The sequence below is a fragment of the Paractinoplanes globisporus DSM 43857 genome, assembly GCF_000379645.1.
Lineage (GTDB): Bacteria > Actinomycetota > Actinomycetes > Mycobacteriales > Micromonosporaceae > Actinoplanes > Actinoplanes globisporus.
In genome coordinates this window covers 284,812-342,482 of sequence record NZ_KB903357.1, presented here as the reverse complement: position 1 = coordinate 342,482, position 57,671 = coordinate 284,812, and the positions used below count along the sequence as shown (strand labels likewise).

49 protein-coding genes (2 of these 49 only partly in view) are annotated in these 57,671 nt (G+C 70.5%); 26 read left to right on the top strand and 23 right to left on the bottom strand.

Going from position 1 to position 57,671, the window contains the following annotated elements:
- The 10 genes from A3CQ_RS0149335 to A3CQ_RS0149290 form a co-directional block, all read right to left on the bottom strand.
- A protein-coding gene (locus A3CQ_RS0149335; RefSeq protein WP_040434329.1) for an ATP-binding cassette domain-containing protein crosses the window boundary here: on the bottom strand, positions 1-275 show its 5' end (the start). 496 nt of this gene lie to the left of the window's left edge; only the first 275 of its 771 coding nucleotides appear in the window; the start codon lies at positions 273-275; its stop codon lies beyond the left edge, outside the window.
- 22 nt (positions 276-297) lie between these two features.
- The gene (locus A3CQ_RS0149330; RefSeq protein WP_020518394.1) at positions 298-1,425 is read right to left on the bottom strand and encodes a sugar ABC transporter substrate-binding protein; all 1,128 of its coding nucleotides are present in this window, start codon (positions 1,423-1,425) and stop codon (positions 298-300) included.
- A gap of 228 nt (positions 1,426-1,653) precedes the next feature.
- Positions 1,654-1,839 carry a hypothetical protein gene (locus A3CQ_RS0149325; RefSeq protein WP_020518393.1) on the bottom strand — a complete coding sequence of 62 codons (186 nt, stop codon included), beginning with the start codon at positions 1,837-1,839 and terminating at the stop codon, positions 1,654-1,656.
- A gap of 40 nt (positions 1,840-1,879) precedes the next feature.
- The gene (locus tag A3CQ_RS0149320) at positions 1,880-2,380 is read right to left on the bottom strand and encodes a hemerythrin domain-containing protein (RefSeq protein ID WP_026207075.1); all 501 of its coding nucleotides are present in this window, start codon (positions 2,378-2,380) and stop codon (positions 1,880-1,882) included.
- Positions 2,381-2,441: 61 nt separating this feature from the next.
- Positions 2,442-3,355, bottom strand: a protein-coding gene (locus tag A3CQ_RS56730; protein WP_370657647.1) for an IS5 family transposase whose coding sequence is annotated in 2 segments (ribosomal slippage) — positions 2,442-3,088 and positions 3,088-3,355 — 915 coding nt in all. Because the reading frame shifts where the segments join, the coding sequence is not laid out codon by codon here.
- A 109-nt stretch (positions 3,356-3,464) separates the two neighbouring features.
- Complete coding sequence (locus A3CQ_RS56725; protein ID WP_245577691.1) at positions 3,465-4,289, bottom strand: alpha/beta fold hydrolase; 825 nt, start codon at positions 4,287-4,289, stop codon at positions 3,465-3,467.
- 217 nt (positions 4,290-4,506) lie between these two features.
- The gene (locus A3CQ_RS0149305; protein WP_020518390.1) at positions 4,507-5,538 is read right to left on the bottom strand and encodes a diacylglycerol/lipid kinase family protein; all 1,032 of its coding nucleotides are present in this window, start codon (positions 5,536-5,538) and stop codon (positions 4,507-4,509) included.
- Positions 5,535-6,212 (bottom strand): hypothetical protein, encoded by a 678-nt coding sequence (locus A3CQ_RS56720; RefSeq protein ID WP_157297230.1) that lies wholly within the window; start codon positions 6,210-6,212, stop codon positions 5,535-5,537. The genes A3CQ_RS0149305 and A3CQ_RS56720 overlap by 4 nt, the downstream gene beginning before the upstream one ends.
- Before the next feature lie 166 nt (positions 6,213-6,378).
- Positions 6,379-6,813 carry a PRC-barrel domain-containing protein gene (locus A3CQ_RS56715; RefSeq protein WP_020518387.1) on the bottom strand — a complete coding sequence of 145 codons (435 nt, stop codon included), beginning with the start codon at positions 6,811-6,813 and terminating at the stop codon, positions 6,379-6,381.
- A gap of 169 nt (positions 6,814-6,982) precedes the next feature.
- The gene (locus A3CQ_RS0149290; RefSeq protein WP_020518386.1) at positions 6,983-9,094 is read right to left on the bottom strand and encodes a (Fe-S)-binding protein; all 2,112 of its coding nucleotides are present in this window, start codon (positions 9,092-9,094) and stop codon (positions 6,983-6,985) included.
- Between the two features lie 324 nt (positions 9,095-9,418).
- Between A3CQ_RS0149290 and A3CQ_RS0149285 the strand changes: the two genes are divergently transcribed.
- The 5 genes from A3CQ_RS0149285 (at position 9,419) to A3CQ_RS56710 (ending at position 15,679) form a co-directional block, all read left to right on the top strand.
- On the top strand, positions 9,419-10,588 hold the full coding sequence (locus A3CQ_RS0149285) for an ABC transporter substrate-binding protein (RefSeq protein WP_020518385.1): 1,170 nt from the start codon (positions 9,419-9,421) through the stop codon (positions 10,586-10,588).
- Positions 10,589-10,663: 75 nt separating this feature from the next.
- Positions 10,664-11,530, top strand: coding sequence for a branched-chain amino acid ABC transporter permease (locus A3CQ_RS0149280; protein WP_020518384.1), 867 nt, complete (start codon positions 10,664-10,666; stop codon positions 11,528-11,530).
- Complete coding sequence (locus A3CQ_RS0149275) at positions 11,530-13,401, top strand: branched-chain amino acid ABC transporter ATP-binding protein/permease (RefSeq protein ID WP_020518383.1); 1,872 nt, start codon at positions 11,530-11,532, stop codon at positions 13,399-13,401. Before A3CQ_RS0149280 ends, A3CQ_RS0149275 begins: the two co-directional genes overlap by 1 nt.
- A 2-nt stretch (positions 13,402-13,403) precedes the next feature.
- A complete protein-coding gene (locus tag A3CQ_RS0149270; RefSeq protein WP_020518382.1) occupies positions 13,404-14,147 on the top strand; it encodes an ABC transporter ATP-binding protein in 744 nt (247 codons plus the stop codon).
- A complete protein-coding gene (locus tag A3CQ_RS56710) occupies positions 14,144-15,679 on the top strand; it encodes an MFS transporter (protein ID WP_020518381.1) in 1,536 nt (511 codons plus the stop codon). The genes A3CQ_RS0149270 and A3CQ_RS56710 overlap by 4 nt, the downstream gene beginning before the upstream one ends.
- A gap of 53 nt (positions 15,680-15,732) precedes the next feature.
- Here A3CQ_RS56710 and A3CQ_RS0149260 read toward each other — a convergent pair whose 3' ends face one another.
- The 6 genes from A3CQ_RS0149260 to A3CQ_RS58375 form a co-directional block, all read right to left on the bottom strand.
- Positions 15,733-16,680 carry an electron transfer flavoprotein subunit alpha/FixB family protein gene (locus A3CQ_RS0149260; RefSeq protein WP_020518380.1) on the bottom strand — a complete coding sequence of 316 codons (948 nt, stop codon included), beginning with the start codon at positions 16,678-16,680 and terminating at the stop codon, positions 15,733-15,735.
- 15 nt (positions 16,681-16,695) lie between these two features.
- A complete protein-coding gene (locus tag A3CQ_RS0149255; protein WP_020518379.1) occupies positions 16,696-17,469 on the bottom strand; it encodes an electron transfer flavoprotein subunit beta/FixA family protein in 774 nt (257 codons plus the stop codon).
- Positions 17,466-18,584, bottom strand: coding sequence for an acyl-CoA dehydrogenase family protein (locus tag A3CQ_RS0149250; RefSeq protein WP_020518378.1), 1,119 nt, complete (start codon positions 18,582-18,584; stop codon positions 17,466-17,468). The genes A3CQ_RS0149255 and A3CQ_RS0149250 overlap by 4 nt, the downstream gene beginning before the upstream one ends.
- Position 18,585: 1 nt before the next feature.
- Positions 18,586-19,614: an acyl-CoA dehydrogenase family protein gene (locus A3CQ_RS56705; protein ID WP_084699554.1), complete on the bottom strand. Its 1,029-nt coding sequence runs from the start codon at positions 19,612-19,614 to the stop codon at positions 18,586-18,588.
- A 95-nt stretch (positions 19,615-19,709) separates the two neighbouring features.
- Entirely contained in the window at positions 19,710-20,432 is a 723-nt protein-coding gene (locus A3CQ_RS0149240) for a metallophosphoesterase family protein (protein WP_084699553.1), read from the bottom strand.
- Positions 20,399-21,292 (bottom strand): alpha/beta fold hydrolase, encoded by an 894-nt coding sequence (locus A3CQ_RS58375; RefSeq protein ID WP_020518375.1) that lies wholly within the window; start codon positions 21,290-21,292, stop codon positions 20,399-20,401. Before A3CQ_RS58375 ends, A3CQ_RS0149240 begins: the two co-directional genes overlap by 34 nt.
- Positions 21,293-21,421: 129 nt before the next feature.
- Between A3CQ_RS58375 and A3CQ_RS0149230 the strand changes: the two genes are divergently transcribed.
- Positions 21,422-22,240: an enoyl-CoA hydratase/isomerase family protein gene (locus tag A3CQ_RS0149230; RefSeq protein WP_020518374.1), complete on the top strand. Its 819-nt coding sequence runs from the start codon at positions 21,422-21,424 to the stop codon at positions 22,238-22,240.
- Positions 22,241-22,243: 3 nt separating this feature from the next.
- Here the strand turns inward: A3CQ_RS0149230 and A3CQ_RS0149225 are convergent, their stop codons facing one another.
- Entirely contained in the window at positions 22,244-22,909 is a 666-nt protein-coding gene (locus A3CQ_RS0149225) for a TetR/AcrR family transcriptional regulator (protein WP_020518373.1), read from the bottom strand.
- A 137-nt stretch (positions 22,910-23,046) separates the two neighbouring features.
- On the opposite strand from A3CQ_RS0149225, the gene A3CQ_RS0149220 reads away from it, so the two are divergent.
- The 11 genes from A3CQ_RS0149220 (at position 23,047) to A3CQ_RS56690 (ending at position 40,027) form a co-directional block, all read left to right on the top strand.
- Positions 23,047-23,448 carry a Zn-ribbon domain-containing OB-fold protein gene (locus tag A3CQ_RS0149220; RefSeq protein WP_020518372.1) on the top strand — a complete coding sequence of 134 codons (402 nt, stop codon included), beginning with the start codon at positions 23,047-23,049 and terminating at the stop codon, positions 23,446-23,448.
- A complete protein-coding gene (locus A3CQ_RS0149215) occupies positions 23,445-24,614 on the top strand; it encodes an acetyl-CoA acetyltransferase (RefSeq protein WP_020518371.1) in 1,170 nt (389 codons plus the stop codon). The genes A3CQ_RS0149220 and A3CQ_RS0149215 overlap by 4 nt, the downstream gene beginning before the upstream one ends.
- Position 24,615: 1 nt before the next feature.
- Complete coding sequence (locus tag A3CQ_RS0149210; RefSeq protein ID WP_020518370.1) at positions 24,616-25,620, top strand: MBL fold metallo-hydrolase; 1,005 nt, start codon at positions 24,616-24,618, stop codon at positions 25,618-25,620.
- A 102-nt stretch (positions 25,621-25,722) separates the two neighbouring features.
- Positions 25,723-26,655 (top strand): SDR family oxidoreductase, encoded by a 933-nt coding sequence (locus tag A3CQ_RS0149205; RefSeq protein WP_020518369.1) that lies wholly within the window; start codon positions 25,723-25,725, stop codon positions 26,653-26,655.
- Between the two features lie 16 nt (positions 26,656-26,671).
- Positions 26,672-28,762 (top strand): acetate--CoA ligase family protein, encoded by a 2,091-nt coding sequence (locus A3CQ_RS0149200; RefSeq protein WP_020518368.1) that lies wholly within the window; start codon positions 26,672-26,674, stop codon positions 28,760-28,762.
- Between the two features lie 9 nt (positions 28,763-28,771).
- Positions 28,772-29,545: an enoyl-CoA hydratase/isomerase family protein gene (locus A3CQ_RS0149195; RefSeq protein ID WP_020518367.1), complete on the top strand. Its 774-nt coding sequence runs from the start codon at positions 28,772-28,774 to the stop codon at positions 29,543-29,545.
- Entirely contained in the window at positions 29,535-30,029 is a 495-nt protein-coding gene (locus tag A3CQ_RS0149190; RefSeq protein WP_020518366.1) for an FAS1-like dehydratase domain-containing protein, read from the top strand. The genes A3CQ_RS0149195 and A3CQ_RS0149190 overlap by 11 nt, the downstream gene beginning before the upstream one ends.
- 1 nt (position 30,030) lies before the next feature.
- Positions 30,031-30,447 carry a MaoC family dehydratase gene (locus tag A3CQ_RS0149185; RefSeq protein ID WP_020518365.1) on the top strand — a complete coding sequence of 139 codons (417 nt, stop codon included), beginning with the start codon at positions 30,031-30,033 and terminating at the stop codon, positions 30,445-30,447.
- Positions 30,448-30,577: 130 nt separating this feature from the next.
- Positions 30,578-33,073 (top strand): M4 family metallopeptidase, encoded by a 2,496-nt coding sequence (locus tag A3CQ_RS0149180; protein ID WP_157297227.1) that lies wholly within the window; start codon positions 30,578-30,580, stop codon positions 33,071-33,073.
- Entirely contained in the window at positions 33,070-36,873 is a 3,804-nt protein-coding gene (locus A3CQ_RS58370; protein ID WP_020518363.1) for an NIDO-like domain-containing protein, read from the top strand. The genes A3CQ_RS0149180 and A3CQ_RS58370 overlap by 4 nt, the downstream gene beginning before the upstream one ends.
- Before the next feature lie 25 nt (positions 36,874-36,898).
- A complete protein-coding gene (locus A3CQ_RS56690) occupies positions 36,899-40,027 on the top strand; it encodes an AfsR/SARP family transcriptional regulator (protein ID WP_157297225.1) in 3,129 nt (1,042 codons plus the stop codon).
- Here A3CQ_RS56690 and A3CQ_RS0149165 read toward each other — a convergent pair.
- Positions 40,008-40,664, bottom strand: a complete 657-nt coding sequence (locus A3CQ_RS0149165) for a response regulator (protein ID WP_020518361.1) — start codon at positions 40,662-40,664, stop codon at positions 40,008-40,010. The two genes, A3CQ_RS56690 and A3CQ_RS0149165, sit on opposite strands and share 20 nt — an antisense overlap.
- 141 nt (positions 40,665-40,805) lie before the next feature.
- On the opposite strand from A3CQ_RS0149165, the gene A3CQ_RS0149160 reads away from it, so the two are divergent.
- The 5 genes from A3CQ_RS0149160 to A3CQ_RS0149140 all read left to right on the top strand — a co-directional run bounded on the left by A3CQ_RS0149160 (position 40,806) and on the right by A3CQ_RS0149140 (position 45,954).
- Positions 40,806-41,336: a hypothetical protein gene (locus A3CQ_RS0149160; RefSeq protein ID WP_020518360.1), complete on the top strand. Its 531-nt coding sequence runs from the start codon at positions 40,806-40,808 to the stop codon at positions 41,334-41,336.
- 28 nt (positions 41,337-41,364) lie between these two features.
- Complete coding sequence (locus A3CQ_RS0149155) at positions 41,365-42,513, top strand: sensor histidine kinase (RefSeq protein WP_020518359.1); 1,149 nt, start codon at positions 41,365-41,367, stop codon at positions 42,511-42,513.
- Positions 42,514-42,516: 3 nt separating this feature from the next.
- Positions 42,517-43,596, top strand: a complete 1,080-nt coding sequence (locus A3CQ_RS0149150) for a sensor histidine kinase (RefSeq protein WP_020518358.1) — start codon at positions 42,517-42,519, stop codon at positions 43,594-43,596.
- A gap of 108 nt (positions 43,597-43,704) precedes the next feature.
- On the top strand, positions 43,705-44,271 hold the full coding sequence (locus tag A3CQ_RS0149145; protein ID WP_020518357.1) for a Uma2 family endonuclease: 567 nt from the start codon (positions 43,705-43,707) through the stop codon (positions 44,269-44,271).
- 261 nt (positions 44,272-44,532) lie between these two features.
- Positions 44,533-45,954 (top strand): non-reducing end alpha-L-arabinofuranosidase family hydrolase, encoded by a 1,422-nt coding sequence (locus A3CQ_RS0149140; protein WP_026207073.1) that lies wholly within the window; start codon positions 44,533-44,535, stop codon positions 45,952-45,954.
- Between the two features lie 146 nt (positions 45,955-46,100).
- On the opposite strand, the gene A3CQ_RS0149135 is transcribed toward A3CQ_RS0149140, so the two are convergent.
- The 3 genes from A3CQ_RS0149135 to A3CQ_RS0149125 form a co-directional block, all read right to left on the bottom strand.
- Positions 46,101-47,291, bottom strand: coding sequence for a mandelate racemase/muconate lactonizing enzyme family protein (locus tag A3CQ_RS0149135; RefSeq protein WP_020518355.1), 1,191 nt, complete (start codon positions 47,289-47,291; stop codon positions 46,101-46,103).
- A gap of 85 nt (positions 47,292-47,376) precedes the next feature.
- Positions 47,377-49,830 (bottom strand): X2-like carbohydrate binding domain-containing protein, encoded by a 2,454-nt coding sequence (locus A3CQ_RS0149130; protein WP_245577688.1) that lies wholly within the window; start codon positions 49,828-49,830, stop codon positions 47,377-47,379.
- An 80-nt stretch (positions 49,831-49,910) separates the two neighbouring features.
- On the bottom strand, positions 49,911-51,065 hold the full coding sequence (locus tag A3CQ_RS0149125) for an ROK family transcriptional regulator (RefSeq protein WP_020518353.1): 1,155 nt from the start codon (positions 51,063-51,065) through the stop codon (positions 49,911-49,913).
- Between the two features lie 96 nt (positions 51,066-51,161).
- On the opposite strand from A3CQ_RS0149125, the gene A3CQ_RS0149120 reads away from it, so the two are divergent.
- The 4 genes from A3CQ_RS0149120 (at position 51,162) to A3CQ_RS0149105 (ending at position 55,319) form a co-directional block, all read left to right on the top strand.
- The gene (locus tag A3CQ_RS0149120) at positions 51,162-52,172 is read left to right on the top strand and encodes an ABC transporter permease (protein ID WP_084699551.1); all 1,011 of its coding nucleotides are present in this window, start codon (positions 51,162-51,164) and stop codon (positions 52,170-52,172) included.
- Positions 52,169-53,104 carry a carbohydrate ABC transporter permease gene (locus A3CQ_RS0149115; protein WP_026207070.1) on the top strand — a complete coding sequence of 312 codons (936 nt, stop codon included), beginning with the start codon at positions 52,169-52,171 and terminating at the stop codon, positions 53,102-53,104. Before A3CQ_RS0149120 ends, A3CQ_RS0149115 begins: the two co-directional genes overlap by 4 nt.
- A 26-nt stretch (positions 53,105-53,130) precedes the next feature.
- Positions 53,131-54,801: a type 2 periplasmic-binding domain-containing protein gene (locus tag A3CQ_RS0149110; RefSeq protein WP_040434263.1), complete on the top strand. Its 1,671-nt coding sequence runs from the start codon at positions 53,131-53,133 to the stop codon at positions 54,799-54,801.
- A 95-nt stretch (positions 54,802-54,896) separates the two neighbouring features.
- Entirely contained in the window at positions 54,897-55,319 is a 423-nt protein-coding gene (locus tag A3CQ_RS0149105) for an NUDIX hydrolase (protein ID WP_040434262.1), read from the top strand.
- Here the strand turns inward: A3CQ_RS0149105 and A3CQ_RS0149100 are convergent.
- Both A3CQ_RS0149100 and A3CQ_RS56685 read right to left on the bottom strand, forming a co-directional pair.
- A complete protein-coding gene (locus A3CQ_RS0149100; RefSeq protein ID WP_157297223.1) occupies positions 55,313-56,302 on the bottom strand; it encodes a hypothetical protein in 990 nt (329 codons plus the stop codon). The two genes, A3CQ_RS0149105 and A3CQ_RS0149100, sit on opposite strands and share 7 nt — an antisense overlap.
- Positions 56,303-56,553: 251 nt before the next feature.
- A protein-coding gene (locus tag A3CQ_RS56685; RefSeq protein ID WP_020518347.1) for a right-handed parallel beta-helix repeat-containing protein crosses the window boundary here: on the bottom strand, positions 56,554-57,671 show its 3' portion. The gene runs 442 nt beyond the window's last position; only the last 1,118 of its 1,560 coding nucleotides appear in the window; its start codon lies off the right edge, out of view; it ends in the stop codon at positions 56,554-56,556.

Genomic DNA, 57,671 nt, shown 5'->3' with positions numbered 1-57,671 from the left:
TCGAGGTTCTCGCAGAGCGCGAGATCCTGGTAGACGATCTCGATGCCGAGAGCGGCCGCATCCCGCGGATCCCGTACGACGACCGGCTCGCCGTCGATCAGGATGTCGCCGGCGTCGACGGTGTAGGTGCCGCCGATGCATTTGATCAGGGTTGACTTGCCCGCGCCGTTGTCGCCGACCAGCGCGGTCACCTCACCCGCCTCGGCCGTGAGGTCGACGGCGGTGAGCGCCTGGACCGGCCCGAATGCCTTGTACACGCCGCGCAGCTGCAGCATCGTGGTCACCTGTTCCCGCGAATCAGCCGGCGACGTTGATGCCGTTGGCGGTGCACAGCTTCTGCAGCGCCGGAGTCGGGCAGACCGCGGCGGCGGTGACGTAGCCGTCGGTCACCGGCAGGGCGACGTTGGCCTTGGTGATGACCGTGGGCGTGGCCAGGAACGAGGGGACCTCGCGGCCGCTGGTCGGGTCCTTGGTCATGGCCGGCGCGGCCGGCTTCTGTCCGTCGAGGATCTGCGAGGCGAGTTTGATGGCGACGTCGGCCTCTCCGGCGACCGGCTTGTAGATGGTGAAGGCCTGCGTGCCAGACATTATGTTGTCCAGACCACCGGCGGTGGCGTCCTGCCCGGAGACGGCGACCTTGCCCGCGAGGCCCTGAGCCTTGAGCACGTTGATCACGGCCTGGGCCATGGTGTCGTTGGCGACCATGACCGCGTTGATGTCATGGTGCTGACCGAGCATGGTCGTGAAGACGGTCTGCGCGGTGGCCGGATCCCAGTTGCCGGTCTGCTCGGCGAGCTTGTGCCAGCCGGGCTGCTTCGACAGCACCGAGTTGTAGCCCTGCGCGAACTGGGTCGCGTTGTTGTCGGTCGGCGCGCCGTCGATCTCGACGTAGTTGACGTCGGTCTTGCCCTTGACCTGCGGCGCCTGGGTCAGAGCGGTGCCCTGGTCCTCGCCGACCTTCACGTTGTTGTACGAGACGTAGTACGAGGCGGATCCGCCGGCGGTGAGCCGGTCGTAGTCGATGGTGACCACGTTGTGCTGCTGGGCGAGGGTTTCGATCGCCTTGCCGGAGCCCGGGTCGAGGTTGGTGACCAGCAGCACCCCGACGCCCGCGTTGATCAGGGCCTGGGCCTGGGACTGCTGGGTGGTGGCGGTGCCGTTCGCGTTGTCGACGTAACAGGTCAGCCCGTACGCCTTGCACTGCTTGTTGATCTCGTTGGGGTCGGCCGAGACCCACCGGGGGGAGGACGCCGTGTCCGGCAGCAGGACGCCGACCTTGGTGTTCTTCGCCGCGGTCGAGCCGCTGCCGGAGCCGCCGCCGGAGCCGCTGCCGGAGTTGCTGCTGCCGCAGGCGGCCAGCCCGCCGAGCAGCATCAGCCCGACTCCGGAGGTCGCAAGGAATTTGCGGGGCAGAGTGCGCATCATCGCGCTTCCTTTCATCATGTCTTTTCGGAGGGCGGCCTTTTCCTCGGACCGGCATGCCTTTATGCCTCATCGCCAATACGACGAGGCGCAGGTCCGGAATGGTGAGGAGGACGCCGTTCTCCGCTCGTGGACCACTGTTGCGCGGTCACGATGAGAAGGACATGAGAAAGAAACCGCCGACGGCACGGTGTGCGGAGCGTGCGGCTCGGCCCGGCCGGAGCTCGCCGCCTACTCGGCCGTCCGCTCGCCGGCTCGGCGAGGATTGATCAATGACCGGACCGCGAACGGGTCACGGAGCCGGCGCATCGCCTCGGCCCCGTCGTCGACGGTCGATCGGGGCCGTCCGGCGGCCTCGGTGCCGCGCGTTGCCGGAGGTGCCACGAACAGGGTGGCATGGTTGTGATTCGGTGTCATTCACGGTCCTTTGTGTACGTTCGGTGAGTGGGGCGGGTCGTCAGGCGGTGATCGCGTCGACCGCCTTCTTCAGCGCCGAGGGCTGCGCCGGGTTGCGCGGCGCCTTCTCGCGCATGTCGTTCATGCGGACGCCCAGCTCCCGCAACTGGTTGCGTCCGAGGGCCTCGCGAACCTTCGGGAACCAGTCCTGCTCTTCCTCGTCGATGTGATGCGTGACGTTCTCGATCAGGACGGTCGTCTTCGCGTCGAAACGCTCGTCGCTCGGCTCCATGGCGAACAACTCGGCGCACAGCACGTCGGCGACGTGGTGCTCCTCGTACGACTCCAGGATGTCGTCCTCGAGGGCGGGCAGGAGCTTGCGGACCTCAGGATACATGCACTCGTTCTCGAGGTACGTATGGACCGTGAGCTCCTCGATGATGCGGCCGACGATCCGGCCCTTCGTTTTGGCGGCGCCGTCGCCGGCGTCCTGGAACTCCTTGAACAATTTCTTGATGGTCTTGTGGTCGTTCTTGAGAATGACAATGGCGTCGGTCGACATGAGGTCCTCCGATTCGGCGGGCATGGGCACGGCCCATCACCCGAGTTCGCGATGATCCGGGCTAGGTCGTGTTTCGTAGGGCGCGGAGCCATTGGTTGATGGCCGCGATGGTGAGGGTGGCTTCGTAGCGTACGGCGAGCTTGTCGTACCTGGTGGCCATGGCGCGGTGGTGTTTGAGCTGGTTGATGCCGCATTCCACGGCATGACGCAAGCGATACTCCGTGGGGTCAAAGGCGGGCGGGCGTCCGCCCTTGGACCCCTTGGCCTTGCGGTGGGCGTCCTGGTCGGTCTTGCTCGGGATGCACGCTCGGATGCCGCGGCGACGCAGATGGGCGCGGTTGGCCTTGGACGTGTACGCCTTGTCGGCCAACACCGTGTCCGGCCGGGTCCGAGGCCGGCCGCCACCGGCTCGGGCCACTCGCACCTTGGCCAGCACGGGAATGAACTGCGGGCTGTCGCCGCGCTGGCCAGCGGTCACGACCACGGCCATCAGTTTGCGGCCTTGTTCGCAGGCCAGATGGGTTTTGGTGGTCCAACCGCCCCGCGATCGGCCGAGTCCGTGATCGGCCGGCTCCGCCTGCACGCCTCCAGGCGGTTCCTTCTGCCGGTGACCGTCGCGGCGGGCGCCGGCCGCGTGCTGATGGGCGCGGCAGATGGTCGAGTCCACGCTCACCGTCCAGCCGATCAACCCGGCGGCGTCGGCTCGGCCTGCAACGCCGCCAGGATCTGCGTCCAGATACCGTCGCGCTGCCACCGCCGGAACCATCGATACAGCGTCTGCCACGGCGGATACACCACGGGCACATCCCGCCACGGCGAGCCGGTCCGGACCCGCCACCGGATCCCGTCGATGATCACTCTCATGGTCCATCTGCGCGGCCGAGCATGACCTGCTCCCGCCGGCAGCAGCGACTCCAGCGCCGCCCACTGCCCGTCGGTCAGGTCATGTCGCCTCGCTGCCGCTACGCTCGGCACGAGGTCTCCGGTGTGAAGTTCTAGCTTGGTCGCTGAACCAACTACCGGAGACCTCTTCAGTTATCGATCACCGCCGCGCCGCAACATCGACGCCCCTACGAAACACGACCTAGGGCCTGCCTGCCCGAGTGGTGAGCTGGCGGCGCCAGCGGGATTCGGTGTAGCGGAACGGCGCCGTCGACTCGAGGAACTGCCGCAGAGCCGGCAGGAGCCGGTCGGCGGCGGTTTCCTGTGGGTAGTGACCCGCGCCGTCGATCTCGAGCAGCCGCGGATCGGTGAGCAGGCCGGCCACGCCGCGGTGATGGTGCGGCGGAATGGTTTTGTCGTCAGTTCCCCAGACCAGCAACACCGGCAGGCCGGCGAGTTGCTCGAGATGCCCGGTGGCGCTGACGGATTGCCCACGCCAGTTGATGACGGTCCGGGCGGTACGGATGAAGGTGCGGCGCTGCCCGGCGTGGGTGAGCAGGCGCAGGCTGTCGGCGACCGGGCCGGCGTCGGGCCGGGCCAGGAGGGCAGGCGCGATCGACGACACCGCGTTCAACGTTCGCAGGGTGACGGATCGGGGTACCAGAGCCAGGCCCGCGACCACGGTCTGCGCGCCCGGCAGGGTGGCGGCGCGCAACACCGGAGTCAGCTGTGGGCCGAGACCGCCGCTGCTGATCAGAGCGAGCCGCTCGATGCGCTCCGGGAACTGGTAGGCGAATTGCAGGGCGACTCCGCCGCCGAGGCTGTGGCCGACGACGGTCGCGTAGGAGTGGCCGAGAACGACGAGCAGGTCGCGAAGCGACGCGGCGAGCGCGCCGAGCGAGTAGTCGCCGGCCGGCGCGTCCGATTCCCCGTGGCCAGGCAGGTCGGGGGCGATGACCGTGTGGGTGGCGGCGAGGCCGTCGAGAACCCGGTCCCAGGTCCGGCGCGAGCCGCCGAGACCGTGGATCAGAAGCAGCGGCTCCCCGGTGCCGGCGGTCGTGCAGGCGATGGTGCCTCCGCCTACCCTGACTTTCCGCTCCCGGCGGGTCTCGCTGACGCTGTGCTGCGGGCCGGCTGGAGCCCGGCTGATGATGGTCGTGATGAGGTGTCTCCCAAGAGCAAGGCAAGTCGGCGAGCCGCACCGTACGAATGCCCCGCGATTCGCAAGCCAAACCGGTCGGGCGTCACTGCGCCGGAGATCTCAACGGCGGTCCGGAGTCCGCGGCGGTCGCCTGACGGAGTCTCTCCGCGTCGCGTTCGGTTGCGGCGGCGTCGTGGGCGAGGTCGGGGTCGGTGTCGGGTTGCGGTACGCACAGCAGCAGCGCCTTCGGGCGTACGGTGATCAGCATTTCCTTGCCCGGGTCGATGAGGTCGCCGTCGAGCTGGCGGGGCTGGACCCGGTTGCTGCGGATCTCCACCCGGGTGGCAGTGAACGTCTCCATGCGGGCGACGGTGTCCTTGCGGCGCAGGACCCCCCAGCCGAGCGACAACCAGTGCCGCAGGGTTCTCGGGCTGAGGATGGCGACGTCGAGCAGACCATCGTCGGGCTGGGCCTCACTGAGCAGGCGCATGCCGCCTTGGAGCCGTCCGACGTTGCCGACGATGACGGTGCGGGGGCGCCGGGCGAACGGCGGCCGGTCGTCGAGGGTGATGCGGGTTCGCATCGGGCGGTCGCGCAGGTGCTGGAAGGCCCCGGCGGCGTAGGCGAGCCAGCCGATGTGCTTCTTCGCCGTGTCGTTTGTCGCGTCGATCATGTGGGCGTCGAAGCCCATGCCGGCCATCACGGCGAAGCTCTGGTCACCGACGGAGCCGACGTCGATGCGGCGGCGGCCGCCCTGGAGGACGACCTCGACGCCGGTCGCGATGTCGCCGGTGAGCCCGAGGTTGACGGCCAGCAGGTTGCCGGTGCCGGCGGGGAGCACGGCGAGGGCGACGTCGGTTCCGGCGAGGGCGGTCACGCAGGCCATGACCGTGCCGTCGCCGCCGCAGGCGAAGACGAGTTCCGCGCCGTCGCGCACGGCGCGGGAGGTCTGGCCGAGTCCCGGGTCGTCGGCCGTGGTCTCGAGCCACATCGGTTCCGGCCACCCCGCGACGGCCAGCGCGTCGGTGATGGTCCGGCGCAGCTGTTCGAGGTCGGGAACCTTCGTCGGATTCACGATGACGGCCGAGCGCAGCGCTCCGGCTCGCGGCGGGCGGGTTGACGCCGGTGAATTCATGTCGTGATGCCCTCGTGATCTGTTGTGGTGATCGGGCCGGAGGTGTGCCCTCCGCCCGTGCTGATGCGTACGAGCGTCAGTTTCAGCGCCGCGCTCACCGTGACGGCGGGCAGCGCCGCGTCGCCCCAGCCCGGACCCGCGGCGATCACCTCGACGCCCGGGCAGGCGGTCAGCAGCGTCCGGATCTGCCGGGGATCGGCCGTATCCCCGGTCTGCGACCAGATGACTGTCACGGCCGGGAGCAGGCGCCGGGTCGCGGCCACCACCGCCGGCGACGGGACCCGCGTCCCCAGCACGCAGCTGCCGGCGCCGACCTCGGCCAGCGCGGCGGCGAAGGCCTCCAACGGCAACACGTGACGCTCCCGTGGGGTGCATGCCATCAGGACCAGGACCGGTAACCGATCAAGCGGGCTCCGCACCGTCATCAGGACCTGCGCCACCGCGCGGGTGAAGAGCCGCTCCGACACATCGGTGTCGTGCCGGCTGTCCCGGACGGCGTGCCACGCCGGGGAGACCAGCCACTCCCAGGTCCGGGTCACCCCGTACGACGCGATCGATGTGCGCACGGCGCCGCTCACGGCATCGGTGTCGAGATTCGCCGCCGCGTGGACGAGACCGCTGATGGTCGTGGCCGGCATGATCACCGATCCGCCGCCGATTTCGGTTGATCGCATTGCCGCTCCCGCTGGGCGTCGGTACGAAAACGCCGCCGGGGTCCTGGGCGAGCAGATCCCGTAATACCCGGCTTCCGCTCGTCGAACACATCGGATCGCCGCGTTTCTCGTGGACATCCGGGACGAGGCCCGCCTTGCGGCCAGGACACGTGGCGCGTCGATCGGATCAGCTGCTGCGGTGCTTGCCGTTGGCGGTTCCGCCGTCGACGTGGTAGTTGATCGGCTGCGTGCGGACTTCGCCGGTGACGGCGTCCCCGGTGATCGGCGCACGGCCGAGCCGTCCGGCGCCGTGGCTGAGGCCGTAATAGGTGTAGAGCTCCTCCTCGTCGGCCGGGCTGAGATCCCGGTCGGCGTCGATCGGCGGCGCCCCCTTGACCCGATCCTTGTCGAACGGGACCTCGATCCGCTCGTCGACGAGGGTGGCCTCGCCCAGCGGTACGAGGAACTCCTTCCGGCCGAAGAGCCCGGTACGAACGCTTACCCATTCCGGCTCGCCGGTCCGGTCGTCGAAGTGGACCTGGCCGGCCGAGCCGATCTTGCTGCCGCTGGGGGAGTAGACGTCGGCGCCGTTCAGGTATTCCAGGTCGGATCGGGCGATCATGATTGTCCTTCCGAGGGGGTCCAGCGGGTGCGGCGTGGTTCCGGGCCGCTGGGGTCTGGACGGCCACCTCCGGACTTCTTCGTCACGACGAAGTCCGACTCACGTGTGAGCCTGCGGTCACTGGTGTGCCCTCGCCACGACGGGTCAAAACATGGATCGGCCCGAGCGCCTAGGCGTCCTGTTTGAGTGAGCGGAGCAGGACCGTCGCGACGTCGACGACTTCGACGTTGTCGTGTTCGGCTTTCGCGGTGACGCCGTCGCCGATCATCGTGTAGCAGAACGGGCAGCCGACGGCGATCGTCTTGGCGCCGGTGGCCAGGGCTTCTTCGGTGCGTTCGATGTTGATCCGTTTGCCGATTTTCTCTTCCATCCACATCCGGGCGCCGCCGGCACCGCAGCAGAACGAACGCTCGGAGTTACGGGGCATCTCGACCACGGTGGCGGTGGCCCCGAGGATCTCCCGAGGGGCGTCGAAGACCCGGTTGTGCCGGCCCAGGTAACACGGGTCGTGGTAGGTCAGATCACCGGCGATCTTCTCCACCGGGGTCAGCTTCCCGGTGGAGACCAGGTGGGCGAGCAGTTGGGTGTGGTGCACGACTTCGACCTTCAGCCCGAGTTGGTCGTACTCGTTGCCGAGGGTGTTGAAGCAGTGTGGGCAGGTCGCGACGATCTTCTTGACGTTGGCTTCCTGCAGGGTTTCGACGTTTTGCTGGGCGAGCATCTGGAAGACGAACTCGTTGCCGATCCGGCGGGCGGGGTCGCCGGTGCAGGTTTCGCCCTCGCCGAGGATGGCGTAGTCGACACCCGCCTGGTGCAGCAGGGTGGCCACCGCCCGCGTGGTCTTTTTCGCCCGGTCCTCGAACGCGCCGGCGCAGCCGACCCAGAACAGGTATTCGAAGTCGTCTTTCTCGCCGACCCGCGGCACCGTGAAGTCGAGGCCTTTGGTCCAGTCCTCGCGGGTGTTCTGCGGGGCGCCCCACGGGTTGCCCTTGTTTTCCAGGTTGCGCAGCATGACGCCGGCCTCGGCCGGGAAGCTCGATTCGATCAGGACCTGGTAGCGGCGCATGTCGACGATGTGATCGACGTGCTCGATGTCGACCGGGCACTGCTCTACACACGCACCGCAGGTGGTGCACGACCACAGCACGTCCGGGTCGATGATCCCGTTCTCGGCGGCGGTGCCGATCAACGGCCGCTGCGCCTCGGCCATAGCGAGCACGTCGACGCCGGCGAGTTCCTCGGCCGAGCCGGTCAGATCCTTCCCACCGCCCGCGAGCAGATACGGCGCCTTCGCGTAGGCGTGATCCCGCAGGGACAGCACCAGCAGCTTCGGCGATAGTGGCTTGGCGGTGTTCCAGGCCGGGCACTGCGACTGGCAACGCCCGCATTCGGTGCAGGTGGAGAAGTCCAGCAGCCCCTTCCAGGTGAACTGCTCGACCGCGGCCACCCCGAACTGGTCCTTCTCCGGGTCGGCCTCCTCGAAATCGAGCGGCTTGCCGGCGCTGGTCATCGGCCGCAGCCCGCCCAACCCGGACCCGGCCGGTCTCTCCGGGCTGCGTTTGAAGAAGATGTTGACGAACGCTAGGAACCGGTGCCATGCGACGCCCATCGTCGGGTTCAGCGCGATCGTGATCAGCCAGCCCATCGAGATGAGCAGCTTGACCAACGCCACCCAAGTCGGCCCATCCGCCGCCGCCGGCAGGATCGACCCGATCGCGTGCGAGAGCGGCGTCGCCCAGACCGGGAACTCGAACGTGTCGTTGGCGACCTTGAAACCCCGGATCAAAAACCCGCAGGTGAGTACGCCGAGGATCACGCCCTCGACGAAGTAGGCCTGCCACATCGTCGAGCCGAGAAACCGGGACCGCGGCGCCCGCCGGGCTCTCTGCCGCATCACGATCAGGTACAGGATCCCGGCCAGCCCGAGGATCCCGACCCACTCGGTGACCAGCCCGTACGGCGTCCAACCGCCGATGACCGGCAGCCCGCCGGAAGGGTCGACGACCTCGAAGTACGCCTCCACGACCAGCAGGAACAGGATCATGAAGGAGACCATCACGAACCAGTGCGCCGCGCCGATGTAGCCCCACTTGAGCATCCGAGTGTGACCGAGCGTCTCCGCCACCATCCTCCTGAACCGGACGCCATAGGACGCGAAATGCGCCGGCTGACCCTGACGGATCACCGCGGTGATCGTCAGAACGGCACGCACCGCCAGCACGACGGCCGTGACCGTCACGGCGCCGGCCAGAACGGTGGCGACCATCTGCGCGAACCCCATCTGCGGCCTCCCACGCGCCACGGAACTGGATCAGGAGCCTAAGTCCTCGGGGTGCCGTTGCTGAAGAGGTTTCCGGCAGAATTTGAGCGCGGTTCAGTGTCTGATCCGCCATCCGGGTCGCCGCGGAACCGTGTCAGAGCTGCGCACGCTCAAATCGCCTGTTGACTGCGTCACACGCGGCGGGGTAAGAAGGCTGAGCGACGTTCATTCCGCCGTCGGCGCTGGGAGGACATCCTCATGTCAACACGACCCCTTAGTCGCATTTTTCTCGCAGCAAGCGCCGTGTGCGCGCTGTTTCTCACGGCCTGCGGGGGCTCAACTGAGTTGGACTCAAACAAGGCGTCGAGTGCCGGTAAGGACTCGCCGTTCATCTACTACGTGTCGGTCTCGGTCACCGGACCCGTCGCCGCGTTCACGGACGCGGAGATCGGCGGCTTCCAGCTCGCGGTCGACAAGGTCAACGAGCAGGGCGGCATCAACGGCCGCAAGGTCGAGCTGGTCGTCCAGAACGACGGCAACGACCCGACGACCGCCGTGACCCTGCTGCAGAAGTACCTGGCGTCCGGCAAGACACCGGATGCGGTGTACGCCGGGTCGTCGAGCGCGGTGGCGCTCAGCCTGCTGCCGGTGCTCGCGTCCCGGAAGATCATTTCGCTGAGCGCGCCGAACTCGAAGGCGGCGCTGGACCACCCGGACAAGTACCCCTACGGCTTCGCCACCACGGTCGCCTCGGCCGAGTCCGGGCCGTTCTTCGCCAAGGAGGCGCAGGCCAAGGGCTTCAAGAAGGTCGCGATGCTGTACGCCGACAGCGCCACCGGCCAAGGCTCGTTCGCGGCGTACCAGGAGGCCATGAAGGAGGCCGGCATCCCGCTGGTCTCGGCGACCTACAAGGAGACGTCGCTGGACATGACGCCGCAGCTGCAGAAGTTGCAGGCCGAGAAGCCCGACGCGCTGATCCTCAACGGGTACGGCGCCCCGACGCTCTACGTCTTCAAGAGCCGCGCGCAGCTCGGCTGGGACCTGCCGACCTACGCCGACACCCTGGCCAGCAGCTTCCCGCTGGCCAAGAACCTGCCGCCGGAGAGCCTGAAGAACGTCATGGTGCAGGTGAACAAGCCGAGCCTGGCCGATTCGCCGCACCCCGACGGACTCCAGGCCTTCATCGACACCGTGAAGAACGGCGATCACAAGGCCCAATTCCCCACGTACGGCGTCAGCCCGTACGCGGTCGGCTGGGACAACGTCATGCTCGCCCGCGCGGCCGCGACCCAGGCCGGCACCTCGGACGGCGACAAGGTCAAGGAGCTGCTCGAGAGCGGCAAGTTCCAGAAGCCGTCCGGCGACCTGCTCGGCAACGGCAAGGACGCCTCGGCCATCGACTACTGCTACAGCCCGCAGACCCACTTCCCGTGCCCGACGTCGGAGACGTTCGAGTTCGTCCCGCCGCCCACCACCGACGCCAACGGCATGTACGTCGTCACGGCGGGCTCCTGATCGACCGATCTCGCGCCGCGAGTGGCCGTAACCGGTCACTCGCGGCGCCGTACCGACGCCGGAGGCGAGGACGTAATGACGACTATCTGGTCGGGGCTGGTGATCGGCGCCCTGTACTCGTTGGTGGCCATCGGCTACAACACGGTGCTGCTGGCCTCGGGGGTGTTCAACTTCGCGCACGGGCAGCTGATCATGCTCGCCACGTACGCATCGTTCCTGGGCAGCGTGACCTTCCACCTGCCCTGGCCGCTGACCGTTCTGTTCGCCACGATCGCGGTGGCGGTGGTGGCGATCGTCGAGGAGCGGGTGGCCATCCGCCCGCTGCTCGCCCGGCGCGACATCCACGCCGCCCTGATCACCACGGTCGGCGCGTCCACCGTGATGAGCGGGCTCGCCGAGGTGACCGCCGGCTCCGACCCCAAGCAGCTGGCGATCCCGATCAGCAACGATCCGCTGACGATCCTGGGCGGCGTCATCGCGCCGATGGACCTTCTGCTGATCATCGCGACCCTGGCGATCGGCCTCGGCATCCACTTCTGGTCGCGGCGCAGCCTGCTGGGCATCGCCTCGCTGGCGGTCGCCGAGAACCGCGACGCGGCCTCGGTACGCGGCATCGACACCAAGCTGCTCGGGGTCGGCGCCTTCGCCGTGGCCGGTGGCATCGCGGGCGCCACCGGCCTGCTGGTCGGCGCGCACACCTACGCCATCCCGTCGCTGGGCAACAGCCTGGCGCTGTTCGGGTTCGTCGCCATCGCGATCGGCGGCGCCGGCAGCCAGCTGGGCGGGCTGCTCGGCGGCTTCATCACCGGAATCATCTTCGCGCTGTCCGCCCGCTACATCGGCAGCGATTACCCGCAGATCGTCGTGTTCGGTGTCTTCCTCGCCGTCCTGCTCACCCGTCCGCGAGGAATCTTCGGTCGCGCAATGGAAAGGGTCGTCTGATGTCCCGTGCCGCCCTCACCGCCACCCGGCTCCGTCCCCTCCGGCCGGCCCTGCCGATCGTGGTCCTGCTGGCCGCCATGGCGGCACCGTACTTCGGCATGAGCCTGTACGCGGCTCGGACCGTCATGCTGATCTGTGGGCTGGCGCTGCTGGTCAGCAGCATCAACATCGTCCTCGGGTACGCCGGCGAGCTGGCCGTCGGCCAGGTCGCCCTGTACGCCACGGGCGCCTACGTCGCCGGCTATCTCGGCAGCGCGCACGGCGTCACCGAGATCCTGATCGTGATCCCGATCGCGATCCTGGTCGTCATTGTGATCGGCCTGGTCACCGGCATCCCCGGCCTGCGGCTCGGCGGCTGGTCGCTGGCGATGGTCACGTTCTTCCTGGTTTTGCTGCTGCCCGACTTCATCAACGTGTTCGAGCACTTCACCGCCGGCACGCTGGGCATCTCGGTGCCGGCGCCGACGCTGTTCGGCAGCACGATCACCGGTACCAACTTCTACTTCCTCACGTTGCTGGTCACGGCGCTGTGGTTCGCCGTCTTCCGGAACCTGGTGCTGTCCCGGCACGGCGCCGCGTTCCTGGTGCTCAAGCACAGCCCGGTGCTGGCGGCCAGCCTGGGCATCTCGGTGTTCCGGCTGAAGCTGCTGGCGTACCTGTTCGGTGCGATTCCGGCCGCGCTGGCCGGCGTGCTCTACGGGTGGCTCCAGAACTTCATCGCCCCCGACACGTTCACCTTCCAGCTCGCCCTGAGCATTCTGGCGGCATCGGTCATCGGCGGCTCGACGTCGATCTACGGCGCCTTCATCGGCGCCGCCCTGCTGCAGATCACTCAGCAGGAGTTCACCTCGTTCAACCAATGGCAATTGGTGCTGTACGGGGCCTTCCTCATTCTGGCCGGTGTCTTCCTCTACAACGGAGTCATCGGCGCCGGCCGGCAGCTGGCCGGAGTGCTGCGCCGCCGGGGCTGGTGGCCCACGGTCACCCTGCCCGTGCGGACGGAGGTGGCCCCGCCACCCGCCGCCGAGGAGAACGAGCTGCCCGGCGAGGAACTGGCGGTCCAGGGCGTATCGAAGTCGTTCGGCGGAAACCGCGCCCTCGACGACGTGAGCGTCACCGCGAAGCCGGGCGAGGTCACCGCGGTGATCGGCCCGAACGGCTCGGGCAAGACGACGCTGCTCAATTTGGTCTGCGGGTTCTACCGTCCGACCTCCGGCACGATCTCGCTCGGCTCGCGCACGCTGGCCGGCCTGGCGTCGTACCAGGTGGCCCGGGCCGGCGTGGCCCGTACCTTCCAGACACCGCTGATCCCGAAGGATCTGACCACCAGACAGTTCGTCGCCACCGGCCGGTACATCGGGGAGTCGGCCGGCATGGCGGCGTCGATCCTGCGGCTGCCCGGCTACTTCCGTCGTACCCGCGCCGACGACGCCGAGGCGGGACGCCTGCTCGGACTGCTCGGCATCGGGCACGTGGCCGAGGACCCGGTCAGCTCGTTGCCGCTGGGCACCCGGCGGCTGGTCGAGGTGGCCCGCTGCCTCGCCGCCCGGCCGAGCCTGTTCCTGTTCGACGAGGTCGGCTCCGGTCTCGACGAGAGCGATCTGGACCGGCTGGCCGACGCGATCCGGATGATCAAGCGAGCCGGTGGGACGGTCGTGCTGGTGGAGCACAACTTCCCGCTGGTGCTCAAGCTCTCCGACACCATTCACGTGCTCGCGCAGGGCCGGCTGCTGGCCAGCGGGACGCCGGACGAGATCCAGGCGGACCCGCGGGTGCTCGAGGAGTACGTGGGATCGACGCCGTCAGCGGAGGGCCCGTCCAGCATCGACGACTTCGCCGAGCCCGCACTGTCGCAGACCGAGGAGCGTTGACCATGCTCGAGATTTCCGAACTGACGGCCGCGTACGGCGATCTGCGGGTGCTGTGGGACGTGTCGCTGAGCGTGCGGACCGGCACCAGCACGATCGTGCTCGGCCGCAACGGGGCCGGAAAGACGTCGCTGCTCAACGCCATCGCCGGCCTGCCGCCCGCGGCCGCCGCCGGCCGGATCGTGTTCGACGGCGAGGACATCACCGGCGAGGCGCCGCACCGGCGCATCCGCCGCGGCATCGGCTACGTCCAGGAGAACAAGCAGATCTTCCGGCAGCGTACGGTCGAGGAGAACCTGCTGATCGGCAGCGTGACGCTGGCCGGTTGGCGCCGGGGCACCCCTGCCCGCCGCGCCGCGCTGGATCGGGCGTACGCCCGCTTCCCGGTTCTTGCCGAGCGTCGCAAGGCCCTCGCCGGCGGTCTGTCCGGCGGACAGCAGCAGATGCTGGCCATCGCGCAGGCCCTGATGTCCGATCCCAAGCTGCTCATCCTGGACGAGCCGAGCGCCGGGCTGGCCCCGACCATCGTCAAGGACGTGTTCGCGCTCATCGGCGAGCTCAAACGCGAAGGGCTGTCGATCCTGCTGGTCGAGCAGGTGGTGGAGGCGGCCATCACGGTCGCCGACCACATCGTCGTGATCGACAACGGCCGGGTCGCGGCCGAGGGCCCGGTCAAGCAGTTCGACGACGCCTCGGTGATCCGGGAGATCTATCTCGGCCGGTCCGGGACCCCGGTGGCCGGCGCGTGACCGAACCGCGAGTCGCGCATCGCGCCATCCTGCTCTCCCTGTCCGGCATCATCCTGGGCGGCTTCGTCGGCAACCTGTCGTCGACGATCGTGGCGACGTCGCTGCCCCGGGTGATGGCCTCGCTGAACGGCAGTGTCCGCGACTACACCTGGGTCGTCGTCACCTATCTGCTCATGCTGACCGTGACCGTCCCGATCTGGGGCAAGCTGGCCGATCTGTTCGACAAGAAGAGGCTGTTCGTCACGGCCATGTCGGTCTACCTCGCCGGATCGGCCTGCGCCGGCCTCGCGATCAACCCGGCGATGCTGATCGGCGCCCGCACGTTGCAGGGCATCGGCACCGGCGGGCTGACCGCGCTCGGCGGCACGATCGTCGCGGCCATCGTCTCGCCGCGCATGCGCGGCCGGTACAGCTCGTACAACGGCATCTCGATCGCCGTCGGCACGATCAGCGGGCCGCTCATCGGCGGTCTGCTGGTCGAGACGCCGGTCGTCGGCTGGCGGGCCTGCTTCTACGTGAGCCTCCCGCTCGGACTGGCCGCGATGTGGCTGGTGCACCGGCACGTCGAGGTGCCCAACCGCCCCGGCCGCAGCCGGGTGGACGTGCTGGGCGCGGTGCTGGTGGTGGGCGCGGTCGTGCCGCTGATGCTGTGGCTGTCGCTCGGCGACGACGTCTTCGCCTGGTGGTCGGCGCCGGCGGTGGCGCTTCTACTGGCCGGTGTGCTGCTGTCGATCGCCTTCGTCGTGGTGGAGCGGCGCGTGGCCGACCCGCTGCTGCCGCTGCGCATGTTCTCCCATCGGGTGATCGCGCTGACCGTGGTCGGCTCGCTGGTGGCCGGCATGGTCTCGCTCGGCGCGCCGATCTTCATCGCGCAGTTCCTGCAGATCGGCCGGGGCCTGGCGCCGACCACCGCCGGCCTGGCCACCATCCCGCTGATCGCGGGCTCGTTCAGCGGCATCTTCTTCGGCGGCCGGCTGATCAGCCGGCTGGGCGTGCTCAAGCCGTTCCTGGTGGCCGGGGCCGTGTGCCAACTGGTCGGGGCCGCTCTGCTCGCGGTCTCCGCGGCCTCCATGCCGTACGCCGTGATCGCGGCCGACCTGTTCGTGCTCGGGATAGGCGTCGGCATCCTGCAACAGCACGTCATCATCGCCGTCCAGAACGCCCTGCCGGCGCACCAGCTCGGCGTCGGCACCGCGTCGCTGTGGTTCGCCCGCTTCCTCGGCGGCGCGGCCGGGGTCGCCGCCCTCGGCGCGGTTCTCAAGGCGGTGATCGCCGGCCGGGTCCAGGACGGCGCCGCCCGGATCGGCGTCGCGATGACCTACGACCAGGCCACCGAGGTGCCCAACCTCGGCCGGATCGGCGACGCGCTGGCCGGCGTGTACGAGCACGCCTACAGCACGGCCTTCGGCGTCATCTTCGCCGTGATCGCGCCGCTGACGCTGATCACGCTCGGGTGCATCGCGCTGATGCCCGAGGTCCCCATGCACGACCGCGTCCCGGTCGTCGAGGAGGAACCCGTCGCGCAGCATTGACCCGGCACGACAAAGGGCCGGCATCCGATCGGGATGCCGGCCCTTCCGTCGGTTCAGGCGCGCTTGCGGATCTCGTCGGCGGCCTGCGGGACGACCTTGAACAGGTCGCCGACGACGCCGAAGTCGGCGAGCTCGAAGATCGGCGCCTCCGGGTCCTTGTTGACGGCGACGATCGTCTTGCTGGTCTGCATGCCGGCCCGGTGCTGGATCGCGCCGGAGATGCCGAGCGCGACGTACAGCTGCGGCGACACGGTCTTGCCGGTCTGCCCGACCTGGAACTGGTGGGGGTAGAAGCCGGAGTCGACCGCCGCCCGCGACGCGCCGACCGCGCCGCCGAGCAGGTCGGCGAGTTCCTCGACCAGCGCGAAGCTGTCGGCGCTGCCGACACCGCGGCCGCCGGAGACCACGATGGACGCCTCGGTGAGCTCGGGCCGGGCACCCTTGCGTTCGACCACCCGCTCGGTGACCCGAGCCAGCCGGTCGGCATCGGTCACAGCCACCGCGAGCGGCTCGACCACCGGCGTCGCCGGCGCCGGCGACGGGGTCAGCGAGTTCGGTCGCAACGTGATCAGCGGGACGCCCCGCCGGACCCGGGCGGTGACGATCACCTGCCCGGCGAAGACCGCCTGGGTGGCGGTCCCGTCCGGCGCCACGGCGACGGCGTCGGTGAGCAGTCCGCTGTCGAGCTTCACCGCCAGGCGGCCGGCGATCTCCTTGCCCTCCTGGGTGGAGGCCAGCAGCACCGCCGCCGGCCGTACGCGGCGGATCAAGTCGGCCAGCACGGTGGCCTTGGGGGCGACCAGGAAGTCGTCGATGTCGGCGGCGCCGGCGAGGTAGACCCGCTCGGCGCCGTGCTCCCCGAGCTTGTCGGCGAACGGCTCGTCGCCGAACACCACGACGCTCGGCGAGCCGATCGTGCGGGCGGCGGTCAGCATCTCGAGGGTGACCTTCTTGACGCCGGCGGCCGCGGAGGCCTCGGCGACGACGAGGACCTCGGCCATGTCGTAACCCCTTCCCTAGACGAACTTCTCGGCGGTGAGGTACTCGACCAGGCGCACGCCGCCGGCGCCCTCGTCGGCGACGGTTGCGCCGGCCGAGCGGGCCGGGCGCCGGTCGTGCGCGAGCACCTCGGAGGACGCGCCCGCCACGCCGACCTCGCCGGGCGCGATGCCCAGGTCGGCCAGCGACAGGCGCCGGACCGGCTTCTTCTTGGCGGCCATGATGCCCTTGAACGACGGGTACCGCGGGTCGTTGATGGTGTCCCACACCGAGACCACCGCCGGCGTCGCGGCGGTCACCACCTCGTACCCGCCGTCGGTCTGCCGCTCGATGGTCAGCGCCGAGCCGTCCACGGTCACCTTCCGGGCGCCGGTGAGGGCGGCGATGCCGAGCCGCTCGGCCAGCATGTGCGGCATCACCTGGACCCGGCCGTCGGTCGACTCGGCGCCGGCGATCACCAGGTCGGCGTCGAGCGTCCGCAGCGCGGCCGCCAGCACCTTGGAGGTGGCCACCGCGCACGAGCCCGGCAGCGCGTCGTCGATGACGTGCACGGCCGCGTCCGGGCCCATCGCGAGGGCCTTGCGCAGCGCCTCGACGGCGGTTTCCGGGCCCATCGTCAGCAGTGTCACCGTGCCGCCGTGCGCGGCCTGCAGCCGCAGTGCCTCCTCGACCGCGTACTCGTCCATCTCGTTAAGGACGTTGCCGCCCGACCGGTCGGTCGTGCCGTCGGCCGTGAGCCGGCGGTCGCCGCCGGAGTCGGGCACCTGCTTGACCAGCACGACGATGTTCATGTGCGCGGCATCCCCAGGAACCGCTGGGCGAGCAGGTTCCGCTGGATCTGGGCCGAGCCGCCGTAGACGCTGGACGGGCGCGAGTAGAAGTACTCGGACACGGCGTGGCCGTCGTCGGCGCCGGTCAGCGCCAGCGGGCCGAGGGCGTCGAGCCAGGCGTGCCCGAGGGACTGCGCGCCGATCGCCCACAGCAGCTTGGCCACCGGCCCGTCCGAGCCCGGCGCGTGGCCGGCGACGCGGTTCGACAGCTGACGGACCGAGTTCAGGTCGAGGACCCGGATGTCGACATAGGCCTTGGCGATGGCGCGCCGGACGTCGGCCGAGGCGTCCAGCTCGTGCTCCCGGGCGTACGCGTCAAGTTTGTGAAGTCCTTTGAGGAGACCGGCGACGATGCCCAGATCGGCTGGCCCCCGCTCGAACTGCAGCGCCCACATGGCGATCGGCCAGCCGCCGCCGCGCCGGCCGAGGATGTTCCCGGCGGGGATCCGGACGTCGTCCCAGAAGGTCTCGCAGGTGTGCTCGTGGCCGTCGGTGGTGCGGATCGGCCGCACGGTCACGCCCGGCGTCTTCATGTCGACCAGGAAGACCGAGATGCCCTTGTGCCGTGGCGCGTCCGGCTCGCTGCGGGCCAGCAGGAAACACCAGTCGGACTCGTGGGCGGCGCTGGTCCACAGCTTCTGGCCGTTGATCACCCATTCGTCGCCGACCAGCTCGGCCCGGGTACGCATCGACGCCAGGTCGGAGCCCGCGCCCGGCTCGCTGAAGCCCTGGCACCACTGGATGTCGCCGTTGAGCGTCGGCTCCAGGAACTTGGCCTTCTGCTCCTCGGTGCCGAATTTGAAGATGGTCCGGCCCAGGTAGTTGGGATTGGCCGGCACCGAGGGCGCGTCGGCCCGCGCCACCTCCTGGGTGAGGATGACGTCGTACGTCGGGGGAAGGCCCTTGCCGCCCTCCTCGACGGTCCAGGTCTGTCCGATGTAGCCGGCGTCGTACAGCGTCCGGTGCCAGTCCCTTGTGGACATGCCGGGCCCGTCGTGCTCGGCGGTCAGCCGCTCGAGCCACGCGCGTAGGCCGGCCCGGTACTCCGCTTCTTCGGGTGAGTCGAGGAAATCCACGTCAGCCCACTTCCCGCCGCAGGTCGAAGATCTGGTCGAGCTGGTAGTTCTCGTCGCCGAACAGAGCGACGTCGAGCAGCGCCCGCCGGGCGTACACGTGGGAGATGTGCTCCCAGGTCTGGCCGATGCCGCCGTAGATCTGCATGACCGTCTCGACGACGTTGCGGGCGACGGCGCCGACCCACGCCTTGGCGGTGCGGGCGGCCAGCAGCGCCTCGACCGGCTCGGCGGCGTCGATCGCCCAGGCCGCGTAGCTGGTGGTCGTCACGGCCGCCTCGCAGGCGGTGAACGCGTCGGCGATCAGGTGCTGCAGGGCCTGGAACGAGGCGATCGGCACCCCGTACGCGATCCGTTGCTTGCTGTACTCGATGACGCCGTCCACCGCCGCCCGCATGGCTCCGGCGCAGTCCGCGCTGACCAGCGTCAGCGCGAGCGCGGTCCAGCGGCGGACCGCTTCCGGCGTCAGCGGCTCGCCCACGCCGGTCGCGCTCAGCTCGGTGCCGGGGGCGATCCGGGTCGTACGGGAGGTGAGGTCGGCGCCGCCGCCGGGGCCGAAGGGTCCCTGGACCCGGACCACTTGGTTGCCCCGCAGCGCGAGGGCGTGGTCGCTGTGCACGCCGCCGATCAGCACGCCGCCGTCACCGGCCGTGATGTCGGCCAGGCCCGTGAGGCCGCGGTCGAGCAGCAGGCCGGGCTGGGCGTCGCCGGCGGCGATGGCGTCGATCAGCGGCCGGTCGGCGCCGGCCAGCTCCAGCAACTCGATCGCCAGCGCGGCCGAGGCCAGGAACGGCGCCGGGCTCAGTTGCGCGCCGAGGCCCTGCGCCACGATCATCACGTCGACGCCGGACGCCTCGGGCTGCCCGTCGTCGCGGACCCGCAGGCCGAGCAGCCCGGTCCCGGCGAGCGCCGCCCATGCCTTCTCGTGCTGGAAGGCGTCGAGGTCCTGCGGATTGCGTACACCCACGGCGGCGCCGAGGGATCGGACTGTATCGGCGAGCAGTTCCTGCTCAGGCGTAGGTACCGCGAGCATCGCACGTCCTCTCGAAGACTGAACCGCACTCGGTGAATAGTTCGTACCACCAGCTTCTATCGTGGTCAACCAGCACAGCACCTACCGAATCAAATTCAGCATGGCGTCCGTACGATCTCGGCGCCGCGGCCCGGTGCCAGCGTCACCAGATTGACCGAGCCGCTCTCGCCGGGCGCGCCGGAGTAGCAGGCGGCCACGCCCCCGGAACTGACCTCCTCGAAATGGTGCCAATGGCCCAGGGCCACGTACGCGCAGCCGGTGGCGGCGATCTCGGTGGAGTGGATCGGGCTCGACCGCGGCGCCGCGCCGGGCCGGGCGTAGTGCCCGTGGGCCATGGCGACCTGCCAGCCGTCGCCGGGGCCGGGCCGGTAGCCGCCGAGCGGGCGGAACGACGGCTCGTGCGACAGGAACCCGCGGCACCAGATCGACACGGCGCCCAGCGTGACGTGCTCGCCGTCGGGGTCGCGGGCCAGTGTCACCGCCTCGCCGGCCCGGCGCAGGTCGACCCGGTCGTAGACCGAGCCGGGCGCGGTCAGGTCGTGGTTGCCGGGCGCGATCACCAGCGGGCAGCGGATCCGGCGCAGCTCGCGCAGGCAGTCGGCGATCAGCGCGTCCGGGACGCGGGCGTGGTCGAACAGGTCGCCGGCGATGAGCACCGCGTCGGCCTCGGCCCGGGTCGCGGCATCGGCCACCGCCCGCACCCCGGCCAGACCGTGCTCGGCCAGAAGGGACGAGCCGACGTGCAGGTCCGAGGTGTGCAGCAGGCGGGCCTCGCGGCCGGCGGTCACCGCCACGACCCCGTCACGCGGTCCAGCCACGGCTCGAGGACGGCCAGCAGGCCGGCGGGGTTGTCGCCGGGGATGCTGTGCCCGGCCGCCGGCACGGTCACGTACTCCCCGTCGGCCGGCAGCGCGGCGAACCGGGCCGCCTCGCCCGGATCCAGCATCGGGCTGTGCTCGCCGCGGACCACCAGCAGCGGCCCGCCGATGGCACGGGCGTCGTTCTCCAGGTCGCCGCTGATGTCGGCCCGGTCGCCGGCGAACATGGCCGGATCCCAGTGCCAGGTCCAGTTGCCGTCCGGCAGCTGCCGGACGCTGTGCCGGATGGTGGTTCGCAGCAGGCCGAGGTCGCGGCGGGGGTTGCGGGCGTGGCTGAGGGCGACGAAATCCTCGACGGTGGGCCGGACGACCGGGGTGCGCAGCAGCGTCCCCAGGTCCTCGCCGCCCTTTTCGCGGCGGGTCAGGACGGACGGCGCGATGTCGAGCACGGCCAGGGCCTCGACCCGGGGCTCGATCGCGGCCAGGCGAAGCCCGATGAGACCACCGCGGGAGAGCCCGACGACGGTCGTGGGCCCGGTGATCAGCGGCGCGAGCTGCAGGGCCGTGCGGCCGATCGCGTACGAGTCGGGGTCGGCCCAGTCGCTGCGGCCGTGCCCGGGCAGATCGAGCGCCACGCAGTGGTAGCGGCTCGCGAGGTGACCGCAGAGCAGGTCCCAGACTCGGGCGGTCTGGCCGCTGCCGTGCAGGAACAGCACCGTCGGCCCGTTGCCGGCGCCCCACTCGTCGAGCCAGATCCCCGCCGCCGACCACTCGCGGTCGGGCGCCCTGGCATCGGCCGGGGCCAGTCCGGCCCGGGTCGCCAGCTCACGCAGGACGTCCAGGTATGCCGGCGTGAACACCGATGCACCCCCTCTCCCGAATGCCGTTCAGCATATGCCTCGCCCGTGGGAAAGGGGAGTTCTTGACTGTGCTGGCTCCGCGATGGAACATCGGCTGAATCAGAGTCAGTTCTTGAAGGGCGGTCAGCCGTGCGGGCGGAGTACCCAGAGTTCCAGACCCTCGTGGTCGAGCAGCAGGACCGGTTGTTGACGGTCACCATGAACCGGCCCGAGAGCCTCAACGCCGTCGGGGGTGGCATGCACGAGGAGCTCGAGGAGTTCTTCCACCGGGTCCGCTTCGACAACTCGGTGGGGGCGATCCTGCTCCGCGGCGCGGGCCGGGCCTTCAGCTCGGGCGGCGACGTGAAGGGGATGGCGGCGACCGCCCAGGGCGGCGCCGAGCCCAACCTCGGCGAGCGCGCCGGCGGAATGCTGCAGGGCGCCAAGAACATCATCGCCTCGATGCTGGACGTCGAGCAGCCGATCGTCTCGGCGGTCCAGGGTTACGCCATGGGCCTCGGCGCCACCCTCGCGCTCTGTGCCGACGTCTGCATCGCCGCCGAGGACGCGATCCTGGCCGACACCCACGTCAGCATCGGCCTGGTCGCCGGCGACGGCGGCGCGCTGATCTGGCCGATGCTGCTGCCGATCAACACGGCCAAGTACTACCTGATGACGGGCGAGCGCATCACCGGCAAGGAGGCCGAGCGGCTGGGCCTGGTCCTGCGGGCGGTGCCCAAGGAGAACCTGGCCGAGGAGTCCCTCGCGGTCGCGTGGAAGCTGGCGAACGGGCCGTCGCTGGCCATCCGCTGGACCAAGACGTCGGTCAACAAGATCCTCCGCGAGCGGCTGAACCTGCTGCTGGACACGTCGCTGCTCCTCGAGTTCTCGTCGATGCTGACCGCCGACCACAAGGAGGCCACCGCCGCGTTCGTCGAGCGGCGGGAACCCAAGTTCACCGGGCGCTGACGGTTACGCCGGGGCGGGGATCGGCTCCGCCTCGGCGCCCACCAGCCGGGCGAAGATGCGCATGGAGGTCTCCACGACCTCCTCCGCCTCGTCCTGCGTCGAGCACAGGCTGATCAGCCGGGACGCCACGCCGATCGCCGCCGCCGCCATCTCCACCATGACCTTGGTGGCCAGGTTGTCGGGCACGTTGAGCAGGCGGGTGTTCATCCGTACCCACTCCTCGGTGATCGCCCGGCTCTCGGCGACGAAGCCGGGCGGAACGTCGTTGACGTAGAACAGCTTCACGACGTCCCGGTTCTCCCAGGCGTTCGAGACGTACGCCCGGGTGCCGACCAGGAACAGGGTGCGGCCGTCCGTAATGCCGGCGCTGCGCACGAGCTTGATCGCCTCGTGCGTGCGCTGGTGCTGCCGCTGCTGGTAGTCGGCCCAGATCGCCCGGTACATGCCCTCTTTGCTGCCGAAGTGGTAGTAGAGCAGTCCGACGCTGGTGCCGGCCTGCTCGGCGATCTGGGCGACGCTGGCGTTGTGGAAGCCCTGCACGGCGAAGTGCTGCAGGCCCACGTCCAGAAGCGTGCGCTTGAGCCCGCTGACCGGAGGCTCGGTGAGCTGCGCCGCGATCGAATCGGCCTTCGCGGCACGCTGACGCCGGCCTTTGGCAACTGAAGCCATCACATCGCTCCTCGGTCGCTCAGGACTGAATCAAGTATAGGCACCGTACCCCCTGGAGTTTCTTGACACGGCCCCGTCGCCGCCGGATAGTCGAGCCACCTATTACTGAACCAGATTCGGTAGTTCGGAGGAAACTCATGACCGTGGTGAGCGAGGATCTTCTCACCGACATGTTGCGCCCAGATGTCGTCTACCGCGAGGGCCTGGCCGCCGGCGAGCTTCGCTATCAGCGCTGCCGGACCTGCGAGGAAGCGGTCTTCTACCCGCGGATATGCTGCCCGCACTGCGGTGGCACGGATCTGGTCTTCGCGGTGAGCGCCGGCCGGGGAACGGTCTACAGCACCACGGCGATCCGCCGGCGGGACCTCCCGTCGTACGCGGTCACGATGGTCGACCTCGCCGAGGGCTTCCGCATACTGAGTTCGGTTCATGACATTCCCGCGGAGGACGTCGCGATCGGCATGGCGGTCCGGATCGCTTTCGACACTGATGCCGACGGCCGGCCCCGAGCCGTGTTCACTCCGGAGGCGGCCCAATGAGCCCGGCCGGTCTGCGTGGTGCGACCGCCGTCGTCGGCGTCGCGGAGTCCGACCTCGGCGACGTCGGCCCGGGCCGGTACGCGATCGAGCTGGCGGCCCAGGCCAGCCACCGGGCGCTGGCCGACGCCGGGCTGACCGTCAAGGACGTCGACGGGCTGTTCGGCGTCGTTTCCGGCAAGCTGATGAGCACCGTCGACCTCGGCGAGTACCTCGGCATCCGGCCGCGCTACACCGACAGCACGATGATCGGCGGGAGCGCGTTCGTCACCTTCGTCCACCACGCCGCGGCCGCCCTGCGCCTCGGGCTCTGCGACGTGGCCCTGATCGCCTACGGCTCGACGCCGCGCGCCGACAGCGGGCGGGCGCGGCTGGGTGGGGGAGCGGGCCCGGAGCAACCCAACTACGAGGCGCAGTACCAGCCGCGCAGCCCGATCTCCGGGTACGCGCTGGCCGCGGCCCGGCACATGTACCAGTACGGCACGACCCGGACCCACCTGGCCGAGGTGGCCGTGGCCGCCCGGCAGTGGGCGCGGCTGAACCCCCGGGCGTACTCCCGGGACCCGCTGACGGTCGAGGACGTGCTGGCCCGGCCGATGATCTCGTCGCCGTTCACGTCGTACGACTGCTGTCTCGTCACCGATGGCGGCGGCGCGGCCGTGATGGTGCGCGCCGACCGGGCCGCCGATCTCGGCGTACGGCCGGTCTATGTGCTCGGGGCCGGGGAGGCGCACTGGCACAAATCGATCAACCAGATGCCCGACCTGACGGTGAGCGCGGCGACCGAGTCGGCGGCCCGCGCCTTCGCGATGGCCGGACTCACCCCGGCCGACGTCGACGTGGTCGAGCTGTACGATGCGTTCACCATCAACACCATCATGTTCCTGGAGGACATGGGCTTCTGCGCCAAGGGCGAGGGCGGCGACTTCGTCAGCGGGGGGCGGATCGCGCCCGGCGGCGCGCTGCCGGTGAACACCAACGGCGGCGGTCTCTCCTACACCCACCCCGGCATGTACGGCATCTTCACCGTCATCGAGGCGGTACGCCAGCTGCGCGGCGAGGCCGGCGAGCGGCAGGTGCCGGACGCGCGGGTGGCCGTGGCGCACGGCAACGGCGGCCAGCTCTCGAGTCAGGTGACCGCGGTGCTCGGCACGGCGGAGGCGCTCTGACGTGACACTGCCGCGCGCGGCGTCGGCCGGTCAGTTCGCCCTCTGGAACCAGGGCGAGGTGCCCGAGGCCGAGCCGGTTCTGGACGACGTGTGGTGCGTGCCGCTGCCACCGCCGCACGGCGGCCGGCACGCCACGCTCAGCTACCTCTTCCCGGCGCCGGAGGGCTTCCTGCTGCTGGACGCCGGCTGGGACCACCCGTCCAACCGGACGGCGCTGCGGGCCGGGGTCGCCCGGGCCGGCGGCGATCTGGCCGACATCCGGCACGTCGTGCTCACCCACGCCCATCCCGACCACTACGGGCTGGCGGCATGGCTGCGCCGTGAACACGGGGCGGTGGTGCGCGCGTACCCCGATCGGCTGCCCGGACCCCGCGCGCTGGACGCGCTGCTGCCGGCGTGCGGTGTGCCGGAGGCCGAACGCGCAGCACCGCCGCCCCGGCTGCCGACGCCGGCCATGCCGGCGGCCGACGTGCCGCTGGCCGACGGCGCGGTCCTGCGCTGGGGCGATCACGAGCTGACGGCTGTCCTGACCCCCGGCCACACGCCCGGGCACGTCTGCCTGTACGACCGGCGGCGAGCGGCGATCTGGACCGGGGATCACCTGCTGCCCCGGATCAGCCCCAACGTCAGCGCCTACGCCGTCGCCGGCGCGGATCCGCTCGGCGACTACCTCCGCTCGCTGGAGCGGGTGGCGGGCCTGGACGCGCGGATGGCGCTGCCCGGCCACGAGTACGCCTTCCTCGATCCCGCCCGGCGTGCCCGTGACCTGGCCGCCGGCCACCAGGAACGGCTGGCCGCGATCGCCGCCGCGCTGGCCCGCCGGCCGGGCGTGACCTGCTGGGAGATCACCGCCGCGCTGCCGTGGTCCCGGCCCTGGGCCGTGAACCCGGGCTGGGTCCGGATGGCCGCGGTCCGCGAGACCCTCGCCCACCTGATCCACCTCGAGGTCGCCGGCCGGGCCCGGCGCACGGCCGCACAACCCCAGCTCTGGTCCTCGACCGAGTAGCGTTCACTTCCCCTTTCAGCAGCTCATAGCCGAGCTATTGACCATCGATGGGGGAAGTGCTTTCATTCGACTGAACGTAATTCAGATCAGACGGGAGCCGAGATGCGCACTGAGGGCAAGGTCGTCATCGTCACCGGTGCCGGCCGTGGCATCGGCCGGGGCGAGGCATTGGAGTTCGCCCGGCAGGGCGCCCGGGTCGTCGTCAACGACTACGGCGTGAACGTCCACGGCGAGGAACCCAGCTCGGAAGCCGCCAACGCGGTGGTCGAGGAGATCCGGGCCGCGGGCGGCGAGGCCGTCGCCAACGCCGAGGACGTCTCCGACTTCGACGGCGCCGGGCGGCTGGTGCGGCAGGCCATCGACACGTACGGCGGGCTGGATGTGCTGGTCAACAACGCCGGCATCCTGCGCGACCGGACCATCGCCAACATGTCCATCGACGAGTGGGACGCCGTGGTCCGGGTGCACCTGCGCGGCACCTTCGCGCCGATGCGGCACGCCGCCGAGTACTGGAAGGGCCTGGCCAAGAGCGGCGTCGTGCAGGACGCCCGCATCATCAACACGTCGTCCGGGTCGGGCCTGATGGGCAACCCGGGGCAGGGCAACTACGGCGCCGCCAAGGCCGGCATCGCCGCGCTCACCATCATCGCCGCCCAGGAACTCCTCCGGTACGGCGTCTACGTCAACGCGATCGCCCCCACCGCGCTCAGCCGGATGACCGAGGACCGCCCGTTCGCGCAGAAGTATCTTTCGCTGAGCGCCGACGACTTCAACCCGCTGGCGCCGGAGAACGTCGCGCCGACCGTGGTGTGGCTGGGATCGGAGGCCGCCAAGGGCATCACCGGGCGGGTGTTCATGGTGGCCGGCGGCTCGGTCGCCGTCGCCGAGCCCTGGCACACCGGGCCGGGCGCCGACAAGGGCGCCCTCTGGGAGGTCGAGGAGCTCGACGAGGTGATCCCGGGACTGCTGGCGCAGGCTACCGAGCAGAAGTTCATGAAGCCACTGGTCCGCCAGGCCTCGGCCGCCGCGAACTGATCGAGGAGGGGCTGTCATGACAGATCTCGCGGTCGCCCGCTGGACGCGCCTGGGCCCGGTCTTCTCCCCGGACTCGATCGCCGTCGTGGGCGCCTCGGCCACGCCCTACGCGATCGGCAACACCGTGTACGCCAACCTGCGCCGGGACTTCCCCGGCCGGCTCTACCCGGTCAATCCCCGCCGGGCCGAGGTGCTCGGCGACCGCGCGTACCCCGACGTGGCCGACCTGCCCGAGCCGGTCGACCTGGTCATCGTCCTGATCCCCGCCCGCGACGTGCCGGCGCTGCTCGAGCGGTGCATCGCCGCCGGGCACCGCTCGGCGTACATCATCAGCTCCGCGTTCAGCGAGGCCGGCACCGACGAGGGCCGCGCCGCGCAGGCCGCGGTCTCCGAGATCGCCGCCCGGCACGCGTTTCCGGTCGTCGGCCCCAACTGCATCGGCTTCATGAACGGCCACCGCACGACGATGGCCAACTTCTCCCTCCAGCCCGACGCCGAACGACCGCTGGCCGGGCCGGTCGCCATCGTGTCGCAGAGCGGCGGCTTCGGGTCGTTCATCCTCAACCGCGCGGTGGTCGAGCGGGCCCGGGTCGGCTTCTTCGCCAGCACCGGCAACGAGGCCGACGTGACCATCGCCGACGTGATCCGGTACGCCGTCGAGCAGCCCGAGATCGGCGTGATCGCCACCTTCGCCGAGGCCACCCGCGACCCGGCCACGCTGCTGGAGGCGGCCCGGCGCGCGGCCGAGCTGGACAAGGTCATCATCAGCGTCACGCCGGCGTCGTCCGAGGCGGTGGCCCGGGCGGCGCTGAGCCACACCGCCTCGGTGGTGGGCTCCAGCCAGGTGTACGACGCGGTGTGCGACCAGTACGGCATCGTCCGGGCCGGCTCGATCGCCGAGCTCATCGACTACGCCACCTTCCTGCAGGACGGCAAGCGGATGCGGGGCCGGCGGATCGCCGTGCTCACCTCCTCCGGCGGCGCCGGTGTGCTGGCCGCCAGCAACGTGGCCGAGACCGGGCTGGAGATGCCCGAGCTCAGCCCGCCGCTGCAGGCCCGGATCTCGCCGCTGATGCCGTCGTTCGGCAGCGCCCGCAACCCGGTGGACACCACCGCCGCGGTGACCGCCATGGCCCCGGAGAACTGGGGCCTGATCCTCGGCGAGCTGTGCGCGAGCGACGAGATCGACGCGGTCATGGCGCTGGTCTGGGGCGGCGACAGCGACCACGCCGACACTGTCGTCAAGCTTTACGAGCAGGACAAGCCGATCGCTCCGGTGGTCACGATCGGCCCCGAGAAGCTGGCCGACCGCGGCCTGCCCGCCTTCGCCGATCCCACCCGCGCGATCCGGGCCCTGAGCGCCATGGCGGCCGTCTCCGCCCGCGCCCCGGCCGGGCCGCCGACCCACGCGGTCGACCAGGAGCGGGCCGACTGGGCGCGCGCGACGCTGGCCGAGGCCGCCGGCGAGCCGATCGTGCTCGAGGCGACCTCGAAGCGGGTGCTGGCCCGCTACGGCATCCCGGTCACCCGGGAGGTCGTGTGCCACACCGAGGACGAGGCGGTGGCCGCGCTGGCCGAGATCGGCGGCCGGGTCGCGCTCAAGGTGCAGTCGTACGACCTGCCGCACAAGTCCGACTCGGGCGGCCTGGTCCTCGGCCTGGCCACCCCGGACGAGGTCCGCGCGGCCTACCGCCGGCTCGCCCGGCTCGGCGACGGCGGCGTCCGGCTGCACAGCCTGCTCGTCCAGGAGATGGTGCCGGCCCGGCTGGAGATGGCGATCGGCATGCACCGGGACCCGGTCTTCGGCCCGGTGGTGGCGGTCGGCCTCGGCGGCAGCCTGATCGAGGTGATCGGCGAGCCGGCGCTGCTGCACCCGCCGTTCACCCGGGAGCGCGCCGTCGGGCTGATCACCCGGCTGGCCGGGGGCCGGATCACCCACGCCGTCCGCGGCCTCGGCGCCGACCACATCGCCCGGCTGGCCGACGCCGCCCGCGGACTGGCGACATTGGCGCTGGACCTGCCGGAGCTCGAGTCCGTCGACATCAACCCCGTAATGGTCACCGACACCGGGATCGTCGCCGCCGACGCTCTCATGGTGCTCCGCTGAGGAGGAGACATGGCCGCCGTATCGACCGAGCGGGACGGCGACGTCCTGGTCGTGACCCTCAACCGGCCGGAATCGCTGAACGCGATCAACAATGACGTGCTGCGCGGGCTCAAGCTGGCCTGGCAGGAGGCCGCCGCCCCGGAGGTACGAGCCGTCGTGGTCACCGGCAACGGCCGCGGCTTCTGCGCCGGCGCCGACCTGCACGGGATGGGCGAGTCCGACGGCCCGGCCGGCCTCGAGCACAGCTACAACCCGCACGTGACCGCGATGGCCAACCTGGCCAAACCGGTGATCTGCGCGGTCAACGGCCCGGCGGCCGGGGCGGGGCTGTCGCTGGCCTGCACCGGCGACGTCCGGGTCGCGGCCCGCAGCGCGACGTTCAGCCCGGCTTTCGTCCGGATCGGGGTCGTCCCCGACGCCGGCGGGACCTTCCTGCTCACCCGGCTGCTCGGCTACTCCCGCGCCTTCGACTTCCTCTGCAGCGGCCGCAAGATCGACGCCGCCGAGGCGCTGGCGATCGGCCTGGTCAACGAGGTGGTCGAGGACGGCGAGGAACTGCACCGTGCGCTGGAGAAGGCCCATCAGATGGCCGCCCAGCCCGGCATCGCCGTCCAGCTCACCAAACAACTGCTGCGCCTGGCCGAACAGCACGGCCTGGCCGACATGCTCGCGCTGGAGGCCCAGTACCAGCCGCAGGCGGTGAGTCACCCCGACCGCACGGCCGCCCGCGCCCGGGTCGTCGAGGGGCTCGGCCGGGGAACGGAGAACAACCATGCCCGTTGACAGGTTCCCGGTCGAGGCCGGGCACATCATGATGTTCGCCCGCGCCGTGGGCGATCCCAACCCGGTCTACAGCGACGAGGCGTACGCCCGGAGCACCGAGGCGGCCGGGGTCATCGCCCCGCCGACGTTCGTCGCCGCCGCGGCGCAGTTCGATCCCGACTACGTGATGCGGCCGCGCATCGGCGAGCCGTGGATGGGCTCCGGCCGGACTCCGACCGGCTGGGCCGACCGGCCGTCGCGCACCGGCGGCGGCACCGGGCTGCACGCCGAACAGCACTACGAGTACGTGCGGCCGCTGCGTCCCGGCGATGTGCTGACGGCGCGGAGCCACAACGGGCAGGAATGGACGAAGCAGGGCCGGCGCGGCGGCCGGCTGGTCTTCCGCGAGCTGGTGACGGAGTACTTCGATCCCGAGGACCGGCTGGTGCTGCGGGCGCGCAGCGTGGTCGTCCGCACCGAGCATCCGGTCGAGAAGGAGGGGTGAGATGGTCCTCAAGAGCCAGGACCTGAAGGTGGGCGACGTCCACCGGGCGGTGGTCGCCGACGACCTGACCCGTACGCAACTGGTGCAGTACTGCGGCGCCTCGGGCGACTACAACCCGCTGCACTCCGACGAGATCTACGCGACCGCGGTCGCGGGCTATCCGTCGATCTTCGCCCACGGGATGCTCACGATGGGCATGGCCGGACGGATGCTCACCGACTACGTCGGCGACGGCCGGCTGCTGACCTTCGGCGGCCGGTTCAAGGCCCAGGTGTGGCCGGGCGATCGGCTCACCGCGACCGCGACGGTCCGCGAGCTCCGGCCCGACGACGCATCGGTCCACCTCGACGTGGCCGTGACCAACGACGACGGGTTGGAGGTCTTCGCGGGATACGCCTCCGCGCGGATCGACTCGTAACGCCGCCGAACGGCGAGCCTGCGCGGAACATGCGGGATTCATGCGGGCCGATGGGACGCTTCGGTCCGCGCCGTTCCGCGGGCCCCCGGCGGGACGGCCGCGCTCCGGCCGTGCGTCCCGTGGAGGGTCAATGCGACTCGTTTGGCGTTCTCTGTCGGCCGGAGTGGTCGCCTGGCTCACCGGCCTCGCGGTCTCCTGGCTGTTGTTGGTGCTCGTCGCGGCGCTGGACGGCCCGGACGCGGCGCTCGCCCGGACGCTGTCCGGCAGCCCCGGCGGCGTCCTCGCCGCGGCGGCCGGCGGCAACGGCGTGCCGGTTTCCTGGTCACTACCGATGCTCGGCCTCGGCGGCCGGGTCGTGCCGTGGCACCTGCTCGCCGACGGGTCGGCGCTGGTTCTGCTCGTCGCGGCGCCGGTCGCCGCCGGCCTGATCCTCCGCCTGCTGGCGGGTCGCCGCCGGCCGGTGGTCACGTTCGCCGCAGCCGCGACGCACGCATCCGCCGCCGCGGGCGGGACGCTGCTGCTCGGCTTCCTCGAGCGGCACGAGGCTGCCCAGGTGGCCGTGGCGCCGGTGCTGGCCGGGCTCGCGACCCTGCTCTGGTCGGCCGGGATCGGCCTCGTCCGCGCTCCGCGTACGGATGCCTGGGGCCGGCCGGCCCGGGTGGTCCTGGTTCTCGCAGTGGCCGCCGCCGGTCTTCCGGTGCTCGCCGGGCCGGCATCGGCGGGGAGCTACCGGCCGTCGGGTGTGGACGGTGCGCTCGCCTCGGCCCGCAAGGAGAGCGGCGCCGGGTTCCTCGCGGTGACCGACCATCGGCGCGGCGTGCCGTCCACCATGACCCTGCACAGCGCCGTGGGGACGGGCGTCGACAGCTGGCTGCGCGGGCACGCCGGGCTGTTCGGTCTGGCCGACCCGGTGTCGCAGCTGAGCCCGATGGGCCGCACGACCGACACGCTCGGCCAGAGTCATGTCCGCTACCAGCAGGTCATCGGCGGGGTACCGGTGCTCGGCGCGCAGGTCACCGTGCACCTGACCGCCGGCGGGAAGTACGTGCAGACGGTCGGCAACGGGTTGCGCGCCGACCTGAACACGCCGTACACCACGCCGACGGTGAGCGCGGCGCGGGCGGTGGAGCTCGTGCGGCTCGCGCTGCCGGGCGCGCGGCTGGTGCAACCGGCCAAGCTCTACCTCTACCCGATGTCGGCGGGCAAGGCCGGCACGCGGACGGACGCGCCGCTGGTCTGGGAGGTCGTGCTCAGCGACCAGAACGCGGGCATCGCCAACTACTACTACGTCGACGCGCGTGCCGGGCATGTGATCGCGGTGCGGGACGGCACCGAGTACGTGCTGCACCGCGTCGTCTACGACCTCAACAACCTGGCGTACGAGAAGGTGCCGTTCCCGCTGGTGGCCCGGGTGGAGGGCAATCCGCCGAAAGGGCAGCAGGACGTCGACGAGGCGTACGACGGCACCGGGGCCACGTACCGGTACTACCAGGCGTTCGGCCGGGACAGCTACGACGACCACGGCTCGATCCTGGCCTCGTACGTCCGGGCCAGCGACTATTACCACAACGCGGCGTGGTCGATGGTGCGGGAGGTGATGATCTACGGCCCGAACATGACCGCCGTCGACGTCACCGGGCACGAGCTCACCCACGCGGTCACCCAGAGCACCGCCGGCCTCGCGTACCACTATCAGTCGGGCGCGTTGAACGAGAGCTTCTCCGACATCTTCGGGGTATCCGTGCGGCGCTTCGAGACCGGCGCCTTGCGCTGGGACATCGGCACCGAGACCGCGGCCGGCACCATCCGCGACATGGCGCACCCCGAGGCGCACGGCCAGCCGGGCCACATGAAGGACTACGTGATCACCTGCGGCGACCAGGGCGGCGTGCACACCAACAGCGGGATCCCGAACAAGATGTACTACCTGCTGGCCACGACGATCGACCCGGACAAGGCCGAGAACATCATGTACCGCGCGCTCACCGAGTACCTGAGCCCCGAGTCCCGGTTCATGGACGCCCGGGTCGGCGAGGTCCAGGCCGCGTGGGACCTGTACGGGAAGGGCTCCGCGGAGGCGGAGGCCGTCGGCCACGCCTGGGACGAGGTCGGCCTGCCCGCCCCCGAGGACACCCCGCCCCCGGAGGACGCGGACCCCGACGACCCCACCTGCCTCTGCGTCATGGCCGCCGCGGTGTCCGGCGGCGGCGGTCTCGACCCCTCCGGGGCGAGCGTGGACGCGGTGCTGGCCTCCCTCGTGCACATGCGCGACCTGATCGCGACCGGGCAGACCCCGGCCCTGGTCTGGTACGGCAACCTCTTCTACCAGTACAACGAGCGGCTCACCGCGCTCGTCAACGCCAACCCCGCGCTCAAACAACAGATGGCCCGTACGATCCAGACCGTCCAGCCGGCGTTCGCCGCGGTCGGCACCGGCGCCGGCAACACCACCGTGGTCACCGCCCCGATGATCGCCAGTGTCCAGTCCCTGCTCGACGCGATCTCCGCAGCCGACGGAGGCGCGCTCGCCGGTGACATCGCCGCGCTTCGCGCCAAGGTCGACCTCGGCCAGCTGGCCGGCCGTCCCGCCAACCAGGCCCTGTCCTACCTGGACGGTCACCTGTGAGGCGCGCTCTCGCCGCCGCGCTGGCGGCCACGGTGCTCACCGTCGGCGGGTACGCCCCGCGGCCCGCGGCCGCGAGCCTGCCGGAGCTTGCGGGCGGGAAGCGGGCGGACATCTTCGTGGTGCTGCGCGACCGCGCCGACCTGAGCGCGGTCGCCCGGGAACGCGGCCACGCGGCGAAGACCACCCGGGGCTACCAGCTGCTGCGCGACACCGCCGACCGCAGCCAGCGGGACCTGCGCGCCCAGCTCACCCGGGAGAAGGTCTCCTACCAGCCGTTCTGGGCGGTCAACGCGGTGCTGGTGCGCGGGGCGGACGCGGCGCTCGCGGCCCGGCTCGCCGCTCGCCCCGACGTGGCCGCCGTGCGGCCCAACCGGACGTACCGCGTCCCCGATCTGGCGGACAGCAAGGCCGCCGCGGCCGCCGGCACCGGCGTCGAGTGGAACATCGCGCAGACCCGGGCGCCGCAGGTCTGGTCCGGCTTCGGCACCCGCGGCGACGGCATCGTGGTGGCGAGCATCGACACCGGCGTGCAGTACGACCACCCCTCGCTGGTCCGCCAGTACCGCGGCAACAAGGGCAACGGCGCGTTCGACCACAACTACAACTGGTACGACCCGTTCCGCGTCTGCGGCGCGCCGACCACCGGGCCGTGCGACAACAACGGGCACGGCACGCACACGATGGGCACGATGGTCGGCGACGACGGCGCCGGCAACCAGACCGGCATGGCCCCCGGCGCGCAGTGGATCGCGGCCAAGGGCTGCGAGGGCGAGACCTGCACGACGATGAGCCTGCTGCTGGCGGGGGAGTGGGTGCTGGCGCCGACCGACCTCAACGGCCAGAACCCGCGGCCCGACCTGGCGCCCGACGTCGTCAACGACTCCTGGGGCGCCGACGTCAGCGACGCGTTCTTCGCCGACGTCGTGTCCCGGTGGACGCAGGTCGGCATCTTCCCCGCGTTCGCGGCCGGCAACACCGGGCCTACCTGCGGCACCGTGGGCTCGCCCGCCGACTACGCGAACACGTACGCGGTCGCCGCGTACGGCAGCGACGGCGCCATCGCCGACTTCTCCAGCCGTGGTTCGGCGGGCACGGCCGACGTCAAGCCGGACATCGCCGCGCCGGGCGTCGACGTCCGCTCCACAGTGCCGGGCGGCAAGTTCCTGGTGGCCAGCGGCACGTCGATGGCCACGCCGCACGTGGCCGGCGCGGTCGCTCTGCTCTGGTCGGCGGCGCCGGCCCTGATCGGGGACATCGCCGCGACCCGGCAGGTGCTCGACGGGAGCGCGGTGGACGTCGCCGACACCTCATGCGGCGGCACGGCCACCGACAACCAGGTCTGGGGCCAGGGCAAGCTCGACGTGTACGCCGCCGTACAAGCGGCGCCCCGGGGACCCGTGGGCCGGCTCTCCGGCACCGTCACCACCAGCGCCGGTGCCGCGCTGAGCGGGGCCACCGTCGACCTCACCGGCGACAACAAGGTGCAGCGGCACCTCGTCACCGCCGCCGACGGCACCTTCTCGGTCAGCGTGCCGGTCGGCACCTACCAGGCCACCGCGCGCGCCTTCGGCTACGCCGACCGGAGCGTGACCGGCCTGGTCGTCCGCGACGGGCAGACGACCAGCACGGCCTTCGCGCTGACCGCCTCGGCCCGGTACACGTTGCAGGGCACCGTGGCCGACGGCGGTGGCTTCCCGGTGCCCGGCGTCTCGGTCCAACTGGCCGGCACGCCGCTGGCCGCGGTCAAGACCGACACCGCCGGGGCGTACCGGATCGACGGCGTGCCGCCCGGCGACTATCCGCTGACCACGTCGGGCGGGGCGTGCGTCACCGCCGGCACCAAGTGGATCACCGTCGCCGGCGCCAGCACGGTCCGGCTCACACCGCCGCCGGTGGTGGACACATCGGGCTACCACTGCCAGCAGGCGGCGCCGGAGAACGTGGCCGGGACGAGCACCCTGGCCCTCACCGGCGACGACGCCGCGACCGCGGTCTTCCTGCCGTTCCTGTTCCCGTTCTACGACAACAACTACGTGCTGGCGTACGTCAGCACCAACGGGTTCCTGAACTTCCAGAAGTCCAACTTCCTCGCCATCAACCGGCCGGTGCCCACCGCGACCGTGCCCAACGCCGCCGTCTTCGGGCTCTGGGACGACCTGGTCATCGACTCCGCGGCGAGCGTTCGGACCGCCACCCTCGGCGCCGCGCCCAACCGGGAGTTCGTCATCGAGTGGCACAACGCCGCCTTCTACGGCAGCACCGAGCGGGCCACGTTCGCCATCGTCCTGCATGAGAGCGGGCAGATCTCCATCGAGTACGGCGACCTGACCGGATCCACGGTCGCGCGCGGCGGCGGCGCCACGGTCGGCGTCGAGAACGCGGCCGGCGCCGTCGGCATCCAGTACTCCATGGACAGTCCGGTGCTGACGCCGCACACGGCCGTGTCGTTCCGCATCTCGGGCGCGGTCACCGGCACCGTCACCGGCCCGGACGGCATGGGGCTGCCCGCCGCCACCGTGCGGGCGACCCGCGACGGCACGGTGGTCTCCTCGACCGCCACCGACGCGATCGGAGGCTACGTCCTGCACCTGCCGCTGGGCACCTACCAGCTCGAGGCGGTGCTCGACCCGTACGCGCCGACGTTCGTTCCGCTGGCGCTCACCGCCGACGGCGTCACGGTGACCCAGAACCTCGCCATGCGGTACAACTCGTTCACTCTCACCGGGGTGGCGCGCGACGACCTGGGCGTGCCGATCGAGGGGGCCACGGTCACCCTGCGCAGCCTGCTCACCGACGACACCTTCGCGCCGGTGACGACCGGGGCCGACGGCGCGTACACCTTCACCGGCGTGGCCGATCCCGGTTACAACCTCGCGTTCTCGCTGACCGCGGTGGCGCCGCCCTGCCTGCCGTACAACACGCACGACCTGATCAGCGTGCACGGCGACTCCGTCCAGGACATCGTGCTGCATCCCGTGGACGGCTTCGGCTACCAGTGCCGGACCGCCGCCCAGGGCACCTGGACGGACGGCGCCACCGCGGTGCCGCTGACGCCGATCAGCGGTCCCGACGGGTACGGCACCGTCGCGCTGCCCTTCCCGTTCCGGTTCTATCGCGGCACTTACACCACCGCCTACGTGACCAGCGCCGGCTATCTCACCTTCCTCAAGCCGGTCTACGTCAGCGGCAGCAACGACAACCTCCCCGCCGACCAGTCGTACGCGCCGGACGCGGCGGTCTACCCGTTCTGGGACGGGCTCACCGTCGACGCCTCGGCCAGTGTCCGGACCGCCGTGACCGGCGCGGCGCCGAACCGGGCGGTCGTGGTGGAGTGGCGCAACGTGCTGCTCGACGGCACCGGGCTCCGGCTGACCTTCGAGGCGATGCTGCACGAGAACGGCCGGATCACCCTGAGCTACAAGAACATCCCGGCCGACACCCGGGCGCAGGGCGCGAGCGCGACCATCGGCATCGAGGACGAGCAGAGCCGGGACAACCTCGAATACGCCTACTACGAGCCCGCCGTACGCGCCGGCATGTCCATCACCCTGAGGGCGCCCGGCATCGTGCGCGGCCGGGTGACCGACGCCGCCGGGCTCCCGGTGGCCGGCGCGACCGTCCAGGCCGCACACGGCGGCATCGCGCAGACCGAGACGGTCACCGCCGCCGACGGCACCTACCAGCTCCAGGCGCCGCTCGGCCGGTACACGCTCACTGCCGTCCTGAGTGGACGCTCGGCGGCCGCGGACGTGACGCTGCCCACGGATTGGGCGGAGGTGACCCAGAACCTCGTCGTGTGACGGCCGGGCGGCGTACCTTGTGGCGATGCCGCCGGAGGATCTGCGTGTCCGCCTGCTGGGGCCGCTCGAGATCAGTGTCGGCGACCGCCCGCTGACGTTGAACGGGCGGCAGCGCGCGCTCTGCACGGCGCTGCTGCTCAGCGCCAACCGGGTGGTCTCGGTGGACCGGCTGGTCGACCTGCTCTGGGACGAGCACCCGCCGGTCGCGGCGCCGGCCCGGATCCGGTCGCTGATCGCCGAGATCCGCCGCGCGATCGGGCCGGACGCGGCCGGCCTCGTCGTCACCCGCAGCCCCGGCTACGCCTTCCAGATCGATCCCGCACAGATGGACCTGGCCGAGTTCGAGCAGCTCTTCGAGGCGGCCACCAAGGCGGCGGCCCTGCGCGACTGGGCGGAGGCGATCCAGTGTTTCGACCGGGCGCTCGCGCTGTGGCGGGGCGAGCCGATCCCCGACCTCGCCGACCTGCCCGAGCGGCAGCGGCTGGCGGAACTGCGGATCGCGGCGACCGAGGCCCGGCTGGAGGCGGCGGTCGCACTGGGCCGGCTGGGCGAGAGCATCGCCGGGTTGTCCCGGCTCGTCCGCGAGCATCCGCACCGGGAGCGGCCGCACGCGCTGCTCATGCAGGCGCTGCAGCGCGACGGCCGGACGGCGGAAGCACTCGAGGTCTACGCGGCGCTGCGCCGCGCGCTGGTCGAGACGCTCGGCGTCGAGCCGTCCACCCGGCTGTCCGAGTTGCACCAACGGCTGCTGGCGGGGACGCTGCCCGAGGCCGCGGAGGAGCCCGCTCTCGTACCCCGGCAGCTGCCGGCCGCCACCACCCTGTTCGTGGGCCGCGCCGCCGAGCTCGACCGGCTCGACGCCCTGCACCGCGCCGGCGAGACGACCGTCGTGATCACCGGCCCGGCCGGCGCCGGCAAGACCACGCTGGCACTGCGCTGGGCGCACGCCCGGGCCGCCGACTTCCCGGACGGCCAGCTCTTCCTGGACATGCGCGGCTTCGACGGCGGCGAGGTGATGGCCGCCGCCGAAGCGCTTCCGCTGCTCCTGCAGGGGCTCGGCTGCCCGCCGCAGGACATCCCGTCCACCGTGGACGGGATGTCGGCGCGCTACCGGACGCTGCTGGCCGAGCGCCGGCTGCTGCTCGTGTTCGACGACGTGGCCGACGCCGCGCAGATCCGCGACCTGTTGCCCGGCACCGCCCGGACGTCGACCCTGGTGACCAGCCGGACCCGGTTGGCCGGGCTCGCCGCGGCCAGCGGCGCCCGGGTGGTCACCTGCGACGTGCTGACGCCCGGCGAGTCGGTCGCGCTGATCGGCCGCGCGGTCGGGGCGGCGCGGGCGGCGGCCGAGCCCACGGCCGTGGCCCGGCTCGCCGAGCTCTGCGACCATCTCCCACTGGCGTTGTGCGTCGCCGCCTCCCGGATCGCCGAGGACGACGGCCAGGGCGGCGTCGGCCGCCTGGTGGCGGAGCTGTCCGAGCGTGGCCGCCTGGCCCGGCTGGGCGCCGACGGCACCGCGGTCGGCTCGGCGCTCGACGCGTCCTACCGCACGCTTGCCGGCCCCGAGCGTGCGGTGCTGCGCTCGCTCGGTCTCGCGCCGGGGACCGGCCGGTCGGTCGCGGCGATCGCGGCCGGTGCCGGGCTGGACGAGGCGACCACCCACGACGCGCTGCGGGCCGCGGCGCGGCTGCACCTCGCCCGGCCGGCCGGGCCCGGCCGGTTCGGCTGGCACGACCTGATCCACGAGTACGCCGTGCAGCGCCTGCACGCGGAGGAGGCCGAGGCGAACCGCCGGGCCGGGCTCGACCGGCTGCTCGACCACTATCTCGGCACCGCGGTCGAGGCCGCCCGGGCGAGCGGCTGGTACGAGCCCGGGCCGCCGCTCTGGCCGGCCGGCTCCGTCGCCGGAGCGCGGCCCTTTCCCGGCCCGGATGCCGCCCACGCGTGGTTCGACGCCGAGTGGGAGGACATCGTGGTGGTGCTCGCCCGCATCGCCGAGACCGGTCCGCGCCGGCCCGCGTGGCTGCTCGTCGACGCGCTGCGTGACCTGCTCCTGAGCCGCCGTCCGGCGGCCGACTACCTCCGGGTCGCGGCCGTGGCGCTGCGCGCGGCCGAGCTCGACGCCGACCTGGCCGGGCGGGCCGCCATGATGGCCGCGCTGGGCCGGGCGAAATGGCGTGCCGCCGACCTGCCGGGCGCGGCCGCCGACTTCGCCGAGGCGGGCCGTCTCGCCGCGGCCGCGGGCTGGCCGGCGGGGGAGGCCCACGCGGTGCACGGCGAAGGGCTGGCCCTCAAGCGGCTGGGCCGGCTCGAGGAGGCGCAGGAGCACTACCGGCGGGCGGCGGACCTCTATCGGAGTGTCGGTGAGGCGCGCGCCGAGGCGGTCTCGCTCAACAGCCTCGGTGCCGTCCTCCTGACCCGGGGCCGGCTGGTCGAGGCCGAGGAGGCGCTGCGCCGTGCCCTGCCGCTGACCCGCCCCACGGACGAGCACCTGCGTGCCCTGATGCTGTCCAACCTCGGCACGGTGAGCCGGGAGCGAGCCGAGTTCACGACCGCCCTGTCGCAGCTGGACGAGGGCCTGCGCGCGGCCGACGCCTGCGGATCGGCCTACGCCCGCGCCCTGCTCCTGGAGATCGTCGGCCACGTGCACGCCGACGCCGGACGGCCCGGCCAGGCGAGATCCGCGTTCGAGGAGTCGGTGGCCCTGGCCCGGCGCACCGAGAACCAGGCGGGCCTGGCCGCATCGCTCGCCGGGCTGGCCGGCGTCGACCGGGACGCCGGCCGTCTGGCCGAGGCCCAGGCGCACCTGGCCGAGGCGCACCGGGTGACCGACCAGCTCGGCGACGCCGGGCCCGCCACCCAATTGCTGATCGGCGAGGGTGCGATGCGGCTGGCCCGGGGGCGGGCACGGGAGGCGCTGCCGTGGCTCGAGCGAGCCGGTCGGCTGGCCGCCACGTCCAGCCCGCTCGACGTGCCGCGGGTGCGCCTGCTCGAATCCGGGGCGCTCGCCGAGCTGGGCGAGACCGCCGGCGCGCTCGCGGCGGCCGGCGAGGCGGCCCGGCTGGCCGGCGAGTCGGGGCAGCGCCTGGTCCAGGCCCGCGCGCTGGACGCCTTGGCGACGCTCGGCGGCGTCGTCACCGTTCCGGAGCGGTGACGAAGCCGGTCCGGTACGCCACCACCACCGCCTGAACGCGGTCGCGGACGCCGAGTTTGGTGAGGATGCGGGCGACGTGGGTCTTCACGGTCGTCTCGGCCACCACCAGTTCGGCGGCGATCTCGGCGTTGGACAGGCCGCCCGCGATGAGGCGGAGCACGTCGCGCTCGCGGTCGGTCAGCGCGGCCAGTTCCTCCGGCGGGCCGGCGGCCGGGGCGGGCGCGGCGAACCGCTCGACCAGCCGCCGGGTGATCGAGGGCTCGATCAGCGAATCGCCGGTGGCGGCCGCCCGCACCGCCGCGATCAGGCGGCTGGACGGCGCGTCCTTGAGCAGGAAACCGGCCGCGCCGGCGTGCAGCGCGCGGTACACGTACTCGTTCTGGTCGAAGGTCGTCAGCACGACGATCGTGGGCGGGTCGGGCTGCCGGAGGATCTCCTCGGTCGCGGCCAGGCCGTCCACCTCGGGCATCCGGATGTCCATGAGGACCACGTCCGGCCCGGCCAGCCGCGCCTGGCGGATCGCCTCGGCGCCCGTGTCGGCCTCGGCCACCACCTCGATGTCGCCCTCGGCCTCGAGGATCACCCGGAAGCCGGTACGCACGAGAGTCTGGTCGTCGGCGATGAGCACCCGGATCATGCCAGCGATTCTCCCGTCCTCCGCGCGGCGACCGGGTCATCCCTGAGGAGGATGGCGGCCGCCACAGATCGTCCTCGCGGCAGACGAAGGCTACGCCGGTCGATCCCTAGCGTCGTGGGTACCGAATCCCAAGGGGGAGAAATGAACAAGATCCGGCCTCTCGACTACGTCCTCGCCGCCCTCATGACCGCCGCCGGCGTGTTCCTGATGGTGGAGAACATCACCGCCGGCGACGACCCGTCGCTGATCCATCCGGTGTCCACCACCTCGTGGCTCATCATCCCGGCGTTCGCCCTGGTCACGATCCCGATCCTGTGGCGGCGCGCCAACGTCGCGGTGGTCTCCTGGGTCACCGCCGCCGCGGCCGCCGGGCACGTGCTCGCGTTCGACTGGCTGACCCGCTGCGGCGTGGTGCTGCCGCTGGCCTTCGCGCTCGGCTACGCCGTGGCCCGCTTCGCCCGCACCCGCCGCGACCACGTCCTCGGCCTGGCCGGCATCGTCGCCCTGGTGGTGGTCATCCTGGTCCGCGACTCCTCGGCCGACCTCGCCGGCGCGCTGCCGATCGCACTTCCGGGCGTCGCGCTCTTCTACGGCGCGGGCCTGCTGGTTAAGAATCGACTCAGCAAGCGGGCCACCACGGTTCCGCAGCCGGTCGAGCGCGCCACCGTCTGATCGACCCGGCATGCGAGGGAGCGCGATCATGAGTGAGGTCTTCCGCGGGGTCAAGGCCCTCGACTGGCTGCTCGCGGGAGTCCTCACCGCGCTCGGCGCCGTCCTGATGCTGGGCAACATCACCTCCTCCGACAGCCAGACCGCACGCGACGTCGCGTCCGGCGCCATGGTGCACACCCTCGACAGCCACTCGCCGTGGATGCTCCCGGTGTTCGCGGCGGCGACGATCCCGGTGCTGTGGTGGCGGCGGAGCGCCCTGGCGGTCACGGTTGTCGCCCTCGGCGCGATGGTGGCCCACGACCTGCTCTTCGGCTGGGTCACCCGGTGCGGGGCCGGACTGCCGCTGGCGTTCGTGCTCGCGTTCCTCGGGGCGCTGTCCTACGGGCGTACCAAAGCATGGGTCTGTTGTTTGGTCGGTCTGCTCTTGGTCGGCGCGGTGCTGGCGGTGGACTCCTCGGCCGGCCCCGGCGCTCTGGTCCTGGCCCTTCCGGTCGTGCTGATCGTCTTCGGCGTGGGACGGGCCGCGCGGCACCGTTCGCAGCTGAACCGGCAGCTCAAGGCGCGCGACGAGGAACTGCGGCAGCTGCGCGACGACCGGGCGGCGCTGATGGTGGCCGACGACCGGGCGCGGCTGTCCCGGCAGCTCGACGGGCTGCTGCAGGAGCGGCTGGACGAGCTGACCCGGGCGGCCGAGTCGGCGGACGGGCTCACGCCGGACGAGACCCGCGAGCTGTTCGAGACGATCGAGACGGGCAGCCGGCAGACCATGGACGACATGCGCGAGATCGTCGGGCTGCTGCGCGGCGGCGAGGTCGCCCTGGCCCCGGCGCCGACGGTCGCGCACCTCGACGCGCTGCTGGCCCGGCATCGCTCGCCGCTGTCCCGGCTGACCGTCAGCGGCGATCCGCGAACGCTGCCGGCGACGGTCGAACTGTCCGCGTACCGGATCGTGGAGTACCTGGTGACCGCGCTCGACGACCGGCCGGTGCAGGTGACGATGCGGTTCGCGGACGAGGCGCTGGAGATCCAGGTGCAGGGCTCGGTGGGTCGCGGCGCGGACCTGCGGGCGGCGGTCGCCCGCGTACGGGAACGGGCGAAGTTGCACGCCGGCTCGGTCGACCTGAAGCTCTCCCGGGGTTCCGCCCGCGTGGTGACGCAGCTTCCCGTGCTGGGCTGACCCGTGCGCTGGCTGGCGATCCCGCTCGTGCTGCTCGTGGTGGTGGCGCCGACCGTGTGGCACGGATCGGACTTCGGGCCGCTCACCGCGTGCCTGGTCGCGAGCGGGCTGAGCCTGCTGTGGTGGCGCACGCATCCCCGGGCCGTCGCGCTGACCGGCGGCGCGCTCTGGCTGGCCGCGGCGGCGCTGGCCGGGCACGGGTGGTTCCCCGACCTCTCCTTCGTGATCATGGCGCTGCTGTCCACCGTCGCGGCGCTGGGTTTCCGTAGTTATTGGGCCGGTTTCTGGCTGGCCGCCTACCTCGTCGCGCTGTTCGGGGTCCGGTACCTCACCACCGGCGACACCAACCCCGTCCCGCTGATCATCTTCGGCGTGCCCGGCTTCTTCGCCGCCACCGTGCTGCGGCTGCGGCGCGAGACCGCCGACCAGCTCGCCCAGCGGGGCCGGGAGCTGGAGGAGGAGCGGGAACTCTACGCCGACCTGGCGCTGCGGCAGGAGCGCGCCCGGATCGCCGCCGAGCTGCACGACATCATCGGCCATGCGATCAGCGTGATGATCATCCAGGCGGCGGCCGGGCAGCGGCTCGTCGACCGGGATCCGGACGGCGCCCGGCGGGCGTTCGAGGCCATCGCCGAGTCGGCCCGGCAGGGGCGCGGCGACCTGAAACGCCTCGTCGACCTGCTCGGCGGCGTCGAGGTCGGCGGGCCCGACCTGGCGCTGATCGACGAGGTGGTCACCCGCGCGGCCCGCAGCGGCCTCGACGTGTCCTGCCGGTTCGAGGGATCCCGCGACGGGGTGGCCGCGCCCGTTGCGCACCTGGCATTCCGGGTGGTGCAGGAAAGCCTGACGAACGCCTTGCGCTACGCGCCCGGCGCCGCGGTCCGGGTCTCGGTGAGCGGTTCCGATCGATCTCTGACCGTACGCGTCGAGAACGACCCCGCACGCGCCGATCGTCCCGGGCTGCCGGGGACCGGGCGGGGGCTCACCGGACTGCGCGAACGCATTCAGCAGGGGGGTGGCCGGCTGACGGCCGGTCCGACGCCGGTGGGGGGCTGGCTCGTGCAGGCCGTCTTTTCCTCTTGATACCGGCGGGGCGGCCCGCCACCGAGGCTCCGCTGCCAGGCCGGGCTGCTCGTCGACGGAGCCACGGTATCTTGAGTCTGGTTGCCGATCGCATCCCAGGAGGTGGGTATGACTGCCGAGATGGTCGCGCCGGCCTGGATGCATCAGCAGGTCACGGCCGAGCAGTACGCGGCATGGACAGAAGAACAGTGTGCGGGCATCGAGATCGTGGATGGGATGGTCGTCGTGAGTCCGAGCGCGTCCAAGCGGCACAACCGCCTGGCCCGGCTTCTGGCGAACGCCTTGGATGCCGCGGCGGGGCCGGACTGGAACGCTGACACCGACTTCGATGTCCGGCTCCAGGACGTGCCGCTGAACAACCGTCGTCCGGACGTGACGGTGTACCGGGCGGAGACCATCGACGTCGCTCCGACCCGGCCTGAGCACGTGCTCCTGGTGGTCGAGGTGGTATCGCCCGGGTCGGAGACGACCGACCGGATCGTCAAGGCCGATCAATACGCCAGGGCCGGTATTCAGTTCTACTGGCGTGTCGAGCAGGCCCCCACTGGTGCGCCTCTCGTCTACACGTACGTTCTCGACCCGGCGACGGGCCGCTACCGCGACAGCGAAATCTTCACCGGCGTCGTGAAACTGGCCGTGCCCTTCTCCGTCGAGGTCGATCTCGGCCAGATCTGATGTGTCCTGCTCTTTGTGGGAGGGCATCCACACATTCAACAAAATGCGATGCCGCTTGATTCGCCGCCAATGAAAAGCGGTCTTTCAGTGGGATGTTTCTGCTGGTGAGAGGCCGTGACACCCATCTATCCCTGACATAACAGGTTTTCAGCGGTGAGTTTTCGATTGAGCGCGTGGGAGCGCTCCCGTAACATGCCTGACACGGCTGTCAACGCTCCCCCACGCGCGGCTCGCCATCCCCTCGTCAGGAGAAGAAGCTCTATGAACAGATTCAGGGCGACCAATGTGTTCTTGGCGTCGGCCGGCGCCGTGGTGCTGGCGTCGGCGGTGGTCGGCGTGGCGTTGCCGGCCGGCGCGGCGTCGGCGGGCTGCTCGGTGAACTACGCGGTGTCGTCCCAGTGGACCGGTGGATTCGGCGCCAACGTGACGATCACCAACCTGGGTGATCCGCTGACCAGCTGGACGCTGACGTGGTCGTTCGGCGCCGGGCAGACGGTGACGCAAGCGTGGAACACGGCTCTCACCCAGAGCGGCGCGGCGGTGACCGCCAAGAACGTGAGCTACAACGGCTCGGTCGCGACCAACGGCACGGTCGCGTTCGGCTTCAACGGGTCGTGGACGGGCAGCAATCCGGCACCGGCGAGCTTCGCGCTGAACGGGGTGACGTGCACCGGCGGCACGACGCCGACGACCGCGCCGACGACCGCCCCGACCACCCCGCCCACGACCGCCCCGACCACCCCGCCGACGACCCCCCCGACCACGCCACCCGGCACGTGCGCACTTCCGTCGACGTACCGATGGAGCTCGACCGGCTCGCTGGCGAACCCGAAGTCGGGGTGGGTCTCGCTCAAGGACTTCACCAGCGTCGTCTACAACGGCAAGCACCTGGTCTATGGGTCTGACGTCTCGACCTCGGGGACGTATGGGTCGATGAACTTCAGTCCATTCACGAACTGGTCCGACATGGCCTCGGCCGGCCAGAACGGGATGTCCTCCGCCACGGTCGCCCCCACGCTGTTCTACTTCGCCCCGAAGAACATCTGGGTGCTCGCGTACCAGTGGGGTGCGTCCCCGTTCCTGTATCGGACGTCGAGCGACCCCACCAACGCCAACGGCTGGTCGGCGGCGCAGTCGCTCTTCACCGGCAGCGTCTCCGACGCTCCTTACGGGCCCATCGACCAGACGTTGATCGGCGACGGCACGAACATGTATCTGTTCTTCGCCGGGGACAACGGCAAGATCTATCGGGCCAGCATGCCGATCGGGAACTTCCCCAGCAATTTCGGCTCGTCGTACACGACGGTCATGAGCGACTCGACGAACAACCTGTTCGAGGCGGTTCAGGTCTACAAGGTCCAGGGGCAGAACCAGTACCTGATGATCGTCGAGGCGATCGGCGCGAACGGGCGTTACTTCCGCTCGTTCACGGCCTCCAGCCTGGGCGGCTCGTGGACTCCGCAGGCAGCCTCCGAGAGCAATCCGTTTGCCGGTAAGGCCAACAGCGGCGCCACGTGGACCAATGACATCAGCCACGGCGATCTGGTGCGGGCGAATCCCGACCAGACGATGACCGTCGACCCCTGCAACCTGCAGCTCCTCTACCAGGGTCGTTCCCCCAGCTCGGGCGGCGACTACAACCTGCTGCCCTGGCGGCCGGCCGTGCTGACGTTGCAGCGCTAGAAGGCTGACCACCTTCTCGAGGCCCGGCCACTGCCGGAAACGCAGTGGCCGGGCCGGCGGCCTTCGGGGGAACGGAGGTTGCCGGCCACGGACGGGCCGGATCATCCAGTCTTCCTCGTACGGCTGCCAGGAAGGTTCGGGCCCGATCAGCGCGGCGCTGCCGTCGCGCCGATGCCCTTGATCTGCCACCGTTCGCGCGCCGCGGCGGCGATCGCGGTCGACGCACCCGGCGCCTGGGGACGCTCGGCGTAACCGTCGACGACGACCGTGCGGTCCACGAACGCGTCCCGCGTCCACGGGATGAACTCCAGCAGTGGCGCGGTCTCGCTGAGGAACGTACCGGCGAGATGCTGGTGCACCTGCATCATGTCGCCGGCGTGCGGGACGACGCGGAGACCACCGGCCGCCGCATGCTGGGCGACCTGCATCCACTCGGTCACGCCGCCGACCCGCGTCACGTCGACCTGGACGACGCGCAGGGCCTCGGCGGCGAGGAAGTTCGCGAACGCGTGGTACGAGTACAGGCTCTCCCCGGCCGCGATGTCGACCGGGCTCGCCGCCTGCAGGCGCCGATGTGCCGTGATGTCGTCGGCGTGCACCGGCTCCTCGAACCAGTCCATGCCCACCTCGGCCAGCACCGGCAGCATGCGCATGGCCGTACTGAAGTCCCAGCGCTGATTCGCGTCGCACATCAGCGTGATGTCCGGGCCGACCGCCCGGCGCGCGGCGCGTACCCGGGCGGCATCCTCCCGCCAGTCCGCCTTGCCGACCTTGACCTTGACGCGCCGCCAGCCGCGGTCGACGAGCGAGCCGAGGTCGCGCGCGAGCTCGTCGACACTGAGGTTGAGCCACCCGCCGTCGGTGTTGTAGGTCTCGATGGGGTCGGGGGTGCCGCCGAGCAGTCGCCACAGCGGCAGCCCGGCCCGCTGGGCGGCGAGGTCCCACAGCGCGATGTCGACCATCGACAGCGCCATGTGCACCGGGCCGCTTCGGCCTATCCAATGCGTCGGCAGCCAGTACAAACGTTTCCAGGTGCCGAGGATGTCTTCGGACGGGGTGCCGAGCAGGGCCGGCGCGTAGTAGTCGTCGATCACCTGGGTCAGCAGCTCGGCGCCGCAGTGGACGCCGGAGATGCCGGTGCCGACCCGGCCGTCCGCCGTGCGGATCTCCACCACCGGGACCGTCCAGGCCTTGAGCTGGGCGGTCGCGTCGGACAAGGTCCGGATCAAAGGCACCGCGAGCGCGTACGTCTCGACGGAGGTGATGACCGCGCTGTCGTCCCCGGGTGCCAGCTCGGCCGGTGAGGGCGAGAGCAGCCCCCGGACGTCGTGTGTCATGTCGTGCTCCTCGTCGGAATCGCCGAGATCGTCAGCGGGTTCCGGGAGGGCCGGGAAACTCCCCAGCCCCCGGCCCTCCCGGAGGTCATCGGGTGGTGTAGCGGATGACGTCGGTACGCATCACATCGCCCGACACCTTGACCGCCTTGACGGTGTGCTGCCCGTTGCGCAGCCCCGAGACGCTGAACACCGTCTGCTGGGTCGCGCGTACGGCGCCGTGGGTGTCGACGCTCCGGGCCAGCTTGCCGTCGACGTAGATGTCGACGAGCCCCTGGTCGGGTGCGGTGGCGGTGATCCAGTCGACGCCGGTGCCGGTGAACGTGTACGAGACCGCGTCGCCGTTGCGTGAGGTGGCGTGGACGTCGTCCAGATAGTCCCCGCGGAACGCGAAGTCCAGCTGGGCGGCGCCGACCGGAAGACCGGCGAGGTAGGCCGAGCGCAGGGTCACGGTCGAGCCCGACAGCGTGTAGTCGGTTCCCCGCTTGAGCGCGGCGCCGCCGAGAGAGACCCCGACGAACTCGCTGCCGTCGCGCAGAAGTTTCACCGGTACGTCGGCGGGCGCCCGGCGGTCGAACGATGCCGCCGGCGGGTCGATGAGGCTCGGCTGGAGCACGTCGATCCGGTCGAGCAGCATGAAGGAGCCGGACTTCTTGACGGCCCGGAGCGTGTGGCTCCCGTTGGTCAGATCGTTCACCGTGAAAACGGTCTGCTGGGCAAGCCGCGGCTGGCCCTGCTCACGTCCCGTGTTCACGGTCTTCACGAACTGGCCGTCGAGGTAGATGTCGACGTCGCCCTGGGACGTGTCCATCTCGGTGAGGTACGAGACGCCGGTGCCCTGGAACGTGTATTCGAACGCGTCGCCGTCGCGCTCGGTGTAGTGCACGCCGTCGCCGTAGTCGCCGAGCCCGCGACCGGTGCTCGTCGACCACGATCCGACGTACGAGATGCCCTGGTCGGTGTCGTCGTGGGTGATGGTGCGGACCGGGCCCGTCGTCGACGGCGGGGCGGTGGCGCCGGTGTCGGTGATGTTCAGGGCGAGCGGCTGCGAGGTGGCGGCGACCTCGTTGCCGCCGTTACGGGTCCAGTCGCCCTGGTAGCCGACGCGCAGGGCGTCGTCGTTGACGGCGACGGCCGCGCCGGACTGCGGCGTCACCTTGAGCAGGCGTACGCCGTGGATCGGCACATCGGCGGCGGTGAACTTGGTGGCGAAGCGGCCCAGGTCCTGACGGGCCCACAGGTCGCGCACGGTGGCGGCGCCGGTCAGCCCGAGGTCCGACCAATTCGCCGTGATGTCCTTGTCGGTGCGGCCGAGGTTGAACAGCGCGACGGTATAACTGCCGTCGGCGTTGAGCGCGTACCAGATCGGCTGCTGCGCCGAGGCGTTGACCGGGCGCGCGGGGGTTCCGGCCTGGTCGACCGCGATCACCTCCGGATTCGTGAGCAGGCTCAGGCCGTACGCGTCAAGGTTTGTCAGGTCGTTGCCGAGATAGAGCGGCGCCGCCGAGATCGACCACAACGTCATCGCGGTCCGCCGCTCGTCGCGGGTCAGGCCGTCCATGGAGCCGTTGCCGACGTCGAGCGAGTCGAAGTCGTTCCATCCGCCGTTCCCGCCGTTGCGCCACCAGGTTGCCGCGTCCGGGAAGAGGCGGGCGATGTTCTGCCACTGGGTGAGCGCGTCGTTGGCGCAGTAGCACTCGACGTCCCACTCGACCCGCCAGCCGTTCGCCTTGGAGCGCCAGTAGTCGGCGTACTTGGGGTCGACCGCCCACGACAGCTCGAACCAGATCTTGTGCGCCTTGAGCGCGGACGACCAGGCCGCGACGTCGTCCCGGGCGTCGAGCGAGAGGTCACTGACCCCCGAGCCCGGGGTGACGCTGTCGAACTTGACGAAGTTGACGCCCCACTGGGCGAAGAGGTCGACGATCGAGTCGATGTACTTCTGCGAGCACGGGTTCGAGAAGTCGATCTTGTAGCCGATGTGCCAATAGTCGGATGGTTGGACCGGCTGCTTGACGATGTCGTGCGTGGTGCAGCCGGGCGCACCGGCGATCGGCAGGCTCGCGTTGTACACATCGGGGGAGATGCCGGGAATCATGTAGACCCCGAACTTCTGACCATTCGCATGGACATGGTCTATGACCTTTTGCAAACCCTGCGGGTACAGCGTCGCGCTCGGCTTCGGCCGTCCGTTGGCGTCGACCCCGTCGTTCCAGCCGGCGTCGACGTTGAGGTAGTTGTAGCCGTACTTCTGGAGCTTGGCGTGCATCGCGTCGGACTGCTTGATGAGCTGATCGCCGGTGATCCACTTACCGTTGCCGGAGTAGACCTGCATGCTGTAACTGCTCCAGCCCATGTACGGCCGGACGGCCCAGGGGTCGGGGGTCGAGGCGGCCGGCGCCACGGGTGCGGCGGGTGCGGCTTCGGCCCGCGCGCCGGGCGGCGGACTCGGCCTGGGCCCGGTGGCGGCCTGGGCCGGATAGGCGCCCAGGAGCAGGAGCAGCGCGGCGCCCAGGACGGCCGCGGAACGAGTTGACCTCAATGTCATACCTTCCTGGATCAGGGTGCGGGGTATCGCCGGACGACGGTGGGCCGGCCGGGCGGGTGACGATATGGGTGCGGTCAGGAAGCGACGAAGGCCTGGATGCTGACGGTGGCCGCGCCGCGCGCCCACTCCTCGAAGGGCAGCGGCCGGATGGAGAGCGGGCAGTCGGTGGCGGCGCCGAACGCCTGACGCTCGAAGCCGGCGCGGATGTGGGTCTCGAACAGGTCGTACGCGGCCAGGCCCTCGCCGGAGACAACGATGCGGGACGGGCCGACCAGGTTGGCCACGGCGGCGATGCCGCAGCCGATCGCGTTGCCGGCCTCGGCGAACACGGCGCCGACGCGCTGGTCGCCGCCGCGGGCGAGGGCCACCGCGTCGTCGAAGCTGAGGTCGGGCCGGCCGGAACGCTCCCGGGCCCGGCCTACGATGGCATGCGTACCGGCGATGGCTTCGACGCAGCCGCGCCCGCCGCAATGGCAAACAGGCCCGCTCACGTCGACGCCGATGTGGCCGATCTCGCCGGCCACCCCGTGCGAACCGGACACGATCCGGCCGTTGACGACCAGGCCGCAGCCGATGCCGGTGCCCACGGTGACCAGGGCGAATGACTCCGCGCCCACGCCCTCGCCGAACCAGTGCTCGGCGGTGGTCAGCGCTTTCACATCGTTCTCCACCGTGACGGTCAGACCGGTGATCTTTTCGGCCAGATCCAGCAGCGGTACGTCGTGCCAGTGCAGGAACGGCGAGTACCGCACCAGGCCGGTGGCGCGGTCCACGTCGCCGGAGACGGCCAGGCCCAGGCGGCGGGTGCGGGCCCGGTAGTCGCCGGGACCGTCGAGCAGATCGTCGACGAGGTGCCCGAGGTCGGTGAGGACGTGCTCGGGGTCCGGGTAGGGGAGGGGCCGGTGGGCCGACGCCCGCACCTGGGCGCCGAGATCGCAGACCACGCCGATCAGCTCGTCGGCCGTGATCTTCACGCCGACGAAGAACTCGCGGTCGGCCCGGATCGCCAGCGGGCTGGCCGGTCGTCCCGCGCCCGGGCCGGACCGCTCGGTTGCCGCCAGTTCCTGCAGGTAGCCCTGCTCGATGAGCGGTCGCGCGGCCTTGGTGACGGCGGCCGACGACAGCCCGAGCCGGCGGGCGAGGCCGACGCGACTGAGCGGTCCCTCGGTCAGGACCGCCGTCAACACGGCGGTCATGGCCGGTGCGACGTTGTCGGCCTCGGTGAACATGGCCGAAACGTAGGCCAGCGGATTACGGAAATCAATACTTGACGAAGGAAATTATTGAGCCTAGGTTTCGGCCATGTTTCTCGAGGAGGTGTGACGATGGCGACCACCACGCCGTCCCCGACGCCGGTGGCGAAGCCGCCCGCCCGGCCCGCCCGGCCGGCCCGGCCACCCGGCCCGGCGGTGCGCCGGCGCAGCCGCTGGTCCCAGGCGCAGCGGGCCTGGCGGCTGCACTGGCAGCTGTACCTGCTGGTGATCGTGCCGATCGCCTACTTCGTCATCTTCAAGTACATCCCGATGGCCTTCAACGTCATCGCCTTCAAGGACTACAGCCCGGTGCTGGGTCCGTGGGGCAGCCAATGGGTGGGTCTGCGCAACTTCCAGCAGCTGTTCAGCAACCCGGTCTTCGGCACACTGCTGAAGAACACCTTCATCCTGGCGTTCTACCTGGTGCTGGCGAGTTTCCCGGTGCCGCTGATCCTGGCGCTGGCGTTGAACGAGATCCGTAACGGCTGGTTCAAACGCACGGTGCAGCTGGTCACGTACGCGCCGTACTTCATCTCCACCGTGGTGGTGGTCTCGATGACGGTGCTGGTGCTGTCGCCCCAGGTCGGCATCGTGAACGACGGGCTCGGCCTGTTCGGCATCGGCCCGATCAACTTCCTCGGCGAACCGGGCTTCTTCCGGCACATCTACGTCTGGACCGACGTCTGGCAGACCGCGGGCTACGCGGCCGTGATCTACCTGGCCGCGCTCGCCGGCATCGATCCCGCGCTGCACGAGTCGGCCAAGATCGACGGGGCCAGCCGGCTCCAGCGCATCCGGCACGTCGACCTGCCGGGCATCATGCCGACCGCGATGGTCATGTTGATCCTGGGCGTGGGCAACATGATGGCGATCGGGTTCGAGAAGGCCTATCTGCTGCAGAACAACCTGAACCTCGCCCAGTCGGAAATCATCCCGACGTACGTCTACAAGACCGGCCTCATCAACGCGGACTTCAGCATGGCCACCGCCGTGGGCCTGTTCAACTCGGTGGTCAACCTCTGCCTGCTGCTGGTGGTCAACTTCGCCGCCAAGCGGATTACCGGGAATGGACTGTGGCGATGACGACCAGCACTCTTGTCTCCAAGCTGCGGCGCAATCGCCCGGCCCTCGTGAAGGTCCGGGAACCGTTCGGCGACCGCGTTTTTCTGATCGTCGTCAGGATCATGCTCGGCGTGGCGCTGGCGTTGGTGCTGCTGCCGTTGATCTACATCGTGGCCAGCTCGTTCAGCAGTCCGGCCGCCGTCAACGCGGGCCGGGTCCGCTTCTGGCCGGTCGAGTTCTCGCTGGAGGCGTACCGGTCCGTCCTGAGCAACTCGGAGGTCCTCCAGGGGTACTACAACTCGCTGATCTACGCCGTCGCCGGCACGGCGATCAGCGTCACCCTGACCGTTGCTATCGCCTATCCGTTATCCCGTAAGACCTTTTACGGCCGCAATGTTCTGATGACGCTGCTCGTCTTCACCATGCTGTTCTCCGGCGGCGTGATTCCGACGTACATGGTGGTGCACGACCTCGGCATGCTCAACACCCGCTGGGCCATGCTGATCCCCAACGCGATCGGCGTCTGGCAGGTGATCATCGCCCGCACCTTCTTCGCCAACTCCATCCCGGACGAACTCTACGAGGCGGCGATGCTGGACGGGGCCAGCGAGATACGGACCCTGCGATCGGTGGTGCTGCCGCTGTCCAAGCCGCTGCTGGCCGTCCTCGCGCTGATGTACACGATCTATCAATGGAACACCTATTTCGACGCCCTGGTGTACCTCAAGGATTCCGATCTGTTTCCGCTGCAGATCGTGCTTCGCAACATTCTCCTTCTCAACACGCCCCGGACGGGCGCGACGGACATGGCACAGCAGATGCATCAGATTCAGCTGGCCAACGTCCTCCGGTACGCGCTCATCGTCGTTTCGAGCCTCCCCGTACTGATCATCTATCCATTTGTGGCCCGCCATTTCACCAAGGGTGTGATGGTCGGCGCCGTCAAAGGCTAGTAGCAACTCAAGAATGGAAGGACACCATGACTCTGCGTTCTCCCGGAAAAATAACAATCGCATTGACGGTCGCCACGGCATTGGCGGTGACGGCGGGCTGCAGCTCCGGTAGCAAGGACAGCGCCCCCAAGGCGAAGATGGACGGCGACAAGGTCGTCATCTCGGTGCTGGCCCCCGCCGACGCGGACACCAAGCTCGACACCAACGCGATCACCACGCTGCTCAGCGACAAATACAAGATCAAGTTCCAGTTCCAGACCACGACGTTCGACGGCGCGGCGGCCAAGGAGAAGCGCCAGATCGCGATCTCCAGCGGCGACTACCCCGACCTGTTCCTGCTGATCCCCTGGGTCGACGCCTTCACCAAGACCGACGTCCAGAAGCTGGGCCAGCAGGGCGTCGCGGTGCCGCTGGAAGACCTGATCAAGCAGTACGCGCCGAACATCCAGAAGACGCTGGACTCCAACAGCGTGCTCAAGGCGATGTCGACCGCGCCGGACGGTCATATCTATGCGCTGCCGCAATGGTCTGACTGCTACCACTGCACGTACCCGGACAAGCTCTGGATCAACTCGGCGTGGCTGAAGAAGCTGCACCTGCAGATGCCGAAGACCACCGAGGATCTGCGCACGGTCCTGAAGGCGTTCAAGACGCAGGACCCGAACGGCAACGGCAAGGCCGACGAGGTCCCGATGAGCACCGACACGCAGGACAGCACCCTCATCGGCTTCCTGATGAACGCGTTCACCTACGCCCCGTACGGCGCGAACAACGGCGTCCCCTCGCTGCTGGAGCTCAACGGCGACACAGTCGCTACCCCGGTCGACAAGCCCGAGTGGCGCGAGGGCCTGAAGTACATCAACTCGCTCTACAAGGACGGCCTGATCAACCCGGGCTCGTTCACCCAGAACGCCGAGGCGCTCCAGGCCGTCGGCAACAACCCCGCCGCCGTCCAGCTGGGCTCCGTGCCCGTGCTGTGGCCCGGCATCTTCGTCCAGCTCGGCTCCAAGGACGGGCGGGACAAGCAGTACGACGCCGTGCCGCCGCTGACCGGGCCCGAGGGCAAGAGCTTCACCGCGTACAACAACCCGACCTCGATCGGCTATACCTTCATGCTGACCAACAAGTCCAGCAAGGAGGCGCGGATCGCGGCGCTCAAGATGCTGGACTACATCTACACCGACGAGGGTCAGATCACCGTCAACTCCGGGCCCGAGGGAGTCGGCTGGGTGAAGCCCGGCGCCAGTGACGTCGCGCTCGACACGAAGGTGAAGCCGATCTGGAAGCCGGTGCCGGACACCGAGCGGCCGAAGAACGTCAACTGGTCGTCGATGGGGCAGTACAACGTGACGCTCGCCCTCCGCAACGCCCAGGCCGTGCCGGAGGACATCTACTCCGAGCAGGGCCTCGAACGGCGGCTGTTCCAGGCGACCCAGGAGTACGAGCCCCACGTGGACAAGACGCAGGTCTTCCCGGAGGCCCAGATCTGGGCCGACGAGGCGTCCGTCTCCGAGCTGGCGACGCTGAAGACCAACCTCGACAGCTACGTCAGCCAGGGCGAGCTGGCCTTCATCACCGGCACGAAGAACATCGACACCGACTGGGACTCCTGGGTCAAGGGCCTCGACGGCATCGGCATGAAGCGGTACCTCGAGCTCAACCAGAAGGCCTACGACAAGTTCAAGGGCGTCAAGTAGATCCTTCGAGTCACGGAGAGCCCAGCCGGTCGGCAACGGCCGGCTGGGCTTCCGCACCGCTCGCCGGCGCGCGTCATCGGCGGCAGAATGCGCCCATGTCGATCTCAGCGGAACGGGCTCCCATCGTCACGGCGCTGCTGCGGGACGGAAACCGGATTCTGCTCTGTCACCGTTCTCCCCGGCGCCGCTGGTATCCCGACGTCTGGGACATGCCCGGTGGTCATGTGGAGCCCGGGGAACTGCCCGGCGCCGCACTCGCCCGAGAGCTCCGCGAGGAGTTGGGCATCGATATCGCGGCGCCGGCGGGTCCGCCGATGCGAGAGTTTCGTGGCGACACCTTCGACATGCGGATTTGGCTGATCGAAGCGTGGGTGGGGTCTCCGGCCAACACCGCGCCGGACGAACACGATGCCATCGCGTGGTTCACCGAGGACGCGCTCGGAGAACTGCGCCTGGCTCACCACAGTTACCTCGAGATGTTCAGCAAGGTTCTTGCCGCGAATCGCGCCGCTCAGTAGAGGTCCGGACTGGTGCCGGCCGCCATCAGCGCGGTGCTCTGCACCGGAGCGGCGAAGTTCGCCTCGGTCCACAAACGCCCGTCACTGCCCTGGAACGCGAGGATCCACGGCGCGACCGACGGCGTCGAACCGGCCGCCACGCCGACCGTCCAGCTCTCCTGGAACGAGATGTCCGGAGTGACCCGCCACAGCGCGCTGGTGACGGCCCGGAAGGAGACCTGGATCTCGCCGGTACCGTCCGGGCCGATCAGCCCGTTCACGCCAGCGCCGGGTCCGGCTCCGGGAGTCAGGCTCAGCGCGATCCGGGGATTGGTGTGATTGACCGAGTTGTACGTGTAGAGCACGTGGTCGGCCGACTCGTAGGCGACCGCGACGCCGTCCAGCAAGGAGGTCGACCCGATGACGGCGATGCTCGGGCTGGTGGCCGGATCCATGGCCACACCGGGGCACGAGTTCTGCCCGTCGCCGGTCAGCAGGCACATCAGGTTCCCGCTCGGCGTCTGGTACGCGATGACCGCCTCCCGGGAGAAGTTCAACGGCAGGCTGATGCTGGGGCTGTTGCGGATCGGCAGCGTGCTGTCGACCGGGCTGCTCCCGACCACGTACGTCCAGAGGTGACCGTTGGTCCCGCGGTAGGCGATCTTCACCGCACCCGCCAGCGTGTACGACGCGCTGGGGCTGGTTCCCGAAGCCATCGATATCGTGGTGTTGGTCGGCACTCCGGTCAGGAGATCGAGCAGCCACAACTTCCCGGTGTTCGCCTGGAACGCGATCGTGGTTCTGCACCCGCCGCCGCATGAGTTGACGGCGGACGGGCTCGTGCGCGCCGCCATGCCCAGGCCCCGGTCGTGCGGCATCCCGGCCGTGTCGAGCGTCCACAAATCCCCATTGGACCCCTGGAATGCCACCGAGAACGTCGGCGGCGGAGGCGGATCCGGAGGTTCGTCCGCGTCGGCCGGACTCGCCGCCACCGCAACGGTCATTCCGGCGACCACCGCCGCCGCGCCCAACAGCCTTCCGCGCCACCGTTTTCCTTGCACCATGTCTCCCATGCGCACAGCCTCCTCAGCCGGCTGACGCAGGGCTGACGTGGCGCTGAAACAGGGTCACCCACGGATGATCGCGGACACGACGCCAGGAGTGATGCCCTGGTGAAGAAATCGGTCGTGTCCATGTACGGGCGACGTCGGTCCAGGGCACCTTGACGCCGGAGCGGCCCAAGGCGAACGGGGAATCAGCCCGGCCGAGCTGATGCGGGTGCGATTCGGGCCGCGGCGCAGTAGTTGCCCGCGATCGCGATGCCGGAGCAGCCGCTGAAGACGAACAGTGGCTGCATCCGCTCGGCCGGGCCGCTTATGGCGTTGTCGGTGAAGCGCAAGCCGGCGACGCTCTTCGCGGCGAGGAGGGTGACGTCGCCGGTCTCGAAGGTGTTGTCTTCGATCGTTATGTTGCGGTGCACCGGGGTGGCCGGCTCGACCGCCTCGTTGGTCGGTTCCACGAGGATGACCGGGCCGCCGGGCCGGGTGAACGAGTTCCCGCGGATCGTCACGTCGGTGACCGCCCCCGACTCGTACCACTCGGATGCGTCGGCGGAGATATAAATGCTTGCCATGGACATACCGTCAAACCGATTGCCTGTTATCAGGACGGGCTTGGGCGTGGTCACGAGGACGCCGCGGGTCGGCACGTTGCGGAAGACATCGCCAGCGATGAGGACCGAGGGCGTGTAGGTGAGGTTCTCCGCGACCGTGCCGCCGATCTCGATGCCGGCAGGCACCGGCCGGCTGAACGAGACCGTCATCGTGGTCGGCGAGTCCTCGCTCACCACAGTCACGACCGCCGGTCCGCCCGGGAGCGGTGTCATCGTGCGCTTGTCGACGAACTGCACCTCGTCTCCGGGGTGGAACTGCGGGAAACCGGCCGTCTGCGGGTGCATGTAGGCGAGCGTGAGCGTGGCCGCCCCCGGCTTGCCGACCACCTCGAGGTAGGTGCCGTGAATGTTGATCGGATCGTCGTGCGGCCCGTCGAAGACGCATCCGGTGATGGCGACCCGGCCCTTGATGCCGGACATCTGCACGTGGTCGGCGAACGACGAGGAGGATCGGCCGGACGCCGGGTCAGGCGCGAAGCTCACCCGGTCGATCGTGATGTTCTCGCTGAGCTGCCCGACAATCCCAAATCCCTGCAGGTGGTACGCCTTCAGCCCGCGCAGCGTGATGTTCGTGGACTCTCCGATGAACGCCCCCGGCTCGGTCCGCTCGATGAGCCGCATCTGGTAGACGAGCCCGGCGTCGGCCGGGGGAGTCGCGGTCGTGTAGTCGATGCGGATCCGGCGCCGGCCCAGGTCGGTGA

Coding starts and splice junctions, on each gene's coding strand:
- A3CQ_RS0149330 (WP_020518394.1), bottom strand. CDS start 1,425: ATGATGCGCACTCTGCCCCGCAAATTCCTTGCGACCTCCGGAGTCGGG.
- A3CQ_RS0149325 (WP_020518393.1), bottom strand. CDS start 1,839: ATGACACCGAATCACAACCATGCCACCCTGTTCGTGGCACCTCCGGCA.
- A3CQ_RS0149320 (WP_026207075.1), bottom strand. CDS start 2,380: ATGTCGACCGACGCCATTGTCATTCTCAAGAACGACCACAAGACCATC.
- A3CQ_RS0149305 (WP_020518390.1), bottom strand. CDS start 5,538: ATGAATTCACCGGCGTCAACCCGCCCGCCGCGAGCCGGAGCGCTGCGC.
- A3CQ_RS56720 (WP_157297230.1), bottom strand. CDS start 6,212: ATGCGATCAACCGAAATCGGCGGCGGATCGGTGATCATGCCGGCCACG.
- A3CQ_RS56715 (WP_020518387.1), bottom strand. CDS start 6,813: ATGATCGCCCGATCCGACCTGGAATACCTGAACGGCGCCGACGTCTAC.
- A3CQ_RS0149290 (WP_020518386.1), bottom strand. CDS start 9,094: ATGGGGTTCGCGCAGATGGTCGCCACCGTTCTGGCCGGCGCCGTGACG.
- A3CQ_RS0149280 (WP_020518384.1), top strand. CDS start 10,664: ATGACGACTATCTGGTCGGGGCTGGTGATCGGCGCCCTGTACTCGTTG.
- A3CQ_RS0149275 (WP_020518383.1), top strand. CDS start 11,530: ATGTCCCGTGCCGCCCTCACCGCCACCCGGCTCCGTCCCCTCCGGCCG.
- A3CQ_RS0149270 (WP_020518382.1), top strand. CDS start 13,404: ATGCTCGAGATTTCCGAACTGACGGCCGCGTACGGCGATCTGCGGGTG.
- A3CQ_RS0149260 (WP_020518380.1), bottom strand. CDS start 16,680: ATGGCCGAGGTCCTCGTCGTCGCCGAGGCCTCCGCGGCCGCCGGCGTC.
- A3CQ_RS0149255 (WP_020518379.1), bottom strand. CDS start 17,469: ATGAACATCGTCGTGCTGGTCAAGCAGGTGCCCGACTCCGGCGGCGAC.
- A3CQ_RS56705 (WP_084699554.1), bottom strand. CDS start 19,614: ATGCTCGCGGTACCTACGCCTGAGCAGGAACTGCTCGCCGATACAGTC.
- A3CQ_RS0149225 (WP_020518373.1), bottom strand. CDS start 22,909: ATGGCTTCAGTTGCCAAAGGCCGGCGTCAGCGTGCCGCGAAGGCCGAT.
- A3CQ_RS0149220 (WP_020518372.1), top strand. CDS start 23,047: ATGACCGTGGTGAGCGAGGATCTTCTCACCGACATGTTGCGCCCAGAT.
- A3CQ_RS0149215 (WP_020518371.1), top strand. CDS start 23,445: ATGAGCCCGGCCGGTCTGCGTGGTGCGACCGCCGTCGTCGGCGTCGCG.
- A3CQ_RS0149205 (WP_020518369.1), top strand. CDS start 25,723: ATGCGCACTGAGGGCAAGGTCGTCATCGTCACCGGTGCCGGCCGTGGC.
- A3CQ_RS0149200 (WP_020518368.1), top strand. CDS start 26,672: ATGACAGATCTCGCGGTCGCCCGCTGGACGCGCCTGGGCCCGGTCTTC.
- A3CQ_RS0149195 (WP_020518367.1), top strand. CDS start 28,772: ATGGCCGCCGTATCGACCGAGCGGGACGGCGACGTCCTGGTCGTGACC.
- A3CQ_RS0149190 (WP_020518366.1), top strand. CDS start 29,535: ATGCCCGTTGACAGGTTCCCGGTCGAGGCCGGGCACATCATGATGTTC.
- A3CQ_RS0149185 (WP_020518365.1), top strand. CDS start 30,031: ATGGTCCTCAAGAGCCAGGACCTGAAGGTGGGCGACGTCCACCGGGCG.
- A3CQ_RS0149180 (WP_157297227.1), top strand. CDS start 30,578: ATGCGACTCGTTTGGCGTTCTCTGTCGGCCGGAGTGGTCGCCTGGCTC.
- A3CQ_RS56690 (WP_157297225.1), top strand. CDS start 36,899: ATGCCGCCGGAGGATCTGCGTGTCCGCCTGCTGGGGCCGCTCGAGATC.
- A3CQ_RS0149165 (WP_020518361.1), bottom strand. CDS start 40,664: ATGATCCGGGTGCTCATCGCCGACGACCAGACTCTCGTGCGTACCGGC.
- A3CQ_RS0149160 (WP_020518360.1), top strand. CDS start 40,806: ATGAACAAGATCCGGCCTCTCGACTACGTCCTCGCCGCCCTCATGACC.
- A3CQ_RS0149155 (WP_020518359.1), top strand. CDS start 41,365: ATGAGTGAGGTCTTCCGCGGGGTCAAGGCCCTCGACTGGCTGCTCGCG.
- A3CQ_RS0149145 (WP_020518357.1), top strand. CDS start 43,705: ATGACTGCCGAGATGGTCGCGCCGGCCTGGATGCATCAGCAGGTCACG.
- A3CQ_RS0149140 (WP_026207073.1), top strand. CDS start 44,533: ATGAACAGATTCAGGGCGACCAATGTGTTCTTGGCGTCGGCCGGCGCC.
- A3CQ_RS0149135 (WP_020518355.1), bottom strand. CDS start 47,291: ATGACACACGACGTCCGGGGGCTGCTCTCGCCCTCACCGGCCGAGCTG.
- A3CQ_RS0149125 (WP_020518353.1), bottom strand. CDS start 51,065: ATGTTCACCGAGGCCGACAACGTCGCACCGGCCATGACCGCCGTGTTG.
- A3CQ_RS0149120 (WP_084699551.1), top strand. CDS start 51,162: ATGGCGACCACCACGCCGTCCCCGACGCCGGTGGCGAAGCCGCCCGCC.
- A3CQ_RS0149115 (WP_026207070.1), top strand. CDS start 52,169: ATGACGACCAGCACTCTTGTCTCCAAGCTGCGGCGCAATCGCCCGGCC.
- A3CQ_RS0149110 (WP_040434263.1), top strand. CDS start 53,131: ATGACTCTGCGTTCTCCCGGAAAAATAACAATCGCATTGACGGTCGCC.
- A3CQ_RS0149105 (WP_040434262.1), top strand. CDS start 54,897: ATGTCGATCTCAGCGGAACGGGCTCCCATCGTCACGGCGCTGCTGCGG.
- A3CQ_RS0149100 (WP_157297223.1), bottom strand. CDS start 56,302: ATGACCGTTGCGGTGGCGGCGAGTCCGGCCGACGCGGACGAACCTCCG.